At 72.8% G+C, this 54,099-nt stretch carries 60 protein-coding genes and 1 riboswitch (2 of these 61 only partly in view); of the genes, 34 read left to right on the plus strand and 26 right to left on the minus strand.

The window, feature by feature from the left end; translation table 11 throughout:
• Positions 1-227 carry the 5' portion of an aldo/keto reductase gene (locus HGAM_RS02915; protein ID WP_019143971.1) on the minus strand. It extends 607 nt beyond the left edge of the window, so 227 of the gene's 834 nt are visible here — the first part of the coding sequence; its start codon is at positions 225-227; its stop codon lies off the left edge, out of view.
• Between the two features lie 86 nt (positions 228-313).
• On the opposite strand from HGAM_RS02915, the gene HGAM_RS02920 reads away from it, so the two are divergent.
• Positions 314-1,375, plus strand: a complete 1,062-nt coding sequence (locus tag HGAM_RS02920; protein ID WP_019143972.1) for an NAD(P)-binding domain-containing protein — start codon at positions 314-316, stop codon at positions 1,373-1,375.
• Positions 1,376-1,483: 108 nt separating this feature from the next.
• A complete protein-coding gene (locus tag HGAM_RS02925) occupies positions 1,484-2,047 on the plus strand; it encodes a hypothetical protein (RefSeq protein WP_019143973.1) in 564 nt (187 codons plus the stop codon).
• A gap of 12 nt (positions 2,048-2,059) precedes the next feature.
• On the opposite strand, the gene HGAM_RS02930 is transcribed toward HGAM_RS02925, so the two are convergent.
• From HGAM_RS02930 to HGAM_RS02940, 3 genes are read right to left on the minus strand one after another with little or no spacing between them, the layout of a single operon-like run.
• On the minus strand, positions 2,060-2,785 hold the full coding sequence (locus HGAM_RS02930; protein ID WP_019143974.1) for an amino acid ABC transporter ATP-binding protein: 726 nt from the start codon (positions 2,783-2,785) through the stop codon (positions 2,060-2,062).
• Entirely contained in the window at positions 2,785-3,633 is an 849-nt protein-coding gene (locus HGAM_RS17405) for an amino acid ABC transporter permease (RefSeq protein WP_019143975.1), read from the minus strand. The genes HGAM_RS02930 and HGAM_RS17405 overlap by 1 nt, the downstream gene beginning before the upstream one ends.
• Positions 3,630-4,499 (minus strand): ABC transporter substrate-binding protein, encoded by an 870-nt coding sequence (locus tag HGAM_RS02940; protein WP_019143976.1) that lies wholly within the window; start codon positions 4,497-4,499, stop codon positions 3,630-3,632. Before HGAM_RS02940 ends, HGAM_RS17405 begins: the two co-directional genes overlap by 4 nt.
• Positions 4,500-4,710: 211 nt before the next feature.
• On the opposite strand from HGAM_RS02940, the gene HGAM_RS02945 reads away from it, so the two are divergent.
• From HGAM_RS02945 to HGAM_RS02975, 7 genes are all read left to right on the plus strand, one after another.
• The gene (locus tag HGAM_RS02945; RefSeq protein WP_038951511.1) at positions 4,711-5,154 is read left to right on the plus strand and encodes a DUF4442 domain-containing protein; all 444 of its coding nucleotides are present in this window, start codon (positions 4,711-4,713) and stop codon (positions 5,152-5,154) included.
• Positions 5,155-5,224: 70 nt separating this feature from the next.
• Positions 5,225-6,397: a low temperature requirement protein A gene (locus tag HGAM_RS02950; protein WP_019143978.1), complete on the plus strand. Its 1,173-nt coding sequence runs from the start codon at positions 5,225-5,227 to the stop codon at positions 6,395-6,397.
• A gap of 109 nt (positions 6,398-6,506) precedes the next feature.
• Positions 6,507-7,082 carry a TetR/AcrR family transcriptional regulator gene (locus tag HGAM_RS02955; RefSeq protein WP_019143979.1) on the plus strand — a complete coding sequence of 192 codons (576 nt, stop codon included), beginning with the start codon at positions 6,507-6,509 and terminating at the stop codon, positions 7,080-7,082.
• A 169-nt stretch (positions 7,083-7,251) separates the two neighbouring features.
• Positions 7,252-8,787 (plus strand): DHA2 family efflux MFS transporter permease subunit, encoded by a 1,536-nt coding sequence (locus HGAM_RS17410; RefSeq protein WP_218915225.1) that lies wholly within the window; start codon positions 7,252-7,254, stop codon positions 8,785-8,787.
• A 44-nt stretch (positions 8,788-8,831) separates the two neighbouring features.
• On the plus strand, positions 8,832-9,341 hold the full coding sequence (locus tag HGAM_RS02965) for a flavin reductase family protein (RefSeq protein ID WP_019143981.1): 510 nt from the start codon (positions 8,832-8,834) through the stop codon (positions 9,339-9,341).
• Between the two features lie 47 nt (positions 9,342-9,388).
• Positions 9,389-10,717 carry an NtaA/DmoA family FMN-dependent monooxygenase gene (locus tag HGAM_RS02970; protein ID WP_019143982.1) on the plus strand — a complete coding sequence of 443 codons (1,329 nt, stop codon included), beginning with the start codon at positions 9,389-9,391 and terminating at the stop codon, positions 10,715-10,717.
• Positions 10,718-10,785: 68 nt separating this feature from the next.
• A complete protein-coding gene (locus HGAM_RS02975; RefSeq protein WP_019143983.1) occupies positions 10,786-11,322 on the plus strand; it encodes a PadR family transcriptional regulator in 537 nt (178 codons plus the stop codon).
• Here HGAM_RS02975 and HGAM_RS02980 read toward each other — a convergent pair.
• On the minus strand, positions 11,280-11,546 hold the full coding sequence (locus tag HGAM_RS02980) for an SCO4848 family membrane protein (protein ID WP_019143984.1): 267 nt from the start codon (positions 11,544-11,546) through the stop codon (positions 11,280-11,282). The genes HGAM_RS02975 and HGAM_RS02980 overlap by 43 nt on opposite strands.
• A 23-nt stretch (positions 11,547-11,569) precedes the next feature.
• On the opposite strand from HGAM_RS02980, the gene HGAM_RS02985 reads away from it, so the two are divergent.
• The 4 genes from HGAM_RS02985 to HGAM_RS03000 all read left to right on the plus strand — a co-directional run bounded on the left by HGAM_RS02985 (position 11,570) and on the right by HGAM_RS03000 (position 15,789).
• Positions 11,570-13,594 carry an NADPH-dependent 2,4-dienoyl-CoA reductase gene (locus tag HGAM_RS02985; protein WP_019143985.1) on the plus strand — a complete coding sequence of 675 codons (2,025 nt, stop codon included), beginning with the start codon at positions 11,570-11,572 and terminating at the stop codon, positions 13,592-13,594.
• Between the two features lie 170 nt (positions 13,595-13,764).
• The gene (locus HGAM_RS02990; RefSeq protein ID WP_019143986.1) at positions 13,765-14,289 is read left to right on the plus strand and encodes a DUF1697 domain-containing protein; all 525 of its coding nucleotides are present in this window, start codon (positions 13,765-13,767) and stop codon (positions 14,287-14,289) included.
• Between the two features lie 41 nt (positions 14,290-14,330).
• Positions 14,331-14,945 carry a DJ-1/PfpI family protein gene (locus HGAM_RS02995; RefSeq protein ID WP_019143987.1) on the plus strand — a complete coding sequence of 205 codons (615 nt, stop codon included), beginning with the start codon at positions 14,331-14,333 and terminating at the stop codon, positions 14,943-14,945.
• Between the two features lie 40 nt (positions 14,946-14,985).
• Positions 14,986-15,789: an NAD-dependent protein deacetylase gene (locus HGAM_RS03000; RefSeq protein WP_019143988.1), complete on the plus strand. Its 804-nt coding sequence runs from the start codon at positions 14,986-14,988 to the stop codon at positions 15,787-15,789.
• Positions 15,790-15,798: 9 nt separating this feature from the next.
• Here the strand turns inward: HGAM_RS03000 and HGAM_RS03005 are convergent, their stop codons facing one another.
• A complete protein-coding gene (locus HGAM_RS03005; RefSeq protein ID WP_019143989.1) occupies positions 15,799-17,037 on the minus strand; it encodes an epoxide hydrolase family protein in 1,239 nt (412 codons plus the stop codon).
• Positions 17,030-17,497 carry a MarR family winged helix-turn-helix transcriptional regulator gene (locus tag HGAM_RS17415; protein WP_019143990.1) on the minus strand — a complete coding sequence of 156 codons (468 nt, stop codon included), beginning with the start codon at positions 17,495-17,497 and terminating at the stop codon, positions 17,030-17,032. Before HGAM_RS17415 ends, HGAM_RS03005 begins: the two co-directional genes overlap by 8 nt.
• Before the next feature lie 127 nt (positions 17,498-17,624).
• On the opposite strand from HGAM_RS17415, the gene HGAM_RS17420 reads away from it, so the two are divergent.
• Genes HGAM_RS17420 through HGAM_RS17430 form a run of 6 tightly spaced genes read left to right on the plus strand, consistent with a single transcriptional unit; the run spans position 17,625 to position 23,100 of the window.
• A complete protein-coding gene (locus tag HGAM_RS17420; RefSeq protein WP_019143991.1) occupies positions 17,625-18,404 on the plus strand; it encodes an enoyl-CoA hydratase/isomerase family protein in 780 nt (259 codons plus the stop codon).
• Between the two features lie 19 nt (positions 18,405-18,423).
• Positions 18,424-19,473: an LLM class F420-dependent oxidoreductase gene (locus HGAM_RS03020; RefSeq protein WP_019143992.1), complete on the plus strand. Its 1,050-nt coding sequence runs from the start codon at positions 18,424-18,426 to the stop codon at positions 19,471-19,473.
• 3 nt (positions 19,474-19,476) lie between these two features.
• Positions 19,477-20,580 (plus strand): CaiB/BaiF CoA transferase family protein, encoded by a 1,104-nt coding sequence (locus HGAM_RS03025; RefSeq protein ID WP_019143993.1) that lies wholly within the window; start codon positions 19,477-19,479, stop codon positions 20,578-20,580.
• A 12-nt stretch (positions 20,581-20,592) separates the two neighbouring features.
• Positions 20,593-21,465 carry a dihydropteroate synthase gene (folP, locus tag HGAM_RS03030; protein ID WP_019143994.1) on the plus strand — a complete coding sequence of 291 codons (873 nt, stop codon included), beginning with the start codon at positions 20,593-20,595 and terminating at the stop codon, positions 21,463-21,465.
• A complete protein-coding gene (locus HGAM_RS17425; protein WP_020693621.1) occupies positions 21,458-22,333 on the plus strand; it encodes a glucosyl-3-phosphoglycerate synthase in 876 nt (291 codons plus the stop codon). Before folP ends, HGAM_RS17425 begins: the two co-directional genes overlap by 8 nt.
• A 59-nt stretch (positions 22,334-22,392) precedes the next feature.
• Positions 22,393-23,100 carry a dihydrofolate reductase family protein gene (locus tag HGAM_RS17430; protein ID WP_019143996.1) on the plus strand — a complete coding sequence of 236 codons (708 nt, stop codon included), beginning with the start codon at positions 22,393-22,395 and terminating at the stop codon, positions 23,098-23,100.
• A 109-nt stretch (positions 23,101-23,209) separates the two neighbouring features.
• Here HGAM_RS17430 and serA read toward each other — a convergent pair whose 3' ends face one another.
• A complete protein-coding gene (gene serA, locus HGAM_RS03045) occupies positions 23,210-24,451 on the minus strand; it encodes a phosphoglycerate dehydrogenase (protein WP_049798180.1) in 1,242 nt (413 codons plus the stop codon).
• Between the two features lie 46 nt (positions 24,452-24,497).
• Positions 24,498-24,584: riboswitch (ZMP/ZTP riboswitch) on the minus strand.
• A 61-nt stretch (positions 24,585-24,645) separates the two neighbouring features.
• Positions 24,646-25,080 (minus strand): PaaI family thioesterase, encoded by a 435-nt coding sequence (locus tag HGAM_RS03050; protein WP_019143998.1) that lies wholly within the window; start codon positions 25,078-25,080, stop codon positions 24,646-24,648.
• A gap of 142 nt (positions 25,081-25,222) precedes the next feature.
• On the opposite strand from HGAM_RS03050, the gene HGAM_RS03055 reads away from it, so the two are divergent.
• From HGAM_RS03055 to HGAM_RS03065, 3 genes are read left to right on the plus strand one after another with little or no spacing between them, the layout of a single operon-like run.
• Positions 25,223-25,522 (plus strand): metal-sensitive transcriptional regulator, encoded by a 300-nt coding sequence (locus tag HGAM_RS03055; protein ID WP_019143999.1) that lies wholly within the window; start codon positions 25,223-25,225, stop codon positions 25,520-25,522.
• A 25-nt stretch (positions 25,523-25,547) separates the two neighbouring features.
• Entirely contained in the window at positions 25,548-25,784 is a 237-nt protein-coding gene (locus HGAM_RS03060; protein ID WP_019144000.1) for a heavy-metal-associated domain-containing protein, read from the plus strand.
• The gene (locus HGAM_RS03065) at positions 25,781-28,030 is read left to right on the plus strand and encodes a heavy metal translocating P-type ATPase (protein WP_019144001.1); all 2,250 of its coding nucleotides are present in this window, start codon (positions 25,781-25,783) and stop codon (positions 28,028-28,030) included. Before HGAM_RS03060 ends, HGAM_RS03065 begins: the two co-directional genes overlap by 4 nt.
• Here HGAM_RS03065 and HGAM_RS17435 read toward each other — a convergent pair.
• Both HGAM_RS17435 and npdG read right to left on the minus strand, forming a co-directional pair.
• Positions 28,027-28,641 (minus strand): TetR/AcrR family transcriptional regulator, encoded by a 615-nt coding sequence (locus tag HGAM_RS17435; protein WP_019144002.1) that lies wholly within the window; start codon positions 28,639-28,641, stop codon positions 28,027-28,029. The genes HGAM_RS03065 and HGAM_RS17435 overlap by 4 nt on opposite strands.
• Before the next feature lie 104 nt (positions 28,642-28,745).
• The gene (gene npdG, locus HGAM_RS03075; RefSeq protein ID WP_019144003.1) at positions 28,746-29,423 is read right to left on the minus strand and encodes an NADPH-dependent F420 reductase; all 678 of its coding nucleotides are present in this window, start codon (positions 29,421-29,423) and stop codon (positions 28,746-28,748) included.
• A gap of 112 nt (positions 29,424-29,535) precedes the next feature.
• On the opposite strand from npdG, the gene HGAM_RS03080 reads away from it, so the two are divergent.
• The 5 genes from HGAM_RS03080 to HGAM_RS03100 all read left to right on the plus strand — a co-directional run bounded on the left by HGAM_RS03080 (position 29,536) and on the right by HGAM_RS03100 (position 33,646).
• On the plus strand, positions 29,536-29,868 hold the full coding sequence (locus HGAM_RS03080) for a YbaY family lipoprotein (RefSeq protein WP_019144004.1): 333 nt from the start codon (positions 29,536-29,538) through the stop codon (positions 29,866-29,868).
• Positions 29,868-31,820, plus strand: coding sequence for an ABC transporter ATP-binding protein (locus HGAM_RS03085; protein ID WP_019144005.1), 1,953 nt, complete (start codon positions 29,868-29,870; stop codon positions 31,818-31,820). Before HGAM_RS03080 ends, HGAM_RS03085 begins: the two co-directional genes overlap by 1 nt.
• Before the next feature lie 76 nt (positions 31,821-31,896).
• Positions 31,897-32,544: a hypothetical protein gene (locus HGAM_RS03090; RefSeq protein WP_019144006.1), complete on the plus strand. Its 648-nt coding sequence runs from the start codon at positions 31,897-31,899 to the stop codon at positions 32,542-32,544.
• Positions 32,544-33,053, plus strand: a complete 510-nt coding sequence (locus tag HGAM_RS03095) for an RNA polymerase sigma factor (RefSeq protein WP_019144007.1) — start codon at positions 32,544-32,546, stop codon at positions 33,051-33,053. Before HGAM_RS03090 ends, HGAM_RS03095 begins: the two co-directional genes overlap by 1 nt.
• A gap of 29 nt (positions 33,054-33,082) precedes the next feature.
• Positions 33,083-33,646: an NYN domain-containing protein gene (locus HGAM_RS03100; protein ID WP_019144008.1), complete on the plus strand. Its 564-nt coding sequence runs from the start codon at positions 33,083-33,085 to the stop codon at positions 33,644-33,646.
• Positions 33,647-33,743: 97 nt separating this feature from the next.
• Here the strand turns inward: HGAM_RS03100 and HGAM_RS03105 are convergent, their stop codons facing one another.
• Together HGAM_RS03105 and HGAM_RS03110 are read right to left on the minus strand one after the other, a co-directional pair.
• The gene (locus HGAM_RS03105; RefSeq protein ID WP_019144009.1) at positions 33,744-35,207 is read right to left on the minus strand and encodes an NAD-dependent succinate-semialdehyde dehydrogenase; all 1,464 of its coding nucleotides are present in this window, start codon (positions 35,205-35,207) and stop codon (positions 33,744-33,746) included.
• A gap of 29 nt (positions 35,208-35,236) precedes the next feature.
• Positions 35,237-35,905, minus strand: coding sequence for a 4a-hydroxytetrahydrobiopterin dehydratase (locus HGAM_RS03110; RefSeq protein ID WP_019144010.1), 669 nt, complete (start codon positions 35,903-35,905; stop codon positions 35,237-35,239).
• A 126-nt stretch (positions 35,906-36,031) separates the two neighbouring features.
• Between HGAM_RS03110 and HGAM_RS03115 the strand changes: the two genes are divergently transcribed.
• Entirely contained in the window at positions 36,032-37,423 is a 1,392-nt protein-coding gene (locus tag HGAM_RS03115) for a cytochrome ubiquinol oxidase subunit I (protein ID WP_019144011.1), read from the plus strand.
• Positions 37,420-38,421, plus strand: coding sequence for a cytochrome d ubiquinol oxidase subunit II (locus tag HGAM_RS03120; RefSeq protein WP_019144012.1), 1,002 nt, complete (start codon positions 37,420-37,422; stop codon positions 38,419-38,421). The genes HGAM_RS03115 and HGAM_RS03120 overlap by 4 nt, the downstream gene beginning before the upstream one ends.
• A gap of 3 nt (positions 38,422-38,424) precedes the next feature.
• On the opposite strand, the gene HGAM_RS03125 is transcribed toward HGAM_RS03120, so the two are convergent.
• On the minus strand, positions 38,425-39,087 hold the full coding sequence (locus HGAM_RS03125) for a DedA family protein (RefSeq protein WP_019144013.1): 663 nt from the start codon (positions 39,085-39,087) through the stop codon (positions 38,425-38,427).
• Between the two features lie 69 nt (positions 39,088-39,156).
• On the opposite strand from HGAM_RS03125, the gene HGAM_RS03130 reads away from it, so the two are divergent.
• The gene (locus HGAM_RS03130) at positions 39,157-39,450 is read left to right on the plus strand and encodes a DUF4287 domain-containing protein (RefSeq protein WP_019144014.1); all 294 of its coding nucleotides are present in this window, start codon (positions 39,157-39,159) and stop codon (positions 39,448-39,450) included.
• Here the strand turns inward: HGAM_RS03130 and dnaB are convergent.
• Positions 39,441-40,853 (minus strand): replicative DNA helicase, encoded by a 1,413-nt coding sequence (dnaB, locus tag HGAM_RS03135; RefSeq protein ID WP_019144015.1) that lies wholly within the window; start codon positions 40,851-40,853, stop codon positions 39,441-39,443. The two genes, HGAM_RS03130 and dnaB, sit on opposite strands and share 10 nt — an antisense overlap.
• A 324-nt stretch (positions 40,854-41,177) precedes the next feature.
• Between dnaB and HGAM_RS03140 the strand changes: the two genes are divergently transcribed.
• Positions 41,178-42,473 (plus strand): MATE family efflux transporter, encoded by a 1,296-nt coding sequence (locus tag HGAM_RS03140; RefSeq protein ID WP_019144016.1) that lies wholly within the window; start codon positions 41,178-41,180, stop codon positions 42,471-42,473.
• On the opposite strand, the gene HGAM_RS03145 is transcribed toward HGAM_RS03140, so the two are convergent.
• The 3 genes from HGAM_RS03145 to HGAM_RS03155 are packed head-to-tail and all read right to left on the minus strand — an operon-like array spanning position 42,470 to position 45,405.
• On the minus strand, positions 42,470-42,700 hold the full coding sequence (locus tag HGAM_RS03145) for a lipopolysaccharide assembly protein LapA domain-containing protein (RefSeq protein ID WP_019144017.1): 231 nt from the start codon (positions 42,698-42,700) through the stop codon (positions 42,470-42,472). The two genes, HGAM_RS03140 and HGAM_RS03145, sit on opposite strands and share 4 nt — an antisense overlap.
• A 15-nt stretch (positions 42,701-42,715) precedes the next feature.
• Positions 42,716-43,963, minus strand: coding sequence for an arginine deiminase (locus HGAM_RS03150; RefSeq protein WP_019144018.1), 1,248 nt, complete (start codon positions 43,961-43,963; stop codon positions 42,716-42,718).
• 8 nt (positions 43,964-43,971) lie between these two features.
• A complete protein-coding gene (locus tag HGAM_RS03155; protein WP_019144019.1) occupies positions 43,972-45,405 on the minus strand; it encodes a basic amino acid/polyamine antiporter in 1,434 nt (477 codons plus the stop codon).
• 73 nt (positions 45,406-45,478) lie between these two features.
• Here HGAM_RS03155 and HGAM_RS03160 point away from each other — a divergent pair, with 73 nt between their 5' ends.
• On the plus strand, positions 45,479-46,519 hold the full coding sequence (locus HGAM_RS03160; RefSeq protein WP_019144020.1) for a lysylphosphatidylglycerol synthase domain-containing protein: 1,041 nt from the start codon (positions 45,479-45,481) through the stop codon (positions 46,517-46,519).
• A gap of 22 nt (positions 46,520-46,541) precedes the next feature.
• Here HGAM_RS03160 and rplI read toward each other — a convergent pair whose 3' ends face one another.
• The 6 genes from rplI to HGAM_RS17440 all read right to left on the minus strand — a co-directional run bounded on the left by rplI (position 46,542) and on the right by HGAM_RS17440 (position 51,681).
• Positions 46,542-46,988 (minus strand): 50S ribosomal protein L9, encoded by a 447-nt coding sequence (rplI, locus tag HGAM_RS03165; protein ID WP_019144021.1) that lies wholly within the window; start codon positions 46,986-46,988, stop codon positions 46,542-46,544.
• 19 nt (positions 46,989-47,007) lie between these two features.
• A complete protein-coding gene (gene rpsR, locus HGAM_RS03170) occupies positions 47,008-47,244 on the minus strand; it encodes a 30S ribosomal protein S18 (protein WP_019144022.1) in 237 nt (78 codons plus the stop codon).
• A 35-nt stretch (positions 47,245-47,279) separates the two neighbouring features.
• Positions 47,280-47,831 (minus strand): single-stranded DNA-binding protein, encoded by a 552-nt coding sequence (locus HGAM_RS03175; protein ID WP_019144023.1) that lies wholly within the window; start codon positions 47,829-47,831, stop codon positions 47,280-47,282.
• A 93-nt stretch (positions 47,832-47,924) separates the two neighbouring features.
• Positions 47,925-48,215 carry a 30S ribosomal protein S6 gene (gene rpsF, locus HGAM_RS03180; RefSeq protein ID WP_020691399.1) on the minus strand — a complete coding sequence of 97 codons (291 nt, stop codon included), beginning with the start codon at positions 48,213-48,215 and terminating at the stop codon, positions 47,925-47,927.
• A 146-nt stretch (positions 48,216-48,361) separates the two neighbouring features.
• Positions 48,362-50,914: an ABC transporter permease gene (locus HGAM_RS03185; protein ID WP_019144025.1), complete on the minus strand. Its 2,553-nt coding sequence runs from the start codon at positions 50,912-50,914 to the stop codon at positions 48,362-48,364.
• Positions 50,914-51,681, minus strand: a complete 768-nt coding sequence (locus HGAM_RS17440; protein ID WP_019144026.1) for an ABC transporter ATP-binding protein — start codon at positions 51,679-51,681, stop codon at positions 50,914-50,916. Before HGAM_RS17440 ends, HGAM_RS03185 begins: the two co-directional genes overlap by 1 nt.
• A gap of 113 nt (positions 51,682-51,794) precedes the next feature.
• On the opposite strand from HGAM_RS17440, the gene HGAM_RS17445 reads away from it, so the two are divergent.
• Positions 51,795-52,346 carry an MOSC domain-containing protein gene (locus tag HGAM_RS17445; protein ID WP_019144027.1) on the plus strand — a complete coding sequence of 184 codons (552 nt, stop codon included), beginning with the start codon at positions 51,795-51,797 and terminating at the stop codon, positions 52,344-52,346.
• A 1-nt stretch (position 52,347) separates the two neighbouring features.
• On the opposite strand, the gene HGAM_RS03200 is transcribed toward HGAM_RS17445, so the two are convergent.
• The gene (locus tag HGAM_RS03200; protein WP_019144028.1) at positions 52,348-52,947 is read right to left on the minus strand and encodes a class I SAM-dependent methyltransferase; all 600 of its coding nucleotides are present in this window, start codon (positions 52,945-52,947) and stop codon (positions 52,348-52,350) included.
• 40 nt (positions 52,948-52,987) lie between these two features.
• Between HGAM_RS03200 and bluB the strand changes: the two genes are divergently transcribed.
• Positions 52,988-53,635 (plus strand): 5,6-dimethylbenzimidazole synthase, encoded by a 648-nt coding sequence (gene bluB, locus HGAM_RS03205; RefSeq protein WP_019144029.1) that lies wholly within the window; start codon positions 52,988-52,990, stop codon positions 53,633-53,635.
• 1 nt (position 53,636) lies between these two features.
• Here the strand turns inward: bluB and HGAM_RS03210 are convergent, their stop codons facing one another.
• Positions 53,637-54,099, minus strand: the 3' portion of a protein-coding gene (locus tag HGAM_RS03210) for an aldo/keto reductase (protein ID WP_019144030.1). It continues 602 nt past the right edge of the window; 463 of the gene's 1,065 nt are visible here — the last part of the coding sequence; the start codon falls outside the window, past its right edge; it ends in the stop codon at positions 53,637-53,639.

Genomic DNA, 54,099 nt, shown 5'->3' on the forward strand with positions numbered 1-54,099 from the left:
AGCTTGCTGGTGATGAAGACGTCCTCGCGGGCCAGGCCGGACGCGGCCAGCGCCTCGCCGACGCCCGCCTCGTTGCCGTACATCTGCGCCGTGTCGACGTGCCGGTAGCCGACCTCGAAGGCGGTGAGCACCGCGTCCTTCGTCTCGGCCGGGTCGACCTGGTACACGCCGAAGCCCAGCTGGGGGATCTCGACGCCGTTGTTCAGGGTGATGGTGGGAACGGTCATGAGCCCACCATAGAACCGCTCGCAAATACCCGCGCGTGCAACCAGTTGCCGGGCATCTTTCGCGCCGTCCGGGCGTTGCAGCAGGCGTGGACGTCCTCGACAGCGTGGTCACCGGTGCCGGTCAGGCGGGGTTGTCGGCGTCGTTCCACCTGCGCCGGCTGGGTCTGGAGCACGTGGTCCTGGACGCCGACGCGGCCCCCGGCGGCGCCTGGCAGCACCGTTGGGACTCGCTCACCATGCACGACGTCCACGGCGTCGCCGACCTGCCCGGCCTCGAGCGCGAGGGCGGTGACGGCGCCGACCGCGCCAACGAGGCGGTGCCCGCGTACTTCGCCGACTACGAGCGCCGCTTCGACCTGCCCGTCGTCCGTCCCGTCCGGGTCGAGCGCGTCGAGCGCGACGGCGACCTGCTCGTCGTCCGCGCGGACGGCCGCGCCTGGCGCACCCGGACGCTCGTCAACGCCACCGGCACCTGGACCCACCCGTTCTGGCCGCACTACCCCGGCATGGAGACCTTCGTCGGCGAGCAGGTGCACACCGCGCAGTTCCCCGGCGGCGAGCACTTCCGCGGCGTCCGGACGCTGGTGGTCGGTGGCGGCGCCTCGGCCGTGCAGCACCTCGGCGAGCTGGCGCCGGTCACCGACACCCTGTGGGTCACCCGCCGCCCGCCCGTGTGGCGCACCGGCGAGTTCACCCCCGAGGCCGGCCACGAGGCCGTCGCCCTCGTCGAGGAGCGGGTGCGCCAGGGTCTTCCGCCGCAGAGCGTCGTGAGCGTGACCGGGCTGATGCTGCGCGAGCAGGAGCGCGAGGCCGAGCGGCTCGGCGCCTACGCCGACCGTCGCGACCCGTTCGTGCGCGTCGAGCCCGACGGCGTGCGCTGGGCCGACGGCACGTTCGAGCCGGTCGGCGCGATCGTGTGGGCCACGGGGTTCCGTCCGGCGGTCGCCCACCTGGCGCCGCTGCGGCTGCGCAGCGAGCACGGCGGCATCCAGCTCGACGGCACGACGTCGGTGGCCGACCCCCGGGTGCAGCTCGTCGGGTACGGACCCTCGGCGTCGACGATCGGTGCGAACCGGGCCGGGCGCACCGCCGCCCTCGGCGTCCGCCGCGCCCTGCGCGCCGTGCCCGAGGCCGCTCCCGCTCCCTGAGACCGGGGAAAGGTTCCCCAGTGGCAGGGATGTGCCCGCCTGGCGGGACCCGTACGGTCTCCATCCCGATCGCGCCACCGACGGCCGATCTCCCGACCAGGAGACCTCATGACCCGCTCGTCCCTCGTCCTGTCCCTCGGCCTGTCGGCCGCTGCCATGCTGGTGGCCGCCGGGTGCAGCGCCATGCCCGGCGCGGTCGACGCGGCGTCGCTGGACACCAGCCACGACTACGACGCGACGAAGCTGGCCCAGGCCTGGGACAAGCTGGGTGACGACATCGGCGCGGAGAACCCGAAGGTCGTCTCCATCTCGGTGACGGACACCACCGTGACGGCGTCGGCGACCGACCCGGACGCACCGACCGAGCTGAACGACTGGACGGTCTCGGGCTCCAAGGTGCTCCCGTCCGTCCCGGTCGACTACGACAACAACGTCGAGGGCCTCAAGCAGTCGGTCTTCGACATGGATGACATCGATCCGAAGGTCGTCGCCGCCTTCGCCGACGAGGCGGTCAAGCGCGCCAAGATCGAGAAGGGTGAGGTGCAGAGCGTGCTCGTCCGCCGCGACCTGCCGACCTCGACCAAGATCCAGATGACGGCCAGCGTTCAGGGCGAGCGCGATGGCAAGACCGTGGTGGGCGACGACAAGGGATCCGTGCTGTCCGTCGACTGACCCGCCCTTGCGTCAGGCGAGGTGGCGGGCCAGGAAGGCCCGCGTGCGCTCGTCCACCGGCGCGGTGAAGATCTGCTCCGGCGGGCCCTGCTCGACGATGCGTCCGTCGGCCAGGAAGACGACCCGGTCGGCGACCTCGCGGCAAAAGTCCATCTCGTGCGTGGCCATGACGATCGTCTGGCCGGACGCCGCCAGGTCGCGGACGACCTGCAGCACCTCGGCGACGAGCATCGGGTCGAGCGCGCTGGTGACCTCGTCGAGCAGCAGGAGCTCGGGGTCCATGGCGACGGCGCGCACGAGCGCGACCCGCTGCTGCTGCCCGCCGGACAGCGCGTCCGGGTGGGCCGGCGCCCGGTCGGCCAGCCCGACCCGCTCGAGCAGCTCGCGGGCCCGCGCCTCGCTCTCGCGCCGGCCGCGGCCCAGCACCTTGCGCTGGCCGAGCGTCACGTTGCTCAGCACCGACAGGTGCGGGAACAGGTTGTAGGCCTGGAAGACGACGCCGATGCGCCGCCGGGTCGCGTCGACGTCCAGCGCCGGGTCGGTGAGCTCGACGTCGCCGAGCCAGATGTCGCCGTCGTCGGCCACCTCGAGCAGGTCCAGGCAGCGCAGCAGGGTCGACTTGCCCGAGCCGGAGGCACCGATGAGGCAGACCACCTCGCCGGCGGCGACCTCGAGGTCGACGTCGTCCAGCACGACCTTGTCGCCGAACGTCTTGCGCAGCCCCGTCACGCGCAGCATCAGGCACCCGCCTCCCGGCGCATCTGGCGGATCATGAACCAGTCGGTGATCCGCGTGACGAACACCGTCGTGACCACGAAGAACAGCGCGGCCACGCACAGCGACGTGAAGTTGAAGGTCTCGGCCTGGTAGACGCTCGCCGCGCGCAGGCCCTCGACGAGGCCGATCGTCGACAGCAGCGCGGTGTCCTTCTGCAGCGAGACGAAGTCGTTGACCAGCGGTGGCGTCACGCGGCGCAGCGCCTGGGGCAGGACGACGTGGCGCAGCGTCGCGCCGTACGACATGCCAAGCGCGCGGCCGCTGGCCCACTGCGTCGGGTGGACGGAGAGGATGCCCGCCCGCACCACCTCGGCCACGTAGGCGCCGTAGCTCAGCGCGAGGGCGATGGCCCCGAGCCAGAACAGGCTCGTGGGCATGCCGGCCAGCCCGAGCGCCGGGAAGCCGAAGCCGACCAGCAGCACGACCAGGATGGTCGGCACGCTGCGGAACAGGTCGGTGTAGACCGTTGCCAGGATCTTGAACGGCGCCATGAACGGCGCCGGCACCACGCGCACGACCGCGACCAGCACGGCCACGACGAGCACCAGCACCTCGACCAGCAGGAACATCCGGATGTTCAGCCAGAACGCGTCGCGGACGAGCGGGAAGCTCTCGCGCGCGTGGCCGGCGTCGAAGTACGTCCGCTGCACCCGCTCCCAGCCGGGCGAGGTGACGACGGCGGCGGCCAGTCCCCCGAGGACCACCACCGTCGAGAGCACGCCCGCGAGCGCCCGGCGCCGGGTGCGACGCCGGCGGAAGGCGTCGCGCTCGGCCTGCCGGGCGCTCGGGACGTGCGGGACGGCCGTCACTTCAGGACGGGCGCGTTCGCCGACTCGGCGAGCCAGGTCTGCTCGAGGTCGGCCAGCGTGCCGTCCTCGCGCAGGCCCTCGACGGCGTCGTCGACGCACGAGGTGAGCTTGCTGCCCTTCTCCAGCAGCAGGCCGAACGCCTCGGTGGCGTCGCCCTCGACCTGGAACTGGCCGGCGATGACCGAGCCGTCGATCTCGGCGGCGGTCAGGTAGAACGCGCTGGGCAGGTCGGCCACGATGCCGTCGACCTGGCCGTTGCGAAGGGCCTCGGCGGCCTTGGTCGTGTCGTCGTAGACCCGCGGCTGCTTGGCGCCCTCGATCTGGCCGATCGCCTTGAGCGAGGTGGTGCCGATCTGCGCGCCGAGCTGGGCGTCGGCGAGGTCGGCCAGGCTCTTCGCGTCGGCGAACGGCGAGTCCTCGAGCACGATGACCGCCTGCGCGGCCTCGTAGTACGGCGCGCTGAAGTCGACCGCCTGCTTGCGCTCGTCGGTGATCGAGATCTGGTTGATGTCGACGTCGAACTGCTTCTCGCCGGGCTGGTAGGCGGTGTTGAACGGCACCTTCGTCCAGACGACCGCGTCCTTGTCGAAGCCGAGCCGGTCGGCGACGGCGTAGGCGACCGCGCTCTCGAAGCCCTTGCCGTTGGCCGGGTCGTTGTCGGAGAACCACGGCTCGTAGGCCGGGTCGTCGGTGGCGATCGTGAGGCTGCCCTTCTTCACCGTGGGCAGGGAGTCGACCGAGCACGCGGCCGAGGAGTCGGCGGACGACGCGGAGTCGGACTCCTCGTCGGCCGGGGCGCAGGCCGCGGCGAGCAGCAGGGCGGAGGCGGCGACGAGGCCGCCGAGCGAGCGGGGGAGGGACGTCATGGCCGTCATCGTAGGGGCGCGCGCCGCGGCCCGGGCGGCGTCCCAGGGTTCGGCGCCGGGGTGCGACCGACGTCACGTCTCGGTACCGGCATCCCAGATGCACGGGAGGCGGACGCGCCTACGTCGGTCTTTCATGGGGCACGTCATCCACGGAGGAACCCATGACCGCTCGGCACGTCCCACACCCGCAGCACCGCGAGAGGGTGGTCGCATGACCCCCAGCAGGCTCCGTCTGGCCATGAACACGTGGCCGACCTACCGGTTCGCCGGGGTGCGGGTCGAGCAGATCGCGGAGGACTGGACGTCCGTGGACGTGCGGCTCCGGGTGAGGGGCCTGCAGCGCAACGCGGTAGGCACCGCGTTCGGGGGGACGCTCTTCGCGATGAGCGACCCCTTCCTCATGATGATGGCGATGAACCAGCTCGGCCGCGCGTACGTCGTGTGGGACAAGCAGGCGGCGATCGAGTACGTGAAGCCGGGACTCGGCACCATCCGCGGCCACTTCGAGCTGCCGACCGACACGGTCGAGGAGATGCGCGTCGCCACGAAGGACGGCGACAAGCACCTGCGCTGGTTCGAGGACGTCCTGACGGACGACGCGGGGGACGTCGTCGCCCGGCTGCGACGCCAGCTGTACGTCCGCCGCGCGCGCTGACGCCAGGCGTCCGCCGGCGGCCCCGAGCTCGGCTCCGTGCCCCGGCGGCCGCGGGGCCTAGAGTGCCCGCGTGATCCCGGCTCCGTCCCGCCCCGCCCGCTCCCGCCTCGTGCCGATGCGTCCGCGCGACCCGCGCGAGCCCGCCCGCACCGCCAGCGAGCTGGAGCTGTTCTTCGACCTGGTCTTCGTCGTAGCGGTGAGCGTCGCCTCGGTGCAGCTGCACCACGCGCTGGCCGAGGGGCACGTCGTCGACGGCGTCGTCAGCTACCTCATGGTGTTCTTCTCCATCTGGTGGGCGTGGATGAACTTCACCTGGTTCGCCACCGCCTTCGACACCGACGACTGGCTGTACCGCGTGCTGACGCTGGTGCAGATGGCCGGCGTGCTGGTGTTGGCCGCCGGGGTCGAGGACACCTTCGGCGCCGAGCGCGACTACACCGTCGTGACGCTGGGCTACGTCCTCATGCGGGTCGCTCTGGTCGCCCAGTGGCTGCGCGCGGCGCACGGCGACGCGTCCCTGCGCCGCACCACGCTCGTATATGCCGCCGGCATCAGCACCGTCCAGGTGCTGTGGCTGCTGCGGCTGGCGCTGCCGGAGTCGGTGGCGACCGCCTCGTTCCTCGTCCTCGTCGCGGCCGAGCTGGCGGTGCCGGTGGTGGCCGAGCGGGTCGGTCCCACGCCCTGGCACCCGCACCACGTGGCCGAGCGGTACGGGCTGTTCACGCTCATCGTCCTGGGCGAGAGCGTGCTGGCGTCGGCGAACGCGTTCATCGGCGCGCTGCACGACGACGCCGAGCTGGTGCCGCTGGTCACCACGGCGGTGCTGACGTTCGTCGTGACCGCCGCGCTGTGGTGGACGTACTTCTGGGCGCCGCACCACCGGACGATCGACGCCGGCGGGGCGCTGCGCTACGGCTACGCCCACTACCTCGTCTTCGCCGCGGCCGGCGCGTTCTCGGCGGGCGTGGAGGTCGAGATCGACGCCCTGAGCGGGCACGGCGAGCTGTCGCAGGCGGCGGCCGCGTGGACGGTCTCGGTGCCGGTCGCCGTGTTCGTGCTGGGCATCTGGGCGATCGCGCTGCGTCCGGTCGGCGACCGCGTGGTCAACCTGGTGGTGCCGGTCGCGGCGCTCGTCGTGCTGGCCGACGCGCTCGTGCCCGTGCCGCTGCTCGTCACCGCGGTCGTCATGGTCGGCGTCGTGTTCGTCCTCGTGCGCCGCCCGGCTGAGGTCGCCGTCGCTTGACGCCCGTGCTCGAGCACGGCGCCGATTCGCCGCGGGCGACCGCTATCGTGGAATACGGAGGGGCACCCCGGTTTCCGCCGGACCCTGTGTCGTGAAGGGAGCACCGGCCGTGACGGCACCGAGCGGACGAGCACGCCGCAGCCGCGCCGACTTCGAGCGCAACCGCTCGGAGATCGTGACGCAGGCGGAGCGTCACTTCGCCGAGTCGGGTGTGGGCGCCTCGCTCGAGGCGGTGGCCCGCGACGCCGGGGTCGGCTCGGCCACCCTGTACCGACACTTCCCGACCCGGGACGCCCTGCTCGCCGAGGTGCTCCAGCGCCGGACCGACACGCTCGAGGCGTCCAAGGCGAGGATCGAGCAGCTCGACGACCCGGACGCGGCGCTCGAGGCGTGGCTGGCGGCGCTCGAGGAGTACTTCGGCGCGTTCGACGGGCTGTCCGGCCCGTTGCGCAGCGCGCTCGCGCAGGAGCACAACCCGCTCACCCTGACCTGCATCGGGTTCATCCACGGGACCGACCACTTCCTGCGGGCCGCGCAGCAGCACGGCTCCGCACGGCAGGACGTCCGGGGACGGGACCTCTTCCTGGCGGTGCTCGCGACGAGCTGGGTGCGCGGAGCGTCCCTGGCGGACGACGAGGCCGCAGGCCGGCTGCGCGGCCTGATGCGCGACGGCTACCGCCGCTGACCTGGTCGGGTCGCCATCGCGGCCCGCCGCGTCCGGTGCTCCCGTGAGCCGGCCCCGGCTGTCTCGCTGATCACATCGGCGTCGCGTCGTTGCGAAACGGAGGCACCCCCTGTTTAATCGAAACGGGGGCATCCCCCGTTTCATCCCCACCTCGAGAGCGAGCACCGCCGTGTCATCGGACCTGTCACCTTCCGCCGCACCTGACCGGCCCGGACGCCCCGGCCCGGACGGCCCCCGCACCGAGGCGCGCGCGCACGGCGACCGGCTGGCCCCGGGCGACGGGCTGATGATCGGCCTGCTCATGGGGTCGACGTTCGTGGTGCTGCTCAACGAGATGCTGCTCGGCGTGGCACTGCCCACCCTGATCCAGGACCTGGGGATCAGCGCCTCGACCGGCCAGTGGCTGACCACGGGCTACCTGCTCACCCTGGCCGTCCTCATCCCCGCGACCGGGTTCGTGATGCGCAAGCTCCACCTGCGCACGATCTTCCTGGCCTCGATGACCCTGTTCACGGTGGGCACGGCGATGGCTGCCCTGGCTCCCGGGTTCGGGCTGCTCCTCGCCGGCCGCCTGGTGCAGGCGGCGGGCACCGCGGTGTTCCTGCCGCTGCTGATGACGACGGTCATGCGGCTGGTGCCCGAGGGTCGCCGCGGCCGGTTCATGGCGTTCGTCGTGGTGGTCACGGCGGCCGCGCCGGCTCTCGGACCGGCAGTGTCCGGGCTGGTCCTGTCGCAGCTGGGCTGGCGATGGCTGTTCATCCTCATGCTGCCGATCGCGCTGCTCTCGCTGGCGCTCGGCGCCGCCAAGCTGCGCAACATCACGCGTCCCGAGCCGGTGCGGCTCGACGCCCTGTCCCTGCTCCTGTCCGCCGTCGGCTTCGGCGCACTGGTCTACGGCCTGGCCAGCATCGGCGAGTCGGCCTCGGGCCACACCCCCGTGCCGCCGTACGTCCCCCTGGCGATCGGCCTGCTGGGTGTCGCTGCGTTCGTGCTGCGCCAGGTCGCGCTGCAGGAGCGGGAGACGCTCCTGCTGGACGTGCGGATCTTCGCCGTCCGCTCCTTCTCGGTCCCCCTCCTGGTCATGCTGATGCTGACGATGACCGCCTTCGGCACCGGGATCGTGCTTCCGCTCGTGCTCACCGGCGTCCACGGGCTGAGCTCGCTGCAGGTCGGCCTCTTCCTGGTGCCCGGCGGGGTGGCGATCTCGGTGGTCTCGGCGATCGGCGGACGCTTCTACGACCGCGTCGGTCCGCGACCGCTGGTCGTCCCCGGTGCGGTGATCGTGGCCGCGACCCTGTGGTTCCTGGCGCAGGTCAGCGCCACCACCTCGGTCTGGACGCTCCTGGCCGTCTACATCGTGATGATCGTCGGCCAGGCGCTCATGTGGAGCCCGCTGACGACGGCGGCGCTCTCCGCCCTGCCGAGCACCCTGTACCCGCACGGCAGTGCCGCGTTCAGCGCCGTCCAGCAGCTCGGCGGCGCCGCGGGCACCGCGATCCTCGTCTCCGCGTACACGTTCGGGGCCGGCGCCGGCGGCTCCGGGACGCTCGACGTGGCCCAGTCCGTCGACGCCGCCCGGGCGGCGTTCACGGCCGCGGCGGTCATCGCGTGCGTCTCGGCCGTGGCGAGCCTGCTCGTCCGCCGCGCACCCCTCGCGGACGAGTCCGAGACCGAGCACGAGGTCGCCGAGCACGCGTCCGCCTGACCGCGTCGCACCCCGACCGAAGCCACACCAGATCGGAGATCGCCATGCCGGACCCCGTCACCCTCGGCGGCGGCGCCGCGAGCACCGTCACCCCACGACGGATGCGGGACGCCCTGGCCGGGTACCCCACCGGGCTCGTGCTCGTCGCCGGCACGGACGACGGCGCGACCGTCGGCATGCTGGCCAGCTCGTTCACCTCGGTCTCGCTCGAGCCGCCGCTGGTCTCGCTCGCCTTCGCACGCACCTCGACCACCTGGCCGAGGCTGCAGCGCGCCGACCGATGGGGCCTCAGCGTGCTGAGCCAGCAGCAGGCGGACCTCCTCCCGCTGCTGGCCCGCCCGGCCGACGTCCGCTTCGACGACGTCGGGACGTCCGAGCGGCACGGCGGACTCGTCCTGCCCGACGCCGCACTCACCCTCACGGTCACCCGGCACGCCGAGGTCGAGGCCGGCGACCACGTCCTGGCCCTGCTCCGGGTCCTCGACGTGCACCGGGACGACGCCAGGCCCCCCGTGGTCGTCCACGACCGGCGCGCCCGCCACCTCGCCGCCTGACCCCGCCTGCCCACAGCTCCGCACCTCTGCGACGAAGGACCCGCACCATGACCGACCGCACGATGATCCTCGGGATGCACCTGGGGACCGGCTACGGCTCCCAGGCCCTGTCCTGGCGCGCCCCGGGCGTCGACCCCGGCGCCTACACCGACTTCGACGCGCAGGTGCGCCACGCCCGCGCCGCCGAGCGGGGCAAGTTCGCGTTCCTGTTCCTGCCCGACTCCCTCGCCGTCACCCGCGGCATCGAGCGCGAGGTGCCGCAGGCCACCTTGGAGCCGATGCTGACCCTGGCGGCGATCGCCCGCGCCACCGAGCGCATCGGCCTGGTCGCCACCGGCTCCACCACCTTCAACGAGCCGTACAACGTCGCGCGCCAGTTCAAGACGCTCGACGTGATGAGCCACGGCCGGGCGGGGTGGAACGCCGTCACGACCAGCGACCCGAACGCCGCGGCGAACTTCGGCCAGACCATCGCCGACCGGCCGGAACGGTACGGACGCGCCCACGAGGTGATCCAGGTCGTCCAGGCACTCTGGGGCAGCTGGCAGGAGGACGCCTGGGTCAAGGACCCGGCGACCGGCACGTTCGTCGACCCCGACAAGCTGCGTCCCGTGAACCTGCAGGGGGCGCACGTCGCCGCCCGCGGACCGCTGCCGATCCCGCCGTCGGAGCAGGGACAGCCGGTCATCTTCTCCGCCGGGGGCGGCGCCTACGGCCTGACGCTCGCCGGTCGCTACGCCAGCGGCGTCATCGGCGCGGCGTTCACCATCGAGGACGCCCGCGCGCAGCGTGACGCCGCCCGGGAGGCGGCCCGCCAGGCCGGTCGCGACCCCGACGAGGTCAAGTACTTCGCCGGCGTCATGCCGGCCCTGGGCACGTCCGTCCGTGACGCGCTCGACCGGCGCATGGCGCTCAACGGGGACCTCTTCGCGAGCCGGGTGCCGTACCTCGGTCTCATGCTCGGGCTCTCCCTCGACGCCGGCCAGCTGGACCAGCCGCTGACCCCCGCCCAGCTCGGTGCGGCGCGGGCCGGATCCGGTGACCCGCGGGCCGCGCGGGCCCTCGAGGTGGCGCGGGAGGGCTGGACGCTCCGCGAGGTGCTGGCCCACGGCGTCATCGACTACCACCCCACGCCCGTCGGACCGCCCGCCGTCGTCGCCGATCACCTGCAGGCGTGGTTCGACGCCGAGGCGGTGGACGGGTTCTGGGTCTCCCCCGACGTGAACGCGACCGACATCAACACCTTCGTCGACGAGGTCGTCCCGCTCCTGCAGGACCGCGGGCTGTACCCGGCCGACTACGTGGGGACGACGCTGCGCGAGCACCTGGACGTGCCACATCAGTACGGGATCGACCCGCGCATCGTCACGCACTAGCCTCCGCCGGCGCTCGCTGGCTGCAACCTCTTGCACATGCAACTCGTTGCATAGTAGGTTCTCGCGGCATGGCCCTGGAGCACGCGATCCTCGTGTCCCTCGCGGAACGGTCGGCCACCGGCTACGACCTCGCGCGGCGCTTCGACGCGTCCATCGGGCACTTCTGGAAGGCCACCCACCAGCAGGTCTACAAGGTGCTGGCCCGCATGCAGGAGCAGGGCTGGGTGGACGTCGAGCTGGTCACCCAGGCCGGGCGTCCCGACCGCAAGGTGCACCGCATCACCGACGCCGGACGCGCCGAGCTGCGGCGCTGGTCGGCCGAGCCGATCGGGCCGGAGGTGCTGCGCAGCAGCTTCGCCGTCGCCCTGCGCGGGCTGCCGAACGTCGACCAGGACGCCCTGCTGGCCCACGTCCGCGCGCGGCGCGACGAGCACGCGGCGACGCTGGAGGCGTACGAGAAGGACATGGCGCGCACGTTCCCCGACCCGGACGCGCTCGACGAGGCCGCGCTCGGCCCCTACCTCGTGCTGCGCGGCGGCATCCTCACCGAGGCCGCTGGGCTTCAGTGGTGCGAGGAGACGCTCGCCCGCCTTGAGGCGCGATGAGCCAGCACCGCGCGAGCGCCCACGACGAGCACGCCGACGCCGATCGAGAACGCGGTGACGATGAGCACCGCGTGCACCCAGAAGAACGCCGTCGGGTCACTCGACCAGTGCTCGCCCGCCCACGCCCGGTCGTCGTCCGCGATCGCCTTGGCGAAGCGCGGCCAGATGACCATGTTGAACAGCCCGGCCAGCACCAGGAACCACGCCGACGTCCTCGAGATCACGCCCCCAGTATGAGGAGCACCGCATGACCACGAACCACCCGCACCTGCTCAGCCCGATCACCATCGGCGCCACCACGCTGCGCAACCGCGTGATCATGGGGTCGATGCACGTCGGCCTGGAGGACAAGGCCAAGCACCTGCCCGACCTCGCGGCCTACTTCGCCGAGCGGGCCAAGGGCGGCGTGGCGCTGTCGGTCACCGGCGGCTTCGCCCCCAGCTGGCGCGGCTGGCTGCTGCCGTTCGGCTCGCAGATGACGTCCCGTCGGCACGCGGACTCGCACAAGGTCGTGACCGACGCCGTCCACGAGCACGACGGCAAGATCGCGATGCAGCTGCTTCACGCCGGCCGCTACGGCTACAGCCCGCTCAAGCACACCGTCTCGGACGTCCGCAGCCCGATCACGCCGTTCCGGAACCGCACGATGAGCAGCCGCGACGTCGACCGCACCGCCACCGCGTTCGCCAAGTCCGCCGCGCTCGCGCTGCGCGGCGGCTACGACGGCGTCGAGATCATGGGCTCCGAGGGCTACCTGATCAACCAGTTCCTGGCCGCCCGCACCAACACCCGCACCGACGCGTGGGGCGGCACCGCGGAGAAGCGCATGCGGTTCCCGGTCGAGGTCGTCCGCCGCACCCGCGAGCTGCTCGGCGACGACGCGTTCGTCATGTACCGGATGAGCCTGCTCGACCTGGTCGACGACGCGCAGAGCTGGGACGAGACGGTCGAGCTCGCGCACCGGTTGGAGGAGGCCGGCGTCTCGGTGTTCAACACCGGCATCGGCTGGCACGAGGCCCGCATCCCCACGATCGTCACGTCCGTGCCGCGCGCAGCGTTCAGCTGGGTCACCGGCAAGCTGCGCGCCGAGGTGGGCGTGCCCGTGGTGGCGTCCAACCGCATCAACGACCCGGACGTGGCCGAGCGCATCCTGGCCGACGGCGAGGCCGACCTCGTCTCGATGGCGCGCCCGCTGCTGGCCGACCCGGAGTTCGTCCGCAAGACGGCCGAGGGCCGCACCGACGAGATCAACACCTGCATCGCCTGCAACCAGGCCTGCCTGGACCACACGTTCAGCAACCAGCGGGCGTCCTGCCTGGTCAACCCGCGCGCCGGGCACGAGCGCGAGCTCGTGCTGCTGCCGACGCGCCGCGCGAAGACGGTCGCCGTCGTCGGCGGCGGCCCCGCCGGGCTCGCGGCGGCGACCGAGCTGGCCGGGCGGGGCCACACGGTCGAGCTGTTCGAGGCGTCCGAGGAGCTCGGCGGGCAGTTCCGCCTGGCCATGCGCATCCCCGGCAAGGAGGAGTTCGCCGAGACGCTGCGCTACTTCTCCCGCCGCCTGGAGGTCACCGGCGTCAAGGTGCACCTCGGACGTCGCGTGGAGGCCGGCGACCTGACCGGCTTCGACGAGGTCGTCGTCGCCACCGGCGTCACCCCGCGCCTGCCCGACCTGCCGGGCGTCGACCACCCCAAGGTCGTCTCGTACGCCGACGTCGTCGCCGGACGGGTCGAGGCCGGGCAGAAGGTCGCGGTCATGGGCGCCGGCGGCATCGGCTTCGACGTCGCCGAGCTGCTGCTGCACGAGCCGGGCGAGTCGCTGGAGCACTGGATGACCCGCTGGGGCGTCACCGACCCCGCGCTCGCGCCCGGCGGCCTGGCCACCAAGGTGCGCGAGACGCCGCGCCGCGAGGTCTTCCTGCTGCAGCGCAAGACGACCCCGCACGGCGCCGGGCTCGGCAAGACGTCCGGCTGGGTCCACCGCACCACGCTGCGCGACTCGGGCGTCACCTTCGTGGGCGGTGTCCGGTACGACCGGGTGGACGACGCCGGGCTGCACGTCACGATCGGCGCCGACGGCGACTCCCCCGAGTCGCGCGTGCTCGACGTCGACACCGTGGTGCTGTGCACGGGCCAGGAGTCGGTGCGCGAGCTGGTCGACCCGCTGACCGAGGCCGGGGTCGTCACCCACGTCATCGGCGGCGCCGAGGTCGCGGCCGAGCTGGACGCCAAGCGGGCCATCCGCCAGGCCACCGAGCTCGCCGCCCGCATCTGAGCCCGGCACCCACTCCGGCGGTGAGTCATCCACCACGAGGATCGTCCCGGTGGTGGACGACCCACCGCCCCGGTCGCGGTCGCGGACCCGGTCCCGGTCCCTGAGCCTGTCGAAGGGAACCCCGTCGAAGGGAGCGCGGGCTGTCCCCGAGCGGGCCTAGGCTGCGCGTCATGAGCACCCGGGTCGTCCTGCTGCGCGCCGTCAACGTCGGTGGCGCCCAGCTCCCGATGGCCGACCTCCGTGCCATGGCCACCGACCTCGGGGCGTCCGACCCTCGCACCTACATCGCCAGTGGCAACCTCGTCGCCGACGTCCCGGGCGACCCGGACGCCTTCGACCGGGCGCTGGAGCAGGCCGTGCAGGAGCGGTTCGGGTTCTTCCGCGAGGTCATCAGCCGCACGCCCCACGAGGTGCGAGCCGCGCTCGCGGCGCACCCGTTCGAGGTGGTCGAGCCGAAGTTCTCGTACGTCTCGTTCCTGCTGCGCGAGCCCGATCGCGAGTCGATCACCACGGCGGAGGCGGTCGAGACCGGTGACGACCGCTGGCAGGTCGTCGGCCGCGAGCTGCACCTGCGCTACGCCGACGGGGCCGGCCGCGCCCAGCTCGATGACAAGAAGCTGCTGCGGGCGCTGGGCACCCCCGGCACGGCCCGCAACCTGCGCACCGTGGCCAAGCTCGTCGAGCTGGCCGGGTAGAAGCGCGTCGCCGGAGCGTCCGGCTGGGCCAGGATGGGCGCATGACGTTTCCCTCCCCCTCCCCCACCCACGTCGCCATCGTCGTCTTCGACGAGGTCGAGGTGCTCGACTGCTGCGGCCCGTTCGAGGTCTTCTCCGTCGCCAACCGTGCTGCCGCCGGTCGCGGCGAGCCCGAGCCGTTCGTGGTCCGGATGGTCGCGGCCGACCGCGAGGTCGTCGCCCGCGGCGGCCTGGTGCTGCGCGCCCACGCCACGATCGACGAGGACCCGCCCGTGGACCTGCTCGTCGTGTCCGGCGGGGTCACCGACGCCGTCGAGAAGGACGCCCGCGTGACCGGCTGGGTCGCCCGCGTCCGTCCGCGGCTCACGACGTCCGTCTGCACCGGCGCGTTCGTGCTCGCCGAGGCCGGCGTGCTCACCGACCAGCAGGTCACGACCCACTGGGAGGACCAGCAGGCGCTCGCCGAGCGCTGGCCGTCGCTCACCGTGCTCGCCGACCGGCGCTGGGTGCGCGACGGCGACGTGCTCACGTCCGGCGGCATCTCGGCCGGTATCGACATGGCCCTGCACCTGGTCGAGGTCGTCGCCGGACGCGAGCTGGCCGAGGCCACCGCGCACCAGATGGAGTACCGCTGGAACGACGACCCGGCCGCCTGAGCCGCCGGGCGGCGCTGGTGCGGCGACCTACGCTGGGGGGGTGAGCATCGATGCCGTCGCGGACGTCCTGTCCGACAAGCGCTGGCTGGTGCTGACGGGGGCGGGCGTCTCCACGGACTCGGGCATCCCCGACTACCGCGGCCCGGACTCCCCGCCGCGCCACCCCATGACCTACCAGGAGTTCATCGCCACCCCCGAGGCGCGCCAGCGGTACTGGGCCCGCGCGCACGTCGGCTGGTCGAGCATGACCACCGCCGACCCGAACACCACCCACCGGCTGCTCGTCGCGCGCCAGCAGGCCGGTGGCCTCAGCGGCCTCATCACGCAGAACGTCGACGGGCTGCACGAGCGCGCCGGCCACCGCGACGTCGTCGACCTGCACGGCCGCATCGACCGGGTCGTCTGCCTGGACTGCGGCACCCGGTCGCCGCGCCAGCGGCTGCACGAGCGGCTGGTCACCCTCAACCCCGGCTACGCCGAGCGCTCGGCGGTGATCGCCCCCGACGGCGACGCCGTGCTCGAGGAGACGTCCGACTTCGTCGTCGCGTCTTGCGAGGTGTGCGGCGGCCGGCTCAAGCCCGACGTCGTGTTCTTCGGCGAGTCCGTGGCCAAGCCGGTCGTCGAGCACTGCTTCTCGCTCGTCGAGGACGCCGAGGTGCTGCTGGTGCTCGGCTCCTCGCTGCAGGTCATGAGCGGGCTGCGGTTCGTCCGCCGCGCGGCCAAGGTCGGGGTCCCGGTCGTCATCGTCAACCGCGGCACGACCCGCGGGGACGAGCTGGCCACGGTGAAGCTCGAGGCCGGCGTCGCCGAGACGCTGACCGCCCTGGAGCCCGTCCGGGTCTGACCGGAGCCGTCAGGCCCGCGGCCGGTGCGGACGCATCGTGCGCCGCAGGTCGTCGGTCCACTCCTCGGGCAGCTCCCACGGGATGAAGTGCCCGCCGCGCGGGTGGGCCGTCACGTTCTCGAGCCGGTACCAGTCGGCCCGCTCACCGGCCAGGAAGCCCGCGACCCGCTCCTCGGGCGTGCTGACGCCCGGCGGGTCCTCGTGAGCGACGAAGGTGACACCGGTCGGCGCCTCGACGACCGGCCACCGGTCGTGCGACGGCGTCCAGGGGTGGCGGTTGTTGTTGGCGTAGGTGCGCATGGAGCTGGCGATCGAGCCACCCGCCCAGATGATCGTCGCGTGGGTCAGCAGGTCGTCGCGCGAGAAGACCTGGCCCAGGTCACCGTCGTGGTCGGACCAGCGGTCCCAGCGCTCCAGCACCCAGGCCAGCATGCCCACTGGCGAGTCCTGCAGCGCGTAGCCCAGGGTGGCCGGGGCCAGCACCTGCGCCGAGAGGTGCACGGCGAAGCGCCGCTCGAGCTCGATGACCCGGTCGCGGACCGCGTCCGGCACGCCCTCGGGGAGCGGACGGCCGCCGGTGACGTCCCAGGCCCGGTCGCCGGTGAACAGGTCGAGCCGCTGGGCCGAGCCGATGTGGATGGCGTGCAGGGCGTCGGCGTGCCGGTGGCCGAGCTGACCGGTGATCAGTGCTCCCACGTCGCACCCGGCCGCCGCGTAGCGCTCGTGGCCCAGGACCCCGGTCATGAGCTCGTGGAAGATCTCGGCGATGCGCCAGAAGCTCAGGTCCGGGTGCCGGTCGACCGGTGTGGAGAACCCGAAGCCGGGCAGGGACGGCACGATCACGTCGAACGCGTCCGCGGGGTCGCCCCCGTGGGTCCCCGGGTCCGCCAGCCGGTCGACGACCTTGGACCAGTGCCAGAACGTCCACGGCCAGCCGTGGCTCAGCAGGAGCGGGACCGGCGCGGGGCCGACCCCGCGCCGGCGCATGAAGTGGACCGGCACGCCGTCCACCTGGACCCGGTGGTGCTCGTAGGCGTTGATCGCCCGCTCGGCCGCGCGCCAGTCGAAGCCGTCGGCCCAGTACTCCACGAGCGGCTGCAGCACCGCCCGCCGGACCCCGTACCCGCCGTCGTCGTTGGCCGGGTCGTCCGGCCACCGCGTCGCGTGCAACCGGCGGCGCAGGTCGTCGAGCACCGCGTCCGGGACGTGCACGGAAGTCGGATCGAGCTCGTGGATCGGCTCAGTCATCGTCTCGCTCCTCGTCGTGTGGGACACCGGGACGGCCCGCCACGGCGAGCCGCTCGAGCACGGCGGTCGCCGCGAGCAGGGTCGCCCGCTCCTCGTCGGTGGCGTGCCGCAGCAGCCCCTCCAGGCCATCCACGCGGCTGTCGTGCCGCGACCGGACCACGTCCTGGCCGGTGGCGGTCACCTCGACCAGCGACGCGCGTCCGTCGGCCGGGTCGGGCCGGCGGCGCACCAGGCCGTCGCGCTCGAGCCGGTCGACCGCCGACGTCAGCGCCGGCTGCTTGATCTGCTCGGTCCTCACCAGGTCGGTGATCCGCATCGGCCCGCGCCGCGACAGCGTGTGCACCACGGACAGGGCGGAGAACCCGAGCCCGGCGGGCTCGGGCAGCCGGATGAACACGGCGTTGAAGTCCTCGAGCGCGCGGGCGAAGCGGCTGAGGGCGGAGGGGGACGGAACGGCCACGGGACATTTATATCGAAGTTCGATGTAAATGTCCCGTGGCCTCGGCGCCCACGTCGCCCGCCCACCCAGCGGGACGGGGGTGTGTCCGTCGACACACCGTGACAGCGCTTCTGGCACGATGCGAGCCATGAGCTCCTCGGTCACCCGGCACGGCCGCGTGCTGCGCCTCGTCCTGTCCGACGCCGCGACCGGCAACGCCCTCGACTTCGGCCGGGTCGCCGAGGCCAAGGCGGCGCTCGAGCAGCTGGACCCCGCCGAGACCGGTGCCGTGCTGCTCGCCGCCGACGGCCCGCACTTCTCCACCGGCGGCAACGTGCACGCGTTCGCGGCCGCCGCCGACCGGCACGCGCACGTCCACGACGCCGCCGACGGCCTGCACGACTTCGTCCGCGTGCTCGACGCCGTGACCGTCCCCGTCGTGGCCGGGGTGCCCGGCTGGGCCGCCGGAGCCGGCATGAGCCTGGTGCTGCTCGCCGACGTCCGCATCGGCGGCACCCGCACGCGCCTCAAGCCGGCCTACCCCGGCATCGGCTACACCCCCGACGGCGGCATGACCCACACGCTGACCCGCCAGGTCGGCGAGGCCAAGGCCCGCGAGCTCGTGCTCACCAACGCCACGATCGACGCCGAGACCGCCGAGCGGCTCGGCATCCTGTCGCGCGTCGTGGCCGACGACGAGATCGCCGACGAGGCCCTGGCCGCGGCCACCGCGCTCGCCGAGGGTCCCACCGAGGCCTACGGACGCATCCGCACGCTGTTCCGCGAAGGACGCGCGCGGTCGTTGTCCGACCAGCTCGACGCCGAGTCCGACTCGATCGCCGACAGCTCCACCAGCCTGGCCGGCCTCGAGGGCGTGGACGCCTTCGTCGCCGGACGTCCCGCCCAGTGGCCGTCGGCCACGTCCTGACCTACCGAGAGGAACCGCCATGCGCCTGGGCATGCAGCTCGACTACTCCGCCGGATTCAAGGAGGCCGTCGCCGACATCCAGCGGCTCGAGGCCGCCGGGCTCGACACGGTGTTCGCCGCCGAGCTCTACAGCTACGACTCGATCAGCCAGCTGGGCTACATCGCGGCCAAGACCGAGACGGTGAAGATCGCCACCGGCATCGTCAACATCTACTCGCGCACGCCTGCGCTGCTCGCCATGACCGCGGCCGGCCTGGACTACATCTCCGACGGCCGGTTCATCCTCGGCCTCGGCGCGTCCGGCCCGCAGGTCGTCGAGGGCTTCCACGGCGTGCCCTACGACGCGCCGATCGGGCGCACCCGCGAGGTCATCGAGATCTGCCGCAAGGTGTGGCGCCGCGAGCCGCTGACCTACGACGGGAAGTTCTACCAGCTGCCGCTGCCCGCCGAGCAGGGCACGGGCCTGGGCAAGCCGCTCAAGCTGATCAACCACCCGCTGCGCGCCGACATCCCCGTGATGCTGGCGGCGATGGGCCCCAAGAACGTCGCCCTGGCCGCCGAGCTGTGCGAGGCGTGGGAGCCGATCTTCTTCCACACCGGCAAGGCTATGGACGTCTTCGGGCCGTCGCTGGAGAAGGGCCGGGCGAAGCGCTCGGCCGACCTCGCGCCGCTGGAGATCTACGTCGACGCGCCGGCCTACATCGGCACCGACGAGGGCAAGGCCGTCGAGGAGGTCAAGCACCGCCTGGCGCTGTACGTGGGCGGCATGGGCGCGAAGGGCAAGAACTTCTACCACGACCTGGCCACCCGTTACGGGTACGGCGAGGAGGCCGACAAGATCCAGGACCTGTACCTGTCGGGCAAGAAGGTCGAGGCCGCCGCGGAGGTGCCCGAGGAGTTCGCGCGCTCGATCTCGCTCATCGGCAGCGAGACCGACGTCGCCGAGCAGCTGGCCGCGTTCGAGCGCGCCGGCGTCAGCACGATCCTGGTCAGCCCCGTGGGCGACGCCAACCGCGACGCGGACGCACGCCTGCGCCTCGTCGAGCAGATCAACGAGCTGAAGGGCTGACCCGTGGCCGGACCCCTCGCAGGCGTCAGGGTCGTCGAGCTCGGCGGCATCGGACCGGGCCCGCACGCGGCCATGATGCTGGGCGACCTCGGCGCGGACGTCGTGCGCGTCGAGCGCCCGGCCGGCGGCCTGGACGTCACCGGCGGCCAGGGCGGCGACCACCTCATGCGCAGCCGCCGCTCGGTCGGCCTGAACCTCAAGGACGAGACCGACAAGGCGACCCTGCTCGCCCTGGTCGAGAAGGCCGACGTCGTCGTCGAGGGCTTCCGCCCCGGGGTCGCCGAGAAGCTGGGCATCGGCCCGGACGTGTGCCTGGAGCGCAACCCGCGGCTGGTCTACGCGCGCATGACCGGCTGGGGCCAGACCGGCCCGATGGCCCACCTGGCCGGCCACGACATCAACTACATCGGCCTCACCGGCGCGCTGCACGCGATCGGCACCGCCGACAAGCCGGTGCCGCCGGTCAACCTGCTCGGCGACTTCGGCGGCGGCTCGATGCTGCTGGTGCAGGGCGTCCTGGCGGCGCTCGTCGAGCGGGGCACGTCCGGCCAGGGGCAGGTCGTGGACGCCGCCATCGTCGACGGCACGTCCAACCTCATGCAGTTCGTGTGGGCGCTCAAGGCGATCGGCCTGTGGCAGGACGCTCGTGGGGTCAACCTGCTCGACGGCGGCGCCCCGTTCTACGACACCTACCGCTGCAGCGACGGCGGCTGGATGGCCGTGGGGTCGCTCGAGCCGCAGTTCTACGCGCTGCTGCTCGACGGCCTGGGCCTCGACCCGGCCGAGCTCCCGCAGCAGATGGACCCGACCGGCTGGCCGCGGCTGCGCGAGGTCTTCACCGAGACGTTCGCGTCGCGCACCCGCGACGAGTGGACCAAGGTCTTCGCCGGCACCGACGCGTGCGTCACCCCGGTGCTGACGATGGAGGAGGCCGCGCAGGACGAGCACCTGCGCGCCCGGGGCACGATCGTCGACGTCAACGGCGCCACCCAGTCCGGCCCGGCACCGCGGTTCTCGCGCACGGCGCCGGACGCGCCCACGCCGCCGCCGGTGCCCGGACGCGACAACGACGCCGTGCTGAGCGACTGGGGCGTCGGGTCCGCCTGACACAATGACGAGGTGAGTGTCGACCTGACCTTCCGGGGGCGCCGGGTCGTGCGCGACCGGGCGCTGGTCATGGCCATCCTCAACCGCACGCCCGACTCGTTCTACGACAAGGGCGCCACGTTCGAGGACGCCGCCGCGATCGAGGCCGCGCACCGGCTCGTCGCCGAGGGCGCCGACGTCCTCGACATCGGCGGCGTGAAGGCCGGGCCCGGCGACGACGTCGACGAGACCGAGGAGATCCGCCGCACGGTGGGCTTCGTCGAGCGCGTCCGCGCCGAGCTGCCCGACGTGGTCATCAGCATCGACACCTGGCGCGCATCGGTCGGCCGGGCCGCCATCGAGGCCGGCGCGGACCTGCTCAACGACACCTGGCAGGGCGCCGACCCCGGCCTGGTCGACGTGGCCGCCGAGCTCGGCGCCGGGTTCGTGTGCTCGCACACCGGTGGCGCGGTGCCCCGCACGCGGCCGTTCCGCGTGGCCTACGACGACGTCGTGGCCGACGTGGTCGCCGAGACCACCGCCGCGGCCGAGCGCCTGGTCGCCCGCGGGGTGCCACGCGAGGGCATCCTCATCGACCCCACCCACGACTTCGGCAAGAACACCTGGCACGGGCTGGAGCTGCTGCGCCGGGCCGACGAGCTCGTCGCTACCGGATGGCCGGTGCTCATGGCGCTGAGCAACAAGGACTTCGTCGGCGAGACGCTCGGCGGACTGCCGCCGGCCGAGCGCGGCGAGGGCACGCTCGCGGCCACCGCGCTGGCGGCGCACGCCGGGGCGGCGATGTTCCGCTCGCACGATGTCGGCGGCACCCGCCGGGTGCTCGAGCTGGTCGCCAGCGTGCGCGGCGACCGCCCGCCCGGACGTGTGGTGCGCGGTCTTGCCTGACCTCGACCCCGCTCGCGCCTGGCTGGCGCGACGCACCTACCCGCGCGCCGAGCACGACACCGCCGCCCTGGTCGCCGCCAAGGCGGGCCGGCGCACGTCCGTGCTGCTCCCGGCCCGCAACGAGGGCGAGACGCTCGGTCCGATCCTGCGCGACCTCGCCCGGCTGACCGCCTCCGGGCTGGTCGACGAGGTGCTGGTCGTCGACTCGCGCTCGTCCGACGGCACCGCCGCGGTCGCTCGGGAGGCCGGCGTGCGCGTCGTCGAGGTGCCCGCCGACGGCCCCGACCTCGGCAAGGGCGGCGCGATGCGCGCCGGGCTCGCCGCCATGACCGGCGACCTGGGCGTGTTCCTTGACGCCGACGTCGAGGGCGGCGCCGCGGCGTTCGCCACCGCGCTGCTCGCTCCCCTGCTGGCCGACCCGGCGCTGGTGCTGGTCAAGGGCTTCTACCGGCGGCCGGGCAGCGGCGGTCGGGTCACCGAGCTCGTCGCCCGACCCCTGCTCAGCCGGCACGAGCCGCGGCTGTCCGGCCTAATGCAGCCACTGTCGGGCGAGGCGGGCTTCCGCCGCGACGCACTGCTGCGGCTGCCGCTCGTCTCGGGCTACGGCGTCGAGACCGGCATGCTGCTGTCGGTCCTGCGCGCCCACGGCCTGGACGCGCTGGGCCAGGTCGACCTCGGCGAGCGCCGCCACCGCTCGCAGGACCTCGTCGCGCTCGGCGCCATGGCCCTGCAGGTGCAGGCCGCCCACGACCTCGTCACCGGTGGCGCCGACGTGGTCGAGGACGACCACGTGACGTTCGCCGGCGAGCCGCCCGAGCTGGTGGCCCACCGCGTCGTCACCCGGCTGCTGCCGCCGATCGACGCCTGAGCCCGCTCGTCCTCCCCTAGTCCGCGGCACAGCCGGGCGGTCGGGGCTACGCTCGCGGCATGTCCGTGCTGACCCCCGACCAGCTGGCCGCGCTGTACGACTTCCCGGCCGAGGCCGACCGACGGCCGTGGGTGCGCACGATGTTCGTGGCCACCCTCGACGGCGCGGCCGCGGACCCGTCCGGCCGCTCGGGGTCGCTCGGCGGCGAGGCCGACACCGCGGTGTTCCACGTGGCACGGTCGCTGGCCGACGTCGTGCTCGTGGGGGCGGGCACGGCGCGGGCCGAGGGCTACGGTCCGGCGGAGTTCGACGCGGACGCCGCCGAGCGCCGGTCCCGGCACCACCGCGATGCTGCGCTGCCGATCGCCGTGGTCTCGCGCCGGCTCGACGTCCCCGAGCCCCTGCTCGTGCCCGGCACGCTCGTGGTGACCACCGCCGACGCCCCGCGGCGCGAGCGCGACCGGCTGGCCGAGACCGTCGAGGTGCTGGCGCACGGCGAGGGACGCGTGCACTGGCGCCGCGTGCTGGCCGACCTCGCCGAGCGCGGCCTTCGCCGGGTCCAGTGCGAGGGCGGGCCGAGCCTGCACGGCGAGCTCGTCGGCGAGGACCTGGTGGACGAGCTGTGCCTGACCGTCGCGCCGGTGCTCACCACCGGCGACGCGCCGCGCATCGCCCACGGCGGCGACCCGGTCGACCGGCCCATGACCCTGGCCCACTGCGTCCCGGCCGGCGACGTCCTGCTCACCCGCTGGCTCCGCGCCCACTGACCACCACCGCGCCCGTCGGTTTCCCTGGGGCCCCAGGGAAACCGACAGGACCCCGGGAAGCATCCCGGGGTCCTGTCAGGTTGCCGGGGGTCTCGCCCCCCGACGCAGCTCAGCTCAGCTGGCGCAGGCGCACCGTCTCGGGCATGGACGCCAGCTCGGCCAGCACGTCGGGGCCGACCTCGGCCGCGACCTCGGTGATGACGTAGCCGACCTCACCGCGCGTGCTGAGCGACTGCGACTCGATGTTGACCTCGTGGTCGCCGAGGATGCCGTTGATGCGGGCGAGCACGCCCGGCGCGTTCTGGTGCAGGTGCGCCAGGCGGTGCCGCTGGCCGTCGCTCTTGAGCGTGATCTCGGGCAGGTTCACGCTCAGCGACGTGCCGCCGAACGCGGTGTACGTGCGCAGCTTCGAGGCGACGAAGCGGCCGATGTCCTGCTGCGCCTCCTCGGTCGAGCCACCCACGTGCGGGGTGAGGATCACGTTGGCCAGCCCCTGCAGCTCGGACACGAACGGGTCGCCCTGGGCCTTCGGCTCCACCGGGAAGACGTCCAGCGCGGCCCCGGCGATGTGGCCGGACTCGATGTGCTGGCGCAGCGCGGCGGTGTCGACGGCGATGCCGCGCGACAGGTTGAGGAACAGCGAGCGCGGCTTCATGCGGCGCATCTCCTCGTCGCCGAACAGGCCGGCGTTGCCCGGACGTCCGTCGACGTGCAGCGTGACGACGTCGGAGACCTCGAGCAGCTCCTCCAGCGTCGAGCAGCGACGCGCGTTGCCGAGCGCGAGCTTGTCGTCGATGTCGTAGAAGACGACCGACATGCCCAGCGCCTCGGCGACGACCGACAGCTGGCTGCCGATGTTGCCGTAGCCGACGATGCCGACCGTGCGGCCGCGCACCTCGTGGCTGCCGGCGGCGGACTTGTTCCACACGCCCGCGTGCATGCTCGTCGACTTCTCGTGCAGGCGGCGCGCGAGCGAGATGATCTCGGCGATCGCCAGCTCGACGACGCTGCGCGTGTTGGAGTACGGCGCGTTGAACACGGCGACGCCGTGGCGCGTGGTGGCGGCCAGGTCGATCTGGTTCGTGCCGATGCAGAAGGCGCCGATGGCGAGCAACGAGTCGGCGGCCTGCAGCACCTTCTCGGTGATGTAGGTCGTCGAGCGGATGCCGAGCACGTGGACGCCGGCGATCTTCTCGATCAGCTCGTCCTCGGACAGCGCCCGGGTCATCGTCTCGACCTGGTAGCCCTTGCCGCGCAGGAAGTCGGCTCCGTCGGCGTGGATGTTCTCCAGCAGCAGGACGCGGACCTCGGCGTCGTCGACGCGCTCGGGCAGGGTGGACGTGGCGGTCATGCTCATCATCATGGCGGAACTCCTCCAGTCAGCGGTCAGCGGCTGACGTGGGGGCCCAGGCGTACGGTCCCGCGGTCGATCGTCAGCTGCTCCCTGGTGGTAGACCACCTCAACGCCAGTCGCAGCTGCGTGATTCCCAGTCTACGGGACGCTCGGCGGGCGCCCGGACGTCCGTCCGAGCGCCGGACCGGCCGTCAGGACTCGGTGGGCGTCCGCCCGGCGAACATGGCGATCGCCTCCGACGGGACCTCCTGCTCGAGGTTCGCCAGGCGCACCTGCCCCTGGGCGACGAGCCGGCCGTCGGGGCCGACGGTGTCCAGGTGCCACAGCTGCTGGGAGCGGCCGCGGTGGATCGGCGTCGCCGTCGTGGTGACGGTGTCGCCGACCTTGGCCTGGCGGATGAAGTCGGTGGAGTTGTTCGTCCCGACCACGACGCCCTTGGTGCCGAGCCACACCTGGCCGGCGATGCTCGCGGTCGACTCGTGGACGGCGCAGTAGACGCCGCCGTGCGGGATGCCGAAGGGCTGCAGGTGCTGCTCGCCGAGGGTCAGCCGCACGACGACCTTGTCCGGGCCGACCTCCACGTGCTCGACGCCGAGGATGCCGTCCAGTCCGGGGTTCTGAGTCATGTCCGCACCCTAGCCAGGACCCCGATCCGCCGGAACGCGACGTGGGTAGGGGTTCCTGATCCCGGTCGAGGGACGGCCGCGGCGCCCGCTTGAATCCGATACCCCCCGGGGGTATGTTCGAGAGCGAGCGAAGGAGCCCGACATGGATCACGACCACCAGCACCCCGGATACAGCGACGACAAGGCCGCCGTCCTCAAGCGGCTGCGCCGCGTCGAGGGACAGGTGCGCGGCCTCACGCGCATGGTCGAGGAGGACACGTACTGCATCGACGTCCTCACCCAGGTCGCGGCGACCACCAAGGCGCTCGAGGCCGTCGCACTGAAGCTGCTCGAGGAGCACCTGGCCCACTGCGTCGTCGACGCGGCACGCGCCGGGGGTCCCGAGGCCGACATCAAGGTCAAGGAAGCCACCGACGCCATCGCGCGCCTGGTCCGCTCCTGACGCCCACCACCGAGAGGACATCACCATGAGCACCAGCACCTACCGCGTCACCGGCATGACCTGCGGCCACTGCGTCAGCGCGGTCACCGAGGAGATCAGCGCGCTGCCCGGTGTCACCGACGTCGCCGTCGACCTCGTGAAGGGCGGCACGTCCACCGTCACGGTCACCAGCGACGCCGGCCTGGACGAGTCCGCGGTCGCCGGAGCGGTCGACGAGGCCGGGTACGCCCTGGCCGGACCGCGCGACCTCCCGCTCGCATGAGCACCGAGCCGCAGGTCGTCCCGGACGCCACGGGACTGGACCTGGTCACGCACCGGCTGGACGTGCACGGCATGAGCTGCACGTCCTGCGCGGCCCGCGTGGAGAAAAAGCTGAACAGGCTCGACGGCGTCCACGCGACCGTCAGCTACGCCACCGAGAAGGCCGTCGTGCAGGCGCCGGCGGACGTCGACGTCGAGACGCTGCTGGGCACCGTGCGGGCCACCGGCTACGAGGCGAGCGTCCGGCCCGACCCGCACGCCCACCACCAGCACGGCGACGAGCACGCCGGGCACGACATGTCCGACGGCGGGCTGCACGGTCCGGCGTCCCTGCTGAAGCGGCTCAAGGTCGCCACGGTGCTGACCGTGCCGGTCGTGCTCCTGTCGATGGTGCCGGCCCTCCAGTTCGACTACTGGCAGTGGGTCGCGCTCGCGCTGGCCACGCCCGTGGTGCTGTGGTCGGCCTACCCCTTCCACCACGCGGCCGTGCTCAACGCCCGCCACCGTGCCGTCACGATGGACACCCTGGTCAGCCTGGGCGTCGGGGCGGCGTACCTGTGGTCGGTCGTCGCGCTGGTCCTCGGCGACGCCGGCATGGTCGGCATGACGATGGAGTGGCAGTGGCTCTCGCGCGGCGGCGGGCTGCACGAGATCTACCTCGAGGTCGCCACCGCGGTGACCGTCTTCATCCTGGCCGGCCACTACCTTGAGGCCGGGGCCAAGAAGAAGGCCGGCGCCGCCCTGCGCGCCCTCATGGACCTGGGCGTCCGCGAGGTCACCGTGCTGCGCGGCGGCGTCGAGCAGCAGGTCTCGCCCGACCAGCTCGGCGTCGGCGACCGCTTCGTCGTGCGCCCCGGTGAGCGCATCGCCACCGACGGCGTCGTCGAGGAGGGCGCGTCCGGTGTCGACGAGTCGATGCTCACCGGCGAGTCCGTGCCGGTCGACGTCGCGCCGGGCGACACCGTCACCGGCTCCACGGTCAACCAGGGCGGACGGCTCGTCGTCCGCGCCACGGCCGTCGGCGCCGACACCCAGCTGGCGCAGATGGCGCGGCTGGTCGAGGACGCGCAGGACGGGAAGGCCGACGTGCAGCGCCTGGCCGACCGCGTGTCGGCGTGGTTCGTCCCGGCGGTCATCGTCGTCGCGCTGCTGACCCTCGCCGGCTGGCTGCTGCTCAGCGGCGACGTCACCGCGGCGTTCACCGCGGCCGTCGCGGTGCTGATCATCGCCTGCCCCTGTGCCCTGGGCCTGGCCACGCCGACCGCGCTCATGGTCGGCACCGGCCGCGGCGCCCAGCTGGGCATCCTGATCAAGGGCCCGCAGGTGCTGGAGTCCACCCGGCGCGTCGACACGGTCGTGCTCGACAAGACCGGCACCGTCACCACCGGTGAAATGAGCGTGGTGGACGTCAGCACGGCATCCGGCGTCGACGAGGCACGGCTGCGCCAGGTCGCGGCGACGCTCGAGCACGCCTCGGAGCACCCGGTCGCCCGGGCCGTCGCGACGCTCGCGACGCCGGGCCAGGTGACCGACTTCGCCAACCTCGCGGGCCAGGGCGTCAGCGGCTCCGTGGACGGCGCGCTCGCGCTGGCCGGCCGTCCATCGTGGCTGGTCGAGCAGGGCATCGACGTGCCCGAGGAGCTCGCCCGCACCCTCGGCACGACGGTGGCCGTCGCCCACGACGGCGTGCTGCTCGGCACGATCACCGTGGCCGACACGGTCAAGGAGTCCTCGCGCCAGGCCGTCGCCGACCTGCGCCGGCTGGGCCTGGAGCCCGTGCTGCTGACAGGCGACCGGCGCGCCGTCGCCGAGGCGGTCGCGGCCGAGGTGGGCATCGAGCAGGTGCACGCCGAGGTGACCCCCGAGCGCAAGCTCGAGGTCGTCCGCGAGCTGCAGGCGTCCGGCCGGGTCGTCGCGATGGTCGGCGACGGGGTCAACGACGCCGCCGCCTTGGCCGGTGCCGACCTCGGCCTGGCGATGGGCACCGGCACGGACGTGGCCATCCAGGCCTCGGACCTCACGCTGGTCAAGGGTGACCTCGCGACCGCCGTGGACGCGGTGCGGCTCTCCCGGGCCACGCTGCGCACCATCAAGGGCAACCTGTTCTGGGCGTTCGCCTACAACGTCGCGGCGATCCCGCTGGCGGTGGCCGGGCTGCTCAACCCGATGGTCGCGGGCCTGGCGATGGCGTTCAGCTCGGTGTTCGTGGTGACCAACAGCCTGCGGCTGCGCCGGTTCGGCCGCTAGGTCCGGGCGACGGCCCGCAGGATGAACGCGACCACGTGGTCCTCGTCGGCCTCGGTGGGCGCGACCTCCTCGCGGGCCAGTCGCTCGACCCGGTTCAGCAGCACCGCCGCCGCGGCGTGCGTGTCGCGGGTCGGGTCCTGCGTGCCGAGCGCGAGGGCCGGCACGACGAACAGCTTGGCGAAGGCGTCCTCGAGCGACTGACGGCCGCGCGCGACCGGCGGCGCCGTGGCCAGCAGGGTGTGCATCCGGTTCGCTCCCCCGACCGCCGCGAGGTCGGCCAGCACCGCCGCCACGGCGGCGCGGATCTTGCCGCGGCTTCCGGCCTGGTCAGCCATCCGCTGCTGGGCGTGGGCGACGATGCGCCGGACGTCGTCCTCGACCACGGCGGTCACGAACGCGTCCTTGCCGGCGAAGTAGCGGTAGAAGGCGTCGATCGAGACGCCCGCCTCCCGGACGACGTCGGCGACCTTGACCGGCTCGCCGCGGCGCAGCGTGTCGCGGCCGATCTCGACCAGCCGGGCCACCTCGGCCTCGGCGATCTCGGCTCGTCCGTTGAGCCCGCGGCGCACCGCCTGCTCGGTGATCTCGGTGAAGTCACCCGTCTCGGTCATCCTGACCTCCTCCGCCCGCGGCCCGGGATCCCAGGGCCGAATGTCCTTCGGAAGAGCAAGAATACCGTTCTGGCGGACCTCTCCGCCATCCGAACCGGTGGTCGTCAGACGTCGGTGACGCGCACGCCCGCGTGCGCCTTGTAGCGGCGGTTGATCGCGATCAGGTTCGCGGTGAGCGCCTCGACCTGGTGGGCGTTGCGCTTGCGTCCGCCGTACACGCCGCGCACGCCCGGGATGGTCGCGGCCAGCGCTTGCACCAGGTCGGTCGCCTCGCGGTCGTCGTCGCCCAGGACGAGGACGTCGGTGTCGACGCTCGTGACCTCGGGGTCGTCCAGCAGCACCGCGCTGACGTTGTGGAAGGCGCCCACGACCCGGCTGTCGGTGAGGATCGCGGCGGCCTGCTCGGTCGCCGACCCCTCCTCCACCTTCAGCGCGAACGGACCCTGCTTGTCGAAGCCGAGCGGGTTCACGCAGTCGACGACGATCTTGCCGTCGAGCTGGGGCTTGAGCTCGGTCAGCAGCTCGCGGTGCCCGTCCCAGGGGACCACCACCAGCACCACGTCGCCGGCGGCCGCGGCGTCGGCGTTGGCCGCGCCGGTGACGTCGCCGCCGGTCGCCTCGGCCAGCTCGGCGGCGGTCGCCACGGCCTTCTCGGCGCTGCGACTGCCGAGCACGACGCGCACGCCGGCGGTCGCGAAGCGGCGGGCCAGGCCCCGGCCCTGCGGACCGGTGCCGCCCAGGACGGCCACGGTCCCGAAGTCGGGTGCGGGCTGCTCGGTCACGTCGTGCTCCTCTCGACAGGTGCCTGAAGGCTGTCACATGCGCGGACGCGCCGCGACGGGTGCCCGACGGCGTGGCCAGGCGGCGCGCGCACCACCGCACTACGATCGGGACGTGACCAACGACCCCACGCGCCCCTCCGTCCTCACCGTCCCCGTCACGGTGACGATCCCCGAGCGGGTCGGCCTCGGTGGCGGCGCCGTCGTGACCGTGAAGCTCGTCGACTCCAAGAGCGAGGTGCTCGCGGCCACCAGCGTCGAGACCACGTCGACCCCGGTCGAGGTCACGCTGCAGGTCGACGTCGCCGACGTCCGCAACCCCCAGCGCCTGTTCCTGTGGGGCCGGCTCAACAGCACCGTCGGCGTGTGGGGCACCGTCGAGCTGAAGAAGGTCCGCGACGACGAGACCGAGCTCATGCTCACCCGGGTGGGCGGCGCCGGAGACTGATGCCCCGGCCCAGCCCCGTCGTCACCCACCTGACGAAGGACGACCTGCGCAACGACGAGCCGGTCGTCCCCCGCATCGCCCGGCTGCTGCGCCCCTACCGCGGACGCATCGGCCTGGTGCTCGTCGCGGTCGTCGTCGCGGCGGCGCTCACGTCGCTCGTGCCGTTCCTGACGCGGGCGATCTTCGACGACGCGCTCTTCCCGCTCGACGGCGGCGCGCCGGACCTGCACCTGCTGGGCCTGCTCGTGGCCGCGATGTGCGTCATCCCGGTCGTCACGGCGCTCATCGGCATCGGGCAGAACTGGCTGACGTCCACGATCGGCAACTCGGCGATGGCCGACCTGCGGGGCGACCTGTTCGCCCACCTGCAGAAGATGGAGCTGGCGTTCTTCACCGCCACCAAGACCGGCGCCATCCAGTCACGCCTGGCCAACGACGTCGCGGGCGTCCGCACGGTGCTCACCGACACCGCCACGACGATCGTGCAGAACTCGGTCACCGTCGTCGCCGCCGTGGTGTCGATGCTGCTGCTGTCGTGGCAGCTGACCCTGCTGACCCTCGTGCTGATGCCGCTGTTCGTCTGGATCCAGCTGCAGGTCGGCCGCCGCCGCCAGCGGCTCGCGCGCCGCACGCAGGAATCGCTGTCGGAGATGACCGCGATCACCGAGGAGGCGCTGAGCGTCTCGGGCATCCTGCTGTCGAAGGTGTTCAACCGCGCCGACTCCGAGGTCGCGCGCTACCGCGAGGCCAACCGCGAGCAGACCCGGCTGCAGGTCGAGCAGGCCATGACCGGCCGGACGTTCTTCGCGACGGTGCAGACCTTCTTCGCCATCACCCCGGCCCTCATCTACCTCGTCGCCGGCCTGCTCATCACCGGGCGCCTGCCCGGCGGCGAGGACGCGCTGACCGCGGGCACGCTGGTGGCGTTCACGACCCTGCAGTCGCGGCTGCAGATGCCGCTGCTGCAGCTCATGCGCGTCACGCTGGACGTCCAGACGTCGCTGGCGCTGTTCCGCCGCATCTTCGAGTACCTCGACCTGGAGCCGTCGATCACCGAGCGTCCCGGCGCGGTGGCGCTCGACCCCGCCACCCTGCGCGGCCGGGTCGAGCTGCGCGACGTGTCGTTCCGCTACCCCGAGCCGCGCGAGCTGACCGGCACCAGCCGCCGCGCGCGCTTCGACGACGCCGGGCCGCAGGAGCGCATCGAGGACCCGGACGCCGTCCAGGGCTCCGGCTGGGCGCTGCGCCACGTCTCCCTGGTCGTCGAGCCCGGGCAGCTGGCCGCGCTCGTCGGGCCGTCCGGCTCGGGCAAGACCACGGCGTCCTACCTGGTGCCGCGCTTCTACGACGTCACCGAGGGCCAGGTGCTCATCGACGGGCACGACGTGCGCGACCTGACGCTCTCGTCGCTGGCCGACACCGTCGGCATGGTGACCCAGGAGCCGTACCTGTTCCACGGCACCATCCGCGAGAACATCGCCTACGCCAAGCCCGGCGCGAGCGCGGCACAGATCGAGCAGGCGGCGCGCGACGCCAACATCCACGACCGGATCATGAGCTTCCCCGAGGGCTACGAGACGGTCACCGGCGAGCGCGGCTACCGCCTCTCCGGCGGCGAGAAGCAGCGGCTGGCCATCGCCCGGGTGCTGCTCAAGGACCCGTGCATCCTCATCCTCGACGAGGCCACCAGCGCGCTGGACACCGAGACCGAGCGGCTCGTGCAGGAGGCGCTGGAGCGCGCCACCCACGAGCGCACCACGATCGCCATCGCCCACCGGCTCTCGACCATCCGCAAGGCCGACGTCATCTACGGCCTCGAGGACGGTCAGCTCGTCGAGGCGGGCACGCACGACGACCTGCTCGAGAACGAGGAGGGCCTCTACGCCCGCCTCTACCGCGAGCAGCTCACCAAGCCCCAGCCCGCCGGGCCTCGCGCCGACGTCCCGCTCTGAGCGAAAGTCCGGACGGCCGCGGACGTCCGGCACCAAGGTGGACACGTAGGGGTGAGACCCACCCTCAGGAGGAACCGTGGACACCGACCTGGACGCCCTGCTGTCCGCCAGCGCACCACCGACGGCGGCCCGCACGCCGGCGCTGCAGGACTCGCTCACCGCCGTCGCCACCTCCGCCGAGCCGCGACGCCGTCCGCAGAGGATGCGGCGCGGAGTCGCCGCCGCCCTGGTGGCTGCAGGTCTGGTCGGAGCCGGCGTCGCCGCTCAGGCCGGCGGCCTGCTTCCCCAGCCGAGCACGGGCGCGTGGGACACCGAGCCCGAGACGCTGCACCTGCGCCTGACCGTGCCGAGCGGGGAGACCTGCGACGTCGACTACATGGTCACCCCAACCGAGGTCGGCGCGACGCGCCACCCGGCGGCCGAGTGGAAGGACGCCTGGGCCGTGGCCCTGGACGTCATGCGCACGGTCGATCCCGCGTCTCTGCAGAGCGACGCGATCCGCGCCCGGTACCGGCAGGCGAACCTGGACGCGATCGCCCGGCTGTCCCGCACGCTCCCGCCCGAGGAGCTCGCCCCGCCACACTCCGAGCAGGACGTGTTCCTCGGCTCGATCGGCGCTGAGCTGAGGCGACGCATCGACTCGGCACTGGTCGCGACCGGCCACGACCCGGTGATGATCACCATGGTGTCCGGCAATACCTGCGACCCGGACGCCGCCAGCTGATGGGCACGCCCGACCGCACGGCCGCCCTGCGCGCCGCCGTGCGCGACAACGCCGACGACGTACTGCGCTACCTCGAGCGGCGGGTGGTCGACCGCGAGGATGCCGCCGACCTGCTAGCCGAGACCCTCGTCGTGGCGTGGCGGCGGATCGACGACCTGCCCGACGCCGCGGAGCATCGGCGGATGTGGATGTACGGCATCGCCCGGCTGACGTTGTCGAACCAGCGGCGCGCGCACCGCCGGCGGAGCGCCTTGGTGGAGCGGCTGCGAGGCGAGCTGGCCGCCGCCCCTCAGGACGTGGCCGACCCGGCGCACGCCCTCGCCGTGCGCGACGCCGTCGACCGTCTGCCGTCGGGACAGGCTGAGCTCGTCCGCCTCGTGCACTGGGACGGGCTGAGCCTGGCCGAGGCCTCCTGCGTCCTGGGCTGGAACCCGTCGACGGCGCGCGGGCGGTACGCGGCGGCCCGGGCAGCCCTGCAGGAGGCACTGGCCGAGCGCGTCCACGGCTGAGCACGGAGCGGACGCCGTAGGCTGCGGGCATGGACGACGACGGCACCGTGACCTACCTGCTCGTCGACGGCGAGAACATCGACGCGACCCTCGGTCAGTCGATCTTCGGCCGCCGCCCGCAGCCGCAGGAGCGCCCGCGCTGGGACCGGCTCCTGCGCTTCGCCGAGAAGCACTGGGACCAGCCGGTCAAGGGCCTGTTCTTCCTGGCCGTCAACGGTGAGCTGCCGATGCCGTTCGTCCAGGCGCTCATCGCGATCGGCTACCGGCCGGTGCCGCTGTCGGGCGGGCCGGACGACAAGGTCGTCGACATGGCCATCCAGCGGACGCTGGAGGCCATCGCCCAGCGCGGCGACGACGTCATGCTAGCCAGCAACGACGGCGACTTCCTGCCCCAGATCGAGACGCTCGTCGACGGCGACCGCCGCGTGGGCGTCATGGGCTTCGAGGAGTTCCGCAACAGCGGCTTCCACGCCCTCGAGCACCGCGGCCTGGAGCTGCTCGACCTCGAGCACGACGTCGAGGCGTTCAACGTCGTGCTGCCGCGCCTGCGGGTCATCCCGATCGAGCAGTTCGACCCGCTCGACTTCCTGTAGCCACCACGGGAGACCACAGACCCCCGCCACGCAGACAGACCCCCGCGATGCTTCGCGGGGGTCTGTCGGTCTCCCTGGGGCCCCAGGGAGACCGGCGCTACAGGGCCAGGCCGACGTACTTGGTCTCGAGGTACTCCTCGATGCCCTCGGTGCCGCCCTCGCGGCCGAAGCCGGACGCCTTGACGCCGCCGAACGGGGCCGCCGGGTTCGAGACGATGCCCTGGTTGAGCCCGACCATGCCGGTCTCGAGGCCCTCGTAGACGCGGATCGCGCGCTGGTAGTCCTGGGTGAACGCGTAGGCGACCAGGCCGAACTCGGTGTCGTTGGCCATGGCGATGGCCTCGTCGTCCTCGCGGAAGGTGAAGACCGGCGCCACGGGACCGAAGATCTCCTCGCGGAAGACCCGCGCCTCGGTGGGCACGTCGACCAGCACCGTCGGCTCGTAGAAGTAGCCGGCCCCATCGACCGCCTTGCCGCCGGTGAGCGCCCGCGCACCCTGCGCGACGGCGTCGTCGACGAGCTCGGCGACCTTGTCGCGCTGCTTGCCCTCGACCAGCGGACCGACGTCGATGCCGTCCTCGGTGCCGCGGCCGACGCTGAGGCTCTTCATGCGCTCGGCCAGGCGCGTGCTGAACTCCTCGGCCACCGACTCGTGGACGATGAACCGGTTCGCCGCGGTGCAGGCCTCGCCGATGTTGCGCATCTTGGCCAGCATCGCGCCGTCGACCGCCTTGTCGAGGTCGGCGTCGCCGAACACCAGGAACGGCGCGTTGCCGCCCAGCTCCATCGAGACCCGGAGCAGGCCCTCGGCGCTCTGCTCGACCAGCGAGCGGCCCACCTCGGTCGAGCCGGTGAAGGTCAGCTTGCGCAGCCGCGGGTCGCGGATGATCGGCTCCATGACGTCGCCGGTCGACTTGGTGGTGACGACGTTGAGCACGCCCTTGGGCAGGCCGGCCTCGGCGAGCAGGTCGGCCAGGTAGAGCATCGTCAGCGGCGTCAGGCTGGCCGGCTTGATGACCATGGTGCAGCCCGCGGCGATGGCCGGGCCGATCTTGCGCGTGCCCATGGCCAGCGGGAAGTTCCAGGGCGTGATCATCAGGCACGGACCCACCGGCTGCTTGAGCGTCAGCAGGCGCGTGGCGCCGTTCGGGGCCACCGAGTAACGGCCCGCGACGCGCACGGCCTCCTCGGAGAACCAGCGGAAGAACTCCGCGCCGTAGGCGATCTCGGCCTTGCTCTCGCTGAGCGGCTTGCCCATCTCGAGCGTCATGAGCATGGCGATCTCGTCGGTGCGCTCGACGATCAGCTCGAACGCCTTGCGCAGGATCTCGCCGCGGTCGCGGGGCGCGGACGCCGCCCACTCCTTCTGCGCGGCGACGGCGGCGTCGATCGCCGCCTTGCCATCGGCGGGCGTGGCGTCGGCGACCTCGACGAGCGTGTCGCCCGTCGACGGGTCCTCGACGGCGAACGTGCCGCCGCCCTCGGCGGCGCGCCACTCACCGCCGATGAACAGCTGAGGCTTCACGGACTCGACGACGCTCTTCTCGCTCAGGTCACTCATGGCTCCACGCTAGGCCGGACGCCCTGACCTCACACTTCGTCGGCGCCGTCGTCCTGCCAGGTGCACACGCACGCCTCGTTGCCCTCGGCGTCGGCCAGCACCCACCAGCTCGGCGCGTGCTCGGACGTCTCGAGGTGCCCGCCCGCGGCCAGCGCCGCCGAGACCCGCTCGTCGGCGCGGCTGGCCGGCACCCACACGTCCAGGTGCAGGCGGTTGCGCTCGGTGCGCGGCTCGTCCATCGGCTGGAACCACAGCGTCGGACCGACGCCGGTGGGGTCGACCAGGTCGATCGCGTCGCCGCGGCGGCGCTCCTCGTAGCCCAGCACGGCGGCCCAGAACGGCCGGATGCGCGCCGCGTCGCGGGCGTCGATCGCCAGCTGGACGGTCTGCGCCGGGCGTGCGGTGGTCTGGAGGTCCATGTCGTCGAGCAGCTCGCTGATGCGCTGGGCCAGCTGGACGTCGCGCTGGGTGAGCGCGCCGGCGTCGTGCGAGACGAGCCGCAGGCGCACCGAGGAGTAGCGCAGGTCGATGTCCGGGTGGTGGTTCGCGGTCTCGGCCAGGTCGCCGACGAGGGTCACCAGCTCCAGACCGTGGGCGAAGTCGGAGGTGGCGACGCTGGCGACGAGCGTGCCGTCCTGGACGGTCCAGTGCCGGGCGTCGACGTCGGCGGCCACCTGGCCGGTCGTGAGCGTGGTCATGCAGCCCATCGTGCGCCTCGGCACCGACAGGGTCCAGGGGTCTCGCCCTCTGGGACCCGCTCGGCCTGGCCCCGGGCGGACCGGCGTGGTGCACTGGAGGACCATCCCGTTCGCTGCGAGGCGCCCATGGACACGCTGCACGCGCTCAGCCTGCTGGCGGCCGAGCCACCGGGTCTGCTGCCGGCCCGCCAGCAGATGGCGCTGTCGCTGGGCTGGCACATCGTGCTCGCCTGCTTCGGCGTGGCCTTCCCCTCGATGATCTTCGTCGCCCACTGGCTCGGCGTCGTCCGCGGCGACGCCGGCGCGCTCGTCCTGGCGCGCCGCTGGGCGAAGGTGTCGGCGGTGCTGTTCGCCATCGGTGCGGTGTCCGGCACGGTGCTCAGCTTCGAGATGGGTCTGCTGTGGCCCGGCCTCATGGGTCCGTTCGGGGACGTCCTGGGCCTGCCGTTCGCGCTGGAGGGCCTGTCGTTCTTCGTCGAGGCGATCTTCCTCGGCCTGTACCTGTACGGCTGGGACCGCATGGCGCCGCGGCTGCACCTGCTCATGCTGGTCCCGATGGCCGCGGCCGGCGTGGTCGGGACGTTCTGCGTGGTCTCGGTCAACGCCTGGATGAACAACCCGACCGGGTTCCGGATGGTCGACGGCGAGGTCACCGACGTGCGGCCCTGGCGCGCGATGTTCAACGACGGGGCGCTGCTGCAGTTCGCGCACATGTGGGTGGCCGCCTTCATGGTCGTGGGCTTCGTCGTCGCCGGCGTGTACGCCGCGGGCATGCTGCGCGGACGCATCGACCGCCACCACCGGCTGGGCTTCACCGTCCCGTTCGTGTTCGCCTCGGTCGCCGCCGTCGTGCAGCCGTTCGTCGGGCACCTGCTGGGCCTGCGCCTGGGCGAGTCCCAGCCCAGCAAGCTGGCCGCGTTCGAGCTCGCGACCACCACCGAGCAGCCGGCGCCGCTGCGCCTGGGCGGCATCCTGGTGGACGGCGAGGTGCGCGGGGCGATCGACGTGCCGCGCATCGGCTCGTTCATCGCCCGCGGCTCGTTCGACCTGCCGGTGCAGGGCCTCGACACCATCCCGGTGCAGGACCAGCCGCCGGTCAACATCACGCACCTGGCGTTCCAGACGATGGTCGGGCTCGGCACGCTGCTGGCCCTGGTCGCCGTGGCGTTCTGGGTGCTGCGCTGGCGCGGGCACCACCTGACCGACCACCGGTGGTTCCTGCGGCTCGCGGTGGTCGCCGGCCCGCTCGCCGTGCTCGCCATGGAGTGCGGCTGGGTGGCCACGGAGGTGGGCCGCCAGCCGTGGACGGTGTGGCGGGTGCTCCGCACCGAGGACGCCGCCAGCACGAGCGGGGGCCTGTGGTGGAGCCTGGGCGTCACGACGACCGTCTACCTGCTCATGACGGTCGGGGCCGTGGTGGTGCTGCGCTCGATGGCCCGGCGGTGGCGGACCGGCGAGGAGGACCTCCCGGTGCCGTACGGGCCCGAGCCGGCCGACGCCGGGGCGGAGCCGACGTGAGCGTCGCGGTCGTCGTCGCGGTCGCCCTGTTTGTGGGGGTGGTCTGCTACGCCGTGCTCGGCGGGGCCGACTTCGGCGCGGGGTTCTACGACCTGACCGCCGGGGACGCGCGCGACGGCAGCCGCGTGCGCCTGCTCGTCGACCACAGCATCGGCCCGGTGTGGGAGGCGAACCACGTCTGGCTCATCTACGTGCTCGTCATGTGGTGGACGGCGTTCCCCGAGACCTTCGCCGCGGCCACGACGACGCTCATCCTCCCGCTCGCGCTGGCGCTGCTCGGCATCGTGCTGCGCGGGGCGAGCTTCGCGTTCCGCAAGTACGCCGGCACGCTGGGGCAGGCACGGCTGTTCGGCGCGGTGTTCGCCACCAGCTCGCTCATCACGCCGTTCTTCCTCGGCGCCGTGGCGGGGGCGATCGCGTCCGGGCGTGTGCCGGCCGAGGGGCAGGGCCCGGTCCTGGACTCCTGGCTGCACCCGACGTCCCTGTTCGGCGGGCTCATCGCCGTGGGCACCTGCGTGTTCCTGGCCGGCACGTTCCTCACCGCGGACGCCGAGCGGTCCGGGCAGCCGGACCTCGCCGCGCGGCTGCGCGTCCGCACCCTCGGCGTGGGCGTCCTCACCGGGGTCGTGGTGCTGGTCGCGCTCGTGCCGCTGCAGCAGGACGCACCCACGCTGAGCGAGGGCCTGCGTGGCCGGGCCGCGCCGCTCATCGTCCTGTCGGCGATCTGCGGGGCCGCGACCCTCGTGCTGGTCTGGCGTCGGCGCTACGGGATCGCGCGGCTGGCCGCCGTCGGCGCCGTCGGGTCCGTCGTCACGGGCTGGGGCGTGGCGCAGTACCCGTGGCTGCTGGTCGACGAGGTGACGATCGACGACGGCGCCGGCGCACCGGCCACCCTGCGGGCGCTGCTGGTGGTGGTCGCGCTCGCGGGCGTCGTCGTCCTGCCGCCCCTGGTCTACCTGTTCCGGCTCACCCAGACCGAGCGCTGGAGCCGGGAGTAGCGGCTACTTCTCGCGGTGGAACCGCGGCAGCTGACGCACCCGGACGACCACGAACACGGCGATGACGACCAGCACCGCGAGGATCACCAGCTTCTGGAACGTGTCGGCGTAGGGCTCGACCTCGGTCCAGTTCGCGCCGAGCCGGTAGCCGGCGATCACGAAGATCGAGTTCCACAGCAGGCTGCCCGCGGTCGTGAACAGCAGGAACAGCCCGACGTTCATCTTCTCCACCCCGGCGGGCAGCGAGATCAGGCTGCGGAAGATCGGCACCATGCGGCCGAAGAAGATCGCCTTGTAGCCGTGCTTGGCGAACCACGCCTCGGTGCGCTCGAGGTCCTCGATCTTCAGCAGCGGGACGTGCTCGAACACCCACACGGCCCGGTCACGGCCGAACAACCGGCCGAAGCCGTACAGCAGCAGCGCACCCACGACCGAGCCGAGCGTGGTCGCGACGAGCGCCGCGGTGAGGCTGAACGTGCCCTGCGCGGCGGCGAAGCCGGCCAGCGGCAGGATGATCTCGCTCGGGATCGGCGGGAAGACGTTGTCCATGCCGACCGCGATCGCGGCACCCAGCGGGCCCAGCGCGTCCATCAGGGAGACGACCCACCCCGCCAGGCCGTCGGTGGGGGCGCCGGGTGCGGCTTCGGTCAGGAGCGAGGAAGTCACCCGGCGAGACTAGCGGGGCCGGCTGAGGGCGGCCTGTGATCGACCCCGCCGACCGGGCAGGATGCCGCCATGTCCTTCCAGGCGTACCTCGACGCGGTCGAGACCAAGACCGGCAAGACTCCTCGTGCCCTGCTCGAGGAGGCACAGGCCCGCGGCTACGGGCCGGGCACCAAGGCCGGCGAGATCCTCGAGTGGCTCAAGACCGACTACGAGCTCGGCCGCGGCCACGGCATGGCGATGGTGCACGTGATCACCAAGGGCCCCAAGATCGACAGCAAGCACGTCGGCTCCAGCGGACCGCACCGCGACGAGTCCGACACCCTGTGGCTCGACGGCCAGGCGACGAAGCCCGCTCAGCCGTAGAACTCGCCCGCGGCCGCACCGCCGCCGTCGCCGGCGTCGTGGGCCATCGGGGTGAAGCGCGAGTAGTGGCCCTGGAAGCTGACCGCGACCTTCGAGACCGGGCCCGAGCGGTTCTTGGCCACGATGATGTCGGCCTCGCCGGGACGCTCGGACTCGCCGGCGCCGGTGGCGTCGGGGCGGTGCAGCAGCAGCACCATGTCGGCGTCCTGCTCGATCGAGCCGGACTCACGCAGGTCGGAGATCATCGGCGTCTTGTCGGTGCGCTGCTCCGAGCCACGGTTCAGCTGGCTGATCGCCACCACCGGCACCTCGAGCTCCTTGGCCAGCAGCTTGATCGCACGGGAGAACTCCGAGACCTCGACCTGACGGTTCTCGACCTTCTTGCCCGAGCTCATCAGCTGCAGGTAGTCGATGACGACCAGGTCGAGACCGAACTGCTTCTTGATGCGCCGGGCCTTGGAGCGGATCTCGGGCATGGTCAGGTTCGGGCTGTCGTCGATGATGATCGGCGCCCCGTTGACCTGCGGCATCGCGCGGCTGATGGCGTCCCAGTCGCGCTTGGACATGCCGCCGCCGCGCATGTGGTGGATGGCGACCTTCGCCTCGGCCGACAGCAGACGCATGGCGATCTCCGAGCCGGACATCTCCAGGCTGAAGATGGCGCACGTCTTGCGGTTCTTGATCGCGGCGGCGCGGCAGAAGTCGAGGCCGAGCGTGGACTTGCCGACACCGGGACGCGCGGCGACGACGATCATCTGGCCCGGACGGAAGCCGGTGGTCAGGCGGTCGAGCTCGGGGAACCCGGACGCGAGACCGGCCATGTCGCCGTCGCGGTTCTGGATGTCGTCGATCTCCTGGATGGTCTCCGGGATCAGCTCGGTCATCTGCCGGTAGTCCTCGGCGGCGCTCGCGCCGTCGACGTCGAGCACGGCGGCCTGCGCGCGGTCGACGACCTCGGCGATCTCGCCCTGCTCGGCCCAGCCCATCTGCGCGATGCGCTGGCCGACCTCGACCAGGCGGCGCAGGACGGCCTTCTCGCGGACGATCTCGGCGTAGAAGTCGACGTTGGACGCGATCGGCACGCTCGCGACCAGCGTGTGCAGGTACGGCGCGCCGCCGACCTTGGCCAGCTCGCCGCGGCGCTGCAGCTCGGCGGCGACCGTGATGGCGTCGGCCGGCTCGCCGCGCTGGGACAGGTCGGAGATCGTCTCGAAGACCAGCTCGTGCGCGGGGCGGTAGAAGTCACGCCCCTCGAGGATGTCGGTGGCCGGGTCGATCGCGTTCTTGCTGAGCAGCATGGCGCCGAGGACGCTCTGCTCCGCCGGGATGTCCTGCGGCGGGACGCGACCGAGGTCGCCCTCCTCCGGCTCGGGCTCGGCGGCATACAGATCCGTGACGCTCACGCAGCAAGTCCCCTCTCGTCCGTACGCACTGTGCCGGGCACCTCTGACAACCATCGTGCGCCGGTCCGACGCGTCACCGTAGGACGCGCGCCGGTGCGTCTCCAAGCCCGCCGTGAACACCCCCTGTGCACAGGTCGTCCACGGCTGTGGGAAACGCCGCCAGGCTGTGTGCACAGCTTGTGGAGCAACCTGGGGACAAAGCCTCCCCGGCCCGGTGGAAACCCGCTCTGACCTGCGCGGACGACGTGCACACGGTGTGCACACAAGAAAGATTTCCCACCCCCGCCCGTCCGGGCAGACATGTCGACACGAGAGGCTGTCCCCATGCGAGACCTGGACCGCCGGATCGTCGCGATCGCGGTCCCCGCCTTCGCCGCGCTGGTCACCGAGCCGCTCATGCTGGCGGTCGACACCGTCGTCGTGGGCCACCTCGGCACGGTGCCGCTGGCCGGGCTCGCCGTCGCCTCGACCGTCCTGGGCACCGTGGTCGGGCTGTGCATCTTCCTGGCCTACGGAACCACCGCGACCGTCGCCCGCCTGCACGGCGCCGGAGACGTCGCCGGCGCCCGCCGCGAGGGCGTCAGCGGCGTGTGGCTCGCGATCGGGCTCGGCACGGTCCTCGGCGGCCTGCTCGCCGTCCTCGCCCGCCCGCTGGCGACGGCGCTGTCGAGCTCGACCGCGGTGGCGGACGCGGCCTTCGACTACCTGGTGGTGAGCGCCGCCGGCGTGCCCGCGATGCTCGTCGTGCTCGCCGCCACCGGCGCGCTGCGCGGCTCGATGGACCTGCGCACCCCGCTGGTCGTCGCCGTGCTGGCCAACCTCGCCAACGCCGGTCTCAACGTCACGCTCGTCTACGGGTTCGACCTGGGCATCACCGGCGCGGCCCTCGGCACCGTGCTGGCCCAGTGGGCCGCGGCGCTGTGGCTGGGCGGCGTCGTGCTCCGCGGCGCGCTGCGGACCGGCGCCTCGGTGCGGCCCCACGGCGCCGGGGTGCTGCGGGCCGGCCTGGACGGCGTGCCGCTGCTCGTCCGCACCGCCACCCTGCGCGCCTCGTTGATCCTCGCCACCGCGGTGGCGGCAGGGCTCGGCGACGCCGCGCTGGCCGCCCACCAGATCGCCGCCACCGTCGTCACGCTGCTCGCGTTCGTGCTGGACTCGCTGGCCATCGCCGGCCAGACGCTGACCGGCACGAGCCTGGGGGAGGGGGACGCCGCCGGGACCCGGTCGGTCGTCGGACGGCTCGTGGCCTGGGGCGCGGGGGCCGGCGTGGCCGCCGCCGTGCTGCTCGCGGCGACCGCCGTCGTGCTGCCGCCGCTGTTCACGCCCGACGCCCAGGTGCAGGACGCGCTGCTGCCCGTGCTGCTGGTGGTCGCGGTGATCCAGCCGCTGTCGGGCGTCGTGTTCGTGCTCGACGGCATCCTCATCGGCGCCGGCGACGGCCGCTACCTGGCCTGGGCCGGGCTCGCGGTCCTCGCCGTCTACGCCCCGCTGGCGCTCCTCCTGGGCCGCACGGGGCTGGTCGGCCTGTGGTGCGCGTACGGCGGCTTCATCGCCGCCCGGCTCGTCGTCCTCTACGCGCGCCAGCGCGGTGACCGCTGGATGGTGCTGGGCGTCCGCTAGCGCCGCGCGCGCCGCCGGAACCACGGGAACAGCGACCCGGCGACGACCCCGGCCACGAAGACCACGAGCAGCCAGATCCAGGCCGGCATCGAGGTCGACCAGAACAGGAACCGGATGCTCTTGCTCCCGGTGTTCTGGAAGACGAAGGTCAGCGCCAGCACGGCCAGCACCACCGCGACCACGGTCCTGACCCGGACGGTGCGGGCGGGCGGCTCCGAGCGGCTCATGGCGTCCCCGTCCCGCTAGAAGTCGACCGGCTCGCGGACAATCGGCCCGGTCATGCAGTGCCCGCCACCTCGGCCGCGGCCCAGCTCGGCCCCGACGATCGGCAGCACCTCGATGCCGGCCTTGCGCAGCAGCGAGTTGGTGTGGACGTTGCGGTCGTAGGCCAGCACGACGCCCGGCTCGAGCGCGACGAGGTTGTTGCCGCTGTCCCACTGCTGGCGCTCGGCCTGGTAGCGGGTGCCTCCGGTCTCGACGACCCGCAGCGCGGGCAGCCCCAGGGCGCCGGCGACCACCTCGGTGAAGGGCCGCCGCTCCGGCACGACGTGCACCCCGGTCGGGGAGTCGTCCGGCACGAGCGTGAAGGACTCGATGACGTCCACGATCTCGGGGTAGACGGTGACGACGTCGCGGTCCGCGAAGGTGAAGACGGTGTCCAGGTGCATGGCGGCTCGCAGCTTGGGCATACCGGCGACCACGACCTTGCTGGCAGCGCCCTGCTCGAACAGCCGGGCCGTCACCTGGGTGATCGCCTGGCGGGACGTGCGCTCGCTCATGCCGATGATGACCACCCCGGCGCCGGGCACCAGCACGTCGCCGCCCTCGATGGTGGCCAGGCCCCAGTCCTGCTCGGGGTCGCCCCACCAGACCGTCGACCCGACGTAGTCGGGGTGGAACCGGTAGATCGCCTTCATGAGCAGCGTCTCGTCGTGCCGGGCGGCCCAGTAGAGCGGGTTGAGCGTGACGCCGCCGTAGATCCACGACGTGGTGTCGCGGGTGTAGAGCATGTTCGGCAGCGGCGGCATGAGGTACTCGGCGAGCCCGGCGTCCTCGCGGGCGAGCGCCAGGTAGCCGGTGCGCAGCTCGGCGGGCAGGTCGCGCGTCGACAGCCCCCCGACCAGGTGCTCGGCCAGTGCTCGCGGCTCCAGCGAGTCCAGGAACGCCCGGGTCTCGGCCACCAGCCCGAGCCCGACCGCGTTCGGCACGATCTTGCGGTCCAGCAGCCACGACCGAGCCTGCGGGTCGGCCATCGTCTCGGCCAGCAGCTCGTGCAGCTCCACCACCTCGACCCCGCGCTCGCGCATGGTGCGCATGAAGTCCTCGTGGTCGCGCCGGGCCGCCTCCACCCACATCACGTCGTCGAACAGCAGCGCGTCGCTGTTGGTCGGCGTCAGCCGCTCGTGCGCCAGGCCGGGCGAGCAGACCAGCACCTTGCGCAGCCGGCCCACCTCGCTGTGCACGCCGTACGTGGACGAGACAGGGTTCACGATTCCTCCTACAGGGTGAGCCACCCCGTGACCAGGCCGATGAGGCCCACGAGGGCCCCGGCCACGATGGCGACGAACAGGACGACCTCCGGCACGGTGAACACCCGCCGGTGGTTCTCGCGCCGGGCCAGCACGTACAGCACCGCGCCGGGGGCATAGATCAGGCAGGTCACCAGCAGGTACTTCGGCCCGGCGACGACGATGAGCAGCAGGCTGTAGAGGGTCGCGAGGGCGCCGACCACGAGCTCGCCGCGCCGACCCGCTGGATCGTCTCCGGGCTCGGGCCGCAGCGCGATCTTCACCGCGTAGCCGGCGGCGAGGAGGTAGGGCACGAGCGCCAGGCTGGTGCACAGGTCGAGCATGAAGTTGAGCGCGTCGTCGGCGAGCAGCGTGACGAGCAGCAGCAGCTGGACGAACGCGCTGGCCAGCAGCAGGGCCGCGGTCGGCGTGCCGTTGCGCTCGCGGGCCAGGAACCGCGGCATGTCGGCGTTGCGGGCCGGCATGAACAGCACCTCGGCGGCCATGAGCGTCCAGGCCAGGTAGGCGCCCAGGACGGAGACGACGACGCCCACGCTGATCAGCGCCTTGCCCCAGTCGCCGACGACCGAGTCCAGCACGCCGGCCATGGACGGCTGGCGGACGTCGGCCAGGTCGCTGCTGGGCATCACGCCGTAGCTGGTCAGGGTCACCAGGGCGAAGATCGCCAGCACGCTGAGGAACCCGATGACCGTCGCGCGGCCGACGTCCTCGCGGCGGCGGGCGAAGCGCGAGTACATGCTGGCGCCCTCGATGCCCAGGAAGACGAAGGTCGTGACGATCATCGTGTCGCCCACCTGCTGGGCCAGGGTGCTCAGGCCCGGGTCGTCGCCGGCCCAGAAGTTGTCGGCCATGATGCCGGCGTCGAACGCGACGACCAGCACCACGATGAACACGACGATCGGGATGATCTTGGCGATCGTCACGATGCGGTTGATCGCCGCGGCCTCCCGCACGCCGCGCAGCACGAGGGCGCAGAACGTCCACACCGCGATCGACGACAGCGCGACCGCGAGCAGCGTGTCGCCCTCGCCGAGCTCGGGGAACACCGCCCCGATCGTGGTCATGATGAAGACCCAGTAGAAGGTGTTGCCGGCGCACGCGGACGCCCAGTAGCCGAACGCGGCGTTGAAGCCCACGTAGTCGCCGAAGCCGGCCTTGGCGTAGGCGAAGATGCCGGCGTCCAGGTGCGGGCGGCGCACCGCGAGGTTCTGGAAGACGAAGGCCAGCATGAGGATGCCGGCGCCGGCGATCGCCCAGGCGATGATCGCGCCCACCACGCCGGTGGCGGCACCGAACCGCGCCGGCAGCGAGAAGACGCCCGCACCGATCATCGAGCCGACCACCATCGCGGTGAGCGTCGGCATGCTCATGCCGCGATCGGTGCGTTCCTCGGTCTGCGCCATGGGCCCCCCTGCCTTGACGTCACGGTAGACCGGGCGACATCGTCCTGGAAAGACCTCGAGTCGGGGGAACCGCATGTCCGAAGCCGTCGCCACGTCCCGGTCGCGCCGCGTGCTGGGCCGGCTCGGGGCCCTTGCGGCGCTCGCGCTGGTCATCGTGCTCGCGGGCCGCGCCCTGCTCGGCAACGTCGACTGGTCGGCGGTGGGTGACGCGCTCGGCCGGCTCAGCGCCGCCGAGCTGCTCGTGCTCGTGGCCGGGCTGCTGGTGCGCCAGACGCTGAGCGCGGCGCCGCTGCCCTTCTTCGTGCCCGGCCTGTCGATCGTGCGCGCGGTGCAGAACGACCAGGCCGCGTTCCTGGTCTCGACCGCCGCGCCGCCGCCTGCGGACCTGGCCATGCGCCTGGCGCTCTTCCGGTCATGGGGCGTGGCCCCGACGGCCGGCGCGGCGGGCACGGTGATGAACACGCTCGCCTTCTACGTCATGCGGTTCGCCGTCCCGGCGCTCGGCCTCGTCCTGCTCACGACGGTCGCCGGGTACGAGCCGGAGGCGGTCGTCCCGGCCCTCGGCTGCGCCGGGCTGAGCGTCGTGCTGGTGGGCCTGGCCGTGGTCGTCTCCCGCGGCAGCGACGTCCTGGTGCGGCTGGCCGCGGCGGCCGGGACGCTGGCCGCGCGGGTGCGCCCCTCGCTGGCCGTCGGCGCCTGGACCGACGGCGCCGCGAGCTTCGCCGAGCTGCTGCGCACCCACCTGCGGCGCTCGTTCGTGCTGGCGGTCGGCCTCCAGCTGCTCATGGCACTGGTGGACGGGCTGCTGCTGGTGCTGGCCCTGCGGTTCGTCGGCGTGCCTGCCGACGAGGTGCCGGTGCGACTCGTGCTCGGCGCGTTCCTGCTCGCCTACCCCCTGACGCTGCTGCCGCTGGCCGGGCTCGGTGCCCTCGACGCCGTGGTGGCCGCGACGATCGTCGCCGCGACCTCACCGGCGCTGGAGTCGTCCGTGCTGGCCGGCCTGGCCGCCTGGCGCGGCGTGACGCTGCTGGTGCCGCTGGTGCTGGGTCTCGTCGCCGTCGTCCACTGGCGTCTGGCCGGGAACGACGACGGCCGGCCACCCCCTGCGGGATGACCGGCCGGCGTGCGGAGCGGTGCTACTTGGCGGCGACCACGTTGAGCGTGGCGGACGCGCTGACCTCGGGGTGGATGCGCACCGTGACGGTGTGCGGGCCCAGGGCCTTGATCGGGTTGCCGATCTCGATGCGGCGCTTGTCGACCTGCGCACCGGCCGTGGCGAGCGCCTCGGCGATGTCGGAGACCGTGACGGAGCCGAACAGACGGCCACCCTCGCCGGCGCGGACCGGCAGGTTGATGGTGCCGTTCTCCAGCGACGCCTTGATGGACTGCGCCTGCTCGAGGTCGTGGACCGCACGCGAGTCGCGGGCCGCCTTGATGGACGCGACCTGCTTCTCGCCGCCCTTGGTCCAGCGGATGGCGAAGTTGCGCGGCAGCAGGTAGTTGCGGCCGTAGCCGTCCTTGACCTCGACGATGTCGCCGGGCTGGCCGAGGTTCGAGACCTCGTGGGTGAGGATGAGCTTCATTCGTGTTCTCCTCTCCCGGTCAGCGGGTGGTGGACGTGTAGGGCAGCAGCGCCATCTCACGCGCGTTCTTGATCGCCTTGGCGATCTGGCGCTGCTCCTGGACGGAGACACCGGTCACGCGGCGCGCGCGGATCTTGCCGCGGTCCGAGATGAACTTGCGCAGGAGCGCGGTGTCCTTGTAGTCGATCGTGGTGACGCCGGCGGCCGCGAGCGGGTTGCTCTTCTTCTTCGGCTTCCGGACAACAGGCTTGGCCATGATGTTCCTTGGTGTGCTCTAAGAGTGTGTGTCGATCAGAACGGGGGCTCGTCGTTGGAGCCACCCCAGGCGTCGGCCTGCGGCGCAGCCGGCTGGGTCGACCAGGGGTTCGCGGCGGGTGCCTGCTGGCCACCACCGAAACCGCCCTGGCCGCCGCCGGCGTTGTTGCCGCCGAAGCCGCCGCCGTTTCCGCCTCCGAACCCGCCCTGACCGCTGTCGGAACGGCTGATGCGCGTGACCTTCGCGGTCGCGTAGCGCAGCGAGGGGCCCACCTCGTCGACGTTCATCTCGACGCTGGTGCCCTTCGAGCCGTCCTGGCGCTCGTACTGACGCACCTTGAGGGCGCCGGTGACGATGACGCGCTGTCCCTTCTGCAGGGACTCGGCGACGTTCTCGGCCAGCTGGCGCCAGGCCGCGCAACGGAGGAACAGCGTGTCGCCGTCCTTCCACTCGTTCGACTGGCGGTCGAACGTGCGCGGGGTCGAGGCCACGGTGAAGTTCGCGACCGCCGCTCCGGACGGGGTGAACTTCAGCTCGGGATCGTCGGTGACGTTGCCGACGACGGTGATGATGGTCTCGCCTGCCATGGTGCCCAGCCTTTCAGGGGTTCGGGTGTCCCAGTGAAGCGCAGTCCGGCGACACGATGCGACGCTTCGTCCACATCGCGGCGCCGGCCGGGCTCACTTCGCGTCGGGTCGGAGGACCTTCGTGCGGACGACGGACTCGTTGAGGGTGAGCTGACGGTCGAGCTCCTTGACGGTCGCCGGGGTGGCGGTCAGGTTCACGACGGCGTAGATGCCCTCGGACTTCTTGTTGATCTCGTAGGCAAGACGGCGCTTGCCCCACACGTCGACGTTCTCGACGGAACCGCCATCCTGTCGCACCAGGTTCAGGTACGTCTCCAGGCTGGGGGCGACCGTACGCTCGTCGAGGTCGGGATCGAGGATGATCATGAGCTCGTAAGGACGCATGGTGACTCCACCTCCTTCGGTCTAAACGGCTACGGACTTTCCGTAGCAGGAGGGTCACTGCATGCACCTCCCGCAGGAGGCAACCTGACGATCCTACGCGACACCGCGGTCCCGGGCGAAATCCGCCCGGGACGACGGCCTCCGGCTCACGCCGAGGAGATCGCGGTGAGGACGTCGAGCCGGGCGGCGCGACGCGCGGGGGCCACCGCGGCGAGCACGCCGACGACGGCGGCCACCGCGACGAACAGCGCCAGCCGCAGCCAGGGGATCGCCAGGTCGGTGAGCCCGTCGTCCTCGAAGGCGGCGCGCAGCACCACGCCGAACACCAGCCCGGCGGCCACGCCGAGCAGGGCGCCGAGCACGGCGATGGCGATGGACTCCAGCCGCACCATGCGGCGCAGCTGCGGCCGGCTGACGCCGACGGCCCGGAGCAGGCCGACCTCGCGGGTGCGCTCGATGACGCTGAGCGCCAGCGTGTTGACGATGCCCAGGATCGCGATGACGATCGCCAGGCCCAGCAGCGCGTAGATCAGGTACAGCAGCGTGTTGACCTGGGCCCGCTGGGACTCGGCGAAGTCCTGCTTGGTCTGCACGGTGACGGTGGGGAAGTCGGCGGTGGCCTGCTCGAGCCGGTCGCCGAGCGCGTCGACGTCCACGCCGGGCTCGGCGTCGAGCGCGACGCCGCTGTCGGTGCGCTGCACCTGCGACGCGACGACGGTGCTGAGCGGGACGAGCGCGGTGCCGATGACGTAGGTGTCTTCGTAGACGCCGGTGACGGTCGCGTCCTGCTCACGCCCGCCGAGCGCGACCTGGACGGTGTCGCCCACGCCGACGCCGAGCTGGCCGGCCTTCGTCTCGTTGAGCGCGATCTCGCCGTCGCGGGCCGCCGGTTCGCCGGAGCTGTAGACGATGTCGAAGATCTCGTCGAGCGGTCCGGCCTCGGCCGCGGTGGCCCAGGTGTCGGAGTCGTCGACCTTCATGGTGACGGTCTGCTGGGCCGAGACGACCGCGACGCCGTCGACCTGCGCGACGTCCTCGGCGATGCGCGGGGAGAACGGCTGGCCGACCGCGTTGGAGATGAGGTAGTCGCTGGTGAACTGCTCGTCGACGCCGACGTCGATCGACTTGTTCACGGACGCGCCCAGCACCGACATCGTCGTCACCAGGGCCATGCCGATCATGAGCGCCGACGACGTGGCCGCGGTGCGCCGCGGGTTGCGCCGCGAGTTCTGCGTGGCCAGCCGGCCGACGGTGCCGTACAGCCGGGCGTAGACGGCGCCGAAGGCGATGAGCACCGGCTGGGCCAGCACCGGCCCGGCGAGCACGATCGCGAGCAGCACGGCCAGGACGCCGAGGCCCACCTGGAGCGCGTGGTTGGACGTGACTCCCGCCAGGCCCGTGGTCATCAGCCCGGCGCCGAGCAGCGCCAGGACCACGGCCACGACGACCCGGCGACGGATGGACGACTCGGGCAGGGCGACGTCGTCGCGCATGGCCGCGACCGGCGCGATGCGCGAGGCCCGGCGGGCCGGCAGGTAGGCGGCGACCATCGTGACCACGAGGCCGACCACGTAGGAGATGACGACGGTGCTGGGCTGCAGCACCAGCGCGGTGCCGGACAGGTCGAGGCCGAACTGCCCGAACAGCGCCTTGAGGCCGGCCGCCAGCCCGTAGCCGACCCCGATGCCCAGCGTGGCGCCGACGAGGCCGACGACCGCCGCCTCGGTCAGCACCGATCGCGACACCTGGCCGCGGGACGCGCCGAGGGCCCGCAGCAGCGCGAGCTCGCGGCTGCGCTGGGCCACCAGGATCGAGAACGTGTTGACGATGAGGAACGAGCCGACGACCAGCGCGATGCCGGCGAAGACGAGCAGGAAGGTGTTGAGGAAGCCCAGCAGCTGCCCGACCAGGCCCTCGATCTCGTCGGCGAGCTCGTCGCCGGTGACGGCCTCGAGCCCCTCGGGGAGGGCCGGCTCGACCGCGTCGACCAGCTCGGTCTGCGTGACGCCCGGCTCCGCGGTGAGGGCGATGGACGTGAACGCGTCCTGCCCGTCGAGGAAGACGTCCTGCGCGGTGGCGGTGTCGAAGAAGACCAGCGTGGCGCCGGCGAGCCCGCCGCCGGCGAACTCGGCCAGGCCGACGAGCGTCGCCTCGACCCGCGGCTGCTCGCCGGCGGTGATCATCTGGACGGTGTCGCCGACCTCGTAGTCGGCCTGGTCGGCGGCCCGCTCGTCGAGCACGACCTCGCCGGCCGTCTGCGGCGCCCGGCCCGACGTGATGGTCGCGGCCGGCTCGCCCAGCGTGTTGGGGGCGTCGTTCCAGTTGAAGGCGAGCGTGGGCGCACCCGTGCCGCCGAGCAGTTTGCCGTTCTTCTTGACCACGAACAGGCCCTGGCCGTCGACCGAGCCGTCGGCCCGCGCGACGCCGTCCTCGGTCGCGAGCTCGTCGACCAGCGCGGACGGGATGGTGCGCGCGTCCAGGTTGAACCCGCCGCCGGTGGTGCCGTCGGCGCCGGAGCCGGCCTGGCGCACGAGGGCGTCGTTGATCGAGCCCTCGACGATGCCGTCGAAGGAGGAGTCGATGGTGTCGGTGAACACCAGCGAGCCGCCCACGAACGCGACGCCCAGCACGATGGCCGAGGCGCTGAGCAGCAGCCGGACCTTGCGCGCGAGCAGGTTGCGCAGCGTGACCTTGCGCATCACTGCCCGCCCAGCTGGCGGGTCTGCAGCGCGGTCATGTGCTCCAGGACGCGCTCGGCGGTGGGCTCGCGCATCTCGTCGACGACGCGTCCGTCGGCCAGGAAGACGACCCGGTCGGTGTAGGACGCGGCGATGGGGTCGTGGGTGACCATGACGATGGTCTGGCCGAACTCGGTGACGCTGCGGCGCAGGAAGCCCAGCACCTCGGCGCCGGAGGTCGAGTCGAGGTTGCCGGTGGGCTCGTCGGCGAAGACGATGTCGGGCCGGCTCACCAGGGCGCGGGCGCAGGCGACGCGCTGCTGCTGGCCGCCGGACATCTCCGAGGGACGGTGGTCGAGCCGGTCGGCCAGGCCCGTGGCCTCGATGACCTGGTCGAACCACGCCACGTCCGGCTTGCGGCCGGCGATGGACACCGGCAGCAGGATGTTCTCGCGCGCGGTGAGCGTGGGCACGAGGTTGAACGCCTGGAAGACGAAGCCGATGCGGTCGCGGCGCAGCTCGGTGAGCGCCTTGTCCTTGAGCGCGTAGAGCTCGGTGTCGCCGATCAGCACCGACCCGCTCGTCGGGGTGTCGAGCGCGGCGAAGCAGTGCATGAGGGTGGACTTGCCGGACCCGGAGGGGCCCATGACGGCGGTGAACTCGCCGTCGTTCACGTCGAGCGAGACGCCGTCGAGGGCGCGCACCTCGGCGTCGCGGGAGCCGTAGACCTTGGTGAGGTCGGTCGCGCGCGCGGCGACCTGGCGGGTGGCGGGGGCAGCTGCGGTCATCGGGGTTCTCCTGGTGCGTCGGCCGTCAGGCGTCACGCTAGCCCCGACGGGTGACCGTGGGGAGTCCGTCATGGTCCTGATCCGACCCTGGGACGCGGGCTAGGGTCGGGGCCATGGCCGAGCTCGACGTCGTGGGTCTGCTGACCTCGCCGCGCAACCGCATGGACGGACGCCCCGCCGACGGGCTCAAGCCGTACGACGGGCCCGAGCACCGCGACAGCGTCCGCGTGCGCGCCCACAAGGGCCTGGTCGGCGACCGCTACTTCGGCACCCGGTTCACCTACGCCGCAGTGACGATCATCGCCGCGGAGTCGCTGGAGTGGCTGGAGGGCGAGCTCGGCGCGGGCCCGTTCGACCCGATGCTGGCCCGCCGCAACGTCGTGACCCGCGGCCTCGACGTCGACGCACTGGCCCGGCACGAGTTCACCCTGGACGCCGGGCACGGGCCGGTCCGCTTCCGGTCGCTGACCCCGGCGAACCCGTGCGCCTGGATGAACGTCGTCTACGCCGACGGGGCGCACAAGGCGCTGCGCGGGCACGGAGGCATCCGCTGCGAGCCGCTCAACGACGGCGAGCTGTCGCTCGGCCCGGCGACCATCACGGCGGTGCGGGCGCTGGAGCCGGACGAGCTGCGCCGCCGGGTGGCCACAGCCCCGACCAGCTGAGCTACGCCGCCCGGTCGGCGACGATCGCACCCTGGGGGCGGACGCCCGGGTCGGTGCGCGCGTGCGTCTCCCGCACCACGAGGCCGGCCTCGGCCAGGCGCGCCGTCAGCTCGTCCACCGGCCAGCGGTGGGCGGTGGTGACGGCGTGGTCGAACGGCTCCACCCCGTCGCCGGTGAAGAACCCCACCAGCGTGCTGCCGCCCGGGCGCAGCGCGCGGGCCACGGATGCGAGCGCGGCCGGCACCTCGTCCGGCGGCGTGTGGATGAGCGAGAACCAGGCCAGGACGCCGGCCAGCGAGCCGTCCGGCACCCCCAGGTCCTCCAGCCGTCCGGCCCGGAACCGGCACGCGGGGAACCGCTCGCGGGCCAGGTCGAGCATCTGAGGCGTGGGGTCGATCCCCTCGACGTCCGCCCCCTGACGGCGCAGCAGGTCGGTCCAGTGCCCGGGGCCGCACCCGACGTCGACGACCGGCCCCGAGCGCTCGGCGGCCCACCGCAGCACCAGCTCGCGGTCGGGCGCGGCCACCGCGTCCTCGTGCCCGAGCAGGTCGGCGTACTCGGTGGCGCGCGCCCCGTAGGCGCGGACGGCGTCGGCGGTCACCCGGCGCAGGCTACGCCGGTCTCGGCCTAGGGTCGTGCCCGTGCCCGACACGACCGACGCCCCGCTGACCGACCTGTACGACGTCATCGCCCGCCGCCGCGACGTGCGCGCTGAGTTCACCGGCGAGCCCGTGCCCGAGGACGTGCTGGGACGGGTGCTGGGCGCGGCGCACTCCGCGCCGAGCGTCGGGCACAGCCAGCCGTGGGACTTCGTGCTGGTGCGCGAGCCCGCCACCTTGGACGCCTTCGCGACCCACGTGGCCACCGAGCGCGACACCTTCGCCGCGAGCCTGCCGGCGGAGCGACGCGGGACGTTCGACCGGATCAAGATCGAGGGGATCCGCGAGTCCGGGCTCGGCGTCGTCGTCACCCACGACCCGACGCGCGGCGGCCAGCACGTGCTCGGCCGGCACGCCATCGCCGACGCCGGGCTGTACTCGGTGTGCCTGGCGATCCAGAACCTGTGGCTCGCCGCGACCGCCGAGGGGCTCGGGGTCGGCTGGGTGTCGTTCTACCGCGAGCCGTTCCTGCGCGAGCTCGTCGGCGCGCCCGAGCACGTCCGGCCGGTCGCGTGGCTGTGCGTGGGCACCGTCGAGCGGCTGCAGGAGGTGCCCGACCTCGAGCGTCACGGCTGGCGCACGCGGCGTCCGCTCGAGCAGGCCGTGCACGCCGAGCGCTACCCGGGCTGACCTACTCGATCGACGACGACACGGCCCACAGGTCGACGCCGCCGTCGACCGCGTGCTGCTCGATCGCGGCGATCTCGTCGTCGCTGAAGTCGGTGCGCGCGGCGGCGGCCAGGTTCTCGTCGAGCTGGGCGACCGAGGAGACGCCGATCAGCGCCGACGTGACCCCGCCGGGACGCAGCACCCACGAGACGGCCATCTGCGCGAGCGTCTGGCCGCGTCCGCGCGCCACCTCGGCCAGGCCGCGCACGCGGTGCAGGTTCTGCTGCGCGACCTCGTCGTCGAAGCTGGGCCGCTGCTGGGCGCGCTCGGGGTCCGACCCGTCCACGTACTTGTCGGTGAGCAGGCCCTGCGCCAGCACGGTGAAGGCGATCGAGCCCATCCCGGCCTCGTCCAGGACGTCGAGCAGGCCGCCCTCGACCCAGCGGTTGAGCAGCGAGTACGACGGCTGGTGGATGACCAGCGGG

It is taken from the genome of Aeromicrobium massiliense JC14 (assembly GCF_000312105.1).
GTDB lineage: Bacteria > Actinomycetota > Actinomycetes > Propionibacteriales > Nocardioidaceae > Aeromicrobium > Aeromicrobium massiliense.

What these genes read in the sequence shown, in the direction of transcription:
- HGAM_RS03095 (WP_019144007.1), top strand. Translation starts at nt 32,544, where the DNA reads ATGGGCACGCCCGACCGCACGGCCGCCCTGCGCGCCGCCGTGCGCGAC.
- HGAM_RS03020 (WP_019143992.1), top strand. Translation starts at nt 18,424, where the DNA reads ATGCGCCTGGGCATGCAGCTCGACTACTCCGCCGGATTCAAGGAGGCC.
- HGAM_RS03065 (WP_019144001.1), top strand. Translation starts at nt 25,781, where the DNA reads ATGAGCACCGAGCCGCAGGTCGTCCCGGACGCCACGGGACTGGACCTG.
- HGAM_RS03130 (WP_019144014.1), top strand. Translation starts at nt 39,157, where the DNA reads ATGTCCTTCCAGGCGTACCTCGACGCGGTCGAGACCAAGACCGGCAAG.
- HGAM_RS03105 (WP_019144009.1), bottom strand. Translation starts at nt 35,207, where the DNA reads ATGAGTGACCTGAGCGAGAAGAGCGTCGTCGAGTCCGTGAAGCCTCAG.
- HGAM_RS03155 (WP_019144019.1), bottom strand. Translation starts at nt 45,405, where the DNA reads ATGGCGCAGACCGAGGAACGCACCGATCGCGGCATGAGCATGCCGACG.
- HGAM_RS02945 (WP_038951511.1), top strand. Translation starts at nt 4,711, where the DNA reads ATGACCCCCAGCAGGCTCCGTCTGGCCATGAACACGTGGCCGACCTAC.
- HGAM_RS02925 (WP_019143973.1), top strand. Translation starts at nt 1,484, where the DNA reads ATGACCCGCTCGTCCCTCGTCCTGTCCCTCGGCCTGTCGGCCGCTGCC.
- HGAM_RS02985 (WP_019143985.1), top strand. Translation starts at nt 11,570, where the DNA reads ATGACCACGAACCACCCGCACCTGCTCAGCCCGATCACCATCGGCGCC.
- HGAM_RS02970 (WP_019143982.1), top strand. Translation starts at nt 9,389, where the DNA reads ATGACCGACCGCACGATGATCCTCGGGATGCACCTGGGGACCGGCTAC.
- HGAM_RS02965 (WP_019143981.1), top strand. Translation starts at nt 8,832, where the DNA reads ATGCCGGACCCCGTCACCCTCGGCGGCGGCGCCGCGAGCACCGTCACC.
- HGAM_RS17445 (WP_019144027.1), top strand. Translation starts at nt 51,795, where the DNA reads ATGGCCGAGCTCGACGTCGTGGGTCTGCTGACCTCGCCGCGCAACCGC.
- HGAM_RS02975 (WP_019143983.1), top strand. Translation starts at nt 10,786, where the DNA reads ATGGCCCTGGAGCACGCGATCCTCGTGTCCCTCGCGGAACGGTCGGCC.
- rplI (WP_019144021.1), bottom strand. Translation starts at nt 46,988, where the DNA reads ATGAAGCTCATCCTCACCCACGAGGTCTCGAACCTCGGCCAGCCCGGC.
- HGAM_RS03160 (WP_019144020.1), top strand. Translation starts at nt 45,479, where the DNA reads ATGTCCGAAGCCGTCGCCACGTCCCGGTCGCGCCGCGTGCTGGGCCGG.
- HGAM_RS03115 (WP_019144011.1), top strand. Translation starts at nt 36,032, where the DNA reads ATGGACACGCTGCACGCGCTCAGCCTGCTGGCGGCCGAGCCACCGGGT.
- HGAM_RS03185 (WP_019144025.1), bottom strand. Translation starts at nt 50,914, where the DNA reads ATGCGCAAGGTCACGCTGCGCAACCTGCTCGCGCGCAAGGTCCGGCTG.
- HGAM_RS03005 (WP_019143989.1), bottom strand. Translation starts at nt 17,037, where the DNA reads ATGACTGAGCCGATCCACGAGCTCGATCCGACTTCCGTGCACGTCCCG.
- HGAM_RS17440 (WP_019144026.1), bottom strand. Translation starts at nt 51,681, where the DNA reads ATGACCGCAGCTGCCCCCGCCACCCGCCAGGTCGCCGCGCGCGCGACC.
- HGAM_RS03175 (WP_019144023.1), bottom strand. Translation starts at nt 47,831, where the DNA reads ATGGCAGGCGAGACCATCATCACCGTCGTCGGCAACGTCACCGACGAT.
- HGAM_RS02995 (WP_019143987.1), top strand. Translation starts at nt 14,331, where the DNA reads ATGACGTTTCCCTCCCCCTCCCCCACCCACGTCGCCATCGTCGTCTTC.
- HGAM_RS17420 (WP_019143991.1), top strand. Translation starts at nt 17,625, where the DNA reads ATGAGCTCCTCGGTCACCCGGCACGGCCGCGTGCTGCGCCTCGTCCTG.
- rpsR (WP_019144022.1), bottom strand. Translation starts at nt 47,244, where the DNA reads ATGGCCAAGCCTGTTGTCCGGAAGCCGAAGAAGAAGAGCAACCCGCTC.
- HGAM_RS17430 (WP_019143996.1), top strand. Translation starts at nt 22,393, where the DNA reads ATGTCCGTGCTGACCCCCGACCAGCTGGCCGCGCTGTACGACTTCCCG.
- HGAM_RS03060 (WP_019144000.1), top strand. Translation starts at nt 25,548, where the DNA reads ATGAGCACCAGCACCTACCGCGTCACCGGCATGACCTGCGGCCACTGC.
- HGAM_RS02940 (WP_019143976.1), bottom strand. Translation starts at nt 4,499, where the DNA reads ATGACGTCCCTCCCCCGCTCGCTCGGCGGCCTCGTCGCCGCCTCCGCC.
- HGAM_RS03085 (WP_019144005.1), top strand. Translation starts at nt 29,868, where the DNA reads ATGCCCCGGCCCAGCCCCGTCGTCACCCACCTGACGAAGGACGACCTG.
- HGAM_RS03100 (WP_019144008.1), top strand. Translation starts at nt 33,083, where the DNA reads ATGGACGACGACGGCACCGTGACCTACCTGCTCGTCGACGGCGAGAAC.
- HGAM_RS02990 (WP_019143986.1), top strand. Translation starts at nt 13,765, where the DNA reads ATGAGCACCCGGGTCGTCCTGCTGCGCGCCGTCAACGTCGGTGGCGCC.
- HGAM_RS03145 (WP_019144017.1), bottom strand. Translation starts at nt 42,700, where the DNA reads ATGAGCCGCTCGGAGCCGCCCGCCCGCACCGTCCGGGTCAGGACCGTG.
- HGAM_RS03050 (WP_019143998.1), bottom strand. Translation starts at nt 25,080, where the DNA reads ATGACTCAGAACCCCGGACTGGACGGCATCCTCGGCGTCGAGCACGTG.
- rpsF (WP_020691399.1), bottom strand. Translation starts at nt 48,215, where the DNA reads ATGCGTCCTTACGAGCTCATGATCATCCTCGATCCCGACCTCGACGAG.
- HGAM_RS17435 (WP_019144002.1), bottom strand. Translation starts at nt 28,641, where the DNA reads ATGACCGAGACGGGTGACTTCACCGAGATCACCGAGCAGGCGGTGCGC.
- serA (WP_049798180.1), bottom strand. Translation starts at nt 24,451, where the DNA reads ATGACCGCCACGTCCACCCTGCCCGAGCGCGTCGACGACGCCGAGGTC.
- HGAM_RS03110 (WP_019144010.1), bottom strand. Translation starts at nt 35,905, where the DNA reads ATGACCACGCTCACGACCGGCCAGGTGGCCGCCGACGTCGACGCCCGG.
- HGAM_RS02930 (WP_019143974.1), bottom strand. Translation starts at nt 2,785, where the DNA reads ATGCTGCGCGTGACGGGGCTGCGCAAGACGTTCGGCGACAAGGTCGTG.
- HGAM_RS03140 (WP_019144016.1), top strand. Translation starts at nt 41,178, where the DNA reads ATGCGAGACCTGGACCGCCGGATCGTCGCGATCGCGGTCCCCGCCTTC.
- HGAM_RS03055 (WP_019143999.1), top strand. Translation starts at nt 25,223, where the DNA reads ATGGATCACGACCACCAGCACCCCGGATACAGCGACGACAAGGCCGCC.